Below are 56983 nucleotides of genomic sequence, written 5' to 3'. Positions count from 1 at the left end.
GATGTGCGGGTCCTGGTGGGTGTGGTCGCGTCGGGCGCCTTGGCGCCGCGCGCGGACTTGGTTGGCACAGGCACAGCTTGCGTCCTGACTGGCGCGGAATGCTTTTCCGCCGCCGTTGCTTTTACGGACGCCTTGCCACTCCCTGATTGGGGAGCCTTGATGGAGACCTTCTCGGTCGCTTTGGCCTTTGCCATTGGCACGCTCACTTTCACCAGAACTGGAGAGAAAGATTTCGCAATCCAAACCGGCAATTGTAGCACGTAACCAACAGCCGGCTTTCCTGACAGGTGAGGTTTTCACCTGAAAAATCAAGGCTTAAGCCGGTTTCCCGGGCTCGCCCCACTGATTCCTTCCCTGCGGCAGCGCTTGCCGCACACCATGCGCGACGGCGCTTTCGACCGGCTTTCAGCCGATCTGCCGGCGCCGGTTGATCTCGGTGACCAGCCAGCGCAGACGTGCCTTCGCCTCCTCATCCGCCGTGCCGTTCACCACCGTGGCCTGCACCAGCTCCAGCTCGCGCCGCAGCGGCTCCGCCAGCAACTTGGTCACCGCCGCGTCGAATTCCTGCGTGGCCGGCTCCTCTTCGATTTCCTCGCGCAGCACCGCGGCGCGCACGTTGGCGTAGAACTCCGCGTAGGGCGACTGCGCCAGGTGCTCGCTGAACGCGGCGAAGTTCACCTCGCCGTGCAGGTCGTCGCAGCTGGCGACGAGATGCGCGAACACCTCGGAACCGGGCGCATCCTCGCCCAGCAGCAGCGCCCGGCTGTCTTCGTCCAGACGCGCGGACAGATGCGGATAGCGCATCAGCAGCTGCAGCACCCGCTGTTCCAGGCCGGTCGGCGCCTGCCGCTTGGCCCGCGGCCGCGGCTGCGCGAACCGGCCGGCCCGCGCCGGATCGCTCGCCAGGCCGCAGACCGCCTCGATCTCGGCCGGCGTCGTGCCGGTCGCCTCGGCCAGCTCGCGCACGATCTGCAGCCGCAGGCCGCCCGGGGGCATCGCCTGCAGCAGCGGCTTGGCCTCGTACTGCGCCCGCGCGCGGCCCTCGGGCTGGCGCAGGTCCTGCTCTTCCGTCACCGTCTGCAGCAGGAAGCGGGACAAGGGCATGGCGTCCCGCACCTGGGCGGCGAAGGCTTCCGTGCCTTCCTCCCGTACATAGCTGTCCGGGTCGTGCTCGGCCGGCAGGAACAGGAAGCGGATGGTCTTGTTGTCCGCCACGTGCGGCAGGCAAGCCTCCAGCGCCCGGCGCGCCGCGCGGCGGCCCGCCGCGTCGCCGTCGAACGAGAACACCACGGCGTCCGACTGGCGCAACAGCTTCTGCACATGGACCGGCGTACACGCCGTTCCCAGCGTGGCCACCGCATTGGCGAACCCAAGTTGCGCCAGCGCCACCACGTCCATATACCCTTCGACCACGAGAACGTAGCCGGTTTCCCGGATCGCATGCCGTGCTTCGAATAATCCGTATAGCTCGGTGCCCTTGCTGAACAGGGGCGTTTCGGGAGAATTCAAATACTTGGGCTCCCCCTGGCCCATCACCCGGCCGCCAAAGCCGATGACCTGGCCCTTGGTATTGCGGATCGGGAACATGATGCGGTCCCGGAAACGGTCATAGCGGCGCGGCTTGCCGTCGGGATCGCGCTTCTCGCTCTCGATCAGCAGCCCCGCCTCGGTCAGCGGTCCGGCGATGGTGTCGTCCCGATAGCTGCCGAACACGGCCTCCAGCCCCTGCCAGTCGTCCGGGGCATAGCCCAGGCCGAACGCCGCGGCGATCTCGCCGGTCAGGCCCCGCCCCTTCAGGTACTGAATGGCCTGCGGGGCGCCGCGCAACTGCCGCCGGTAGAACTCGGTGGCGCGCGTCATGGCGTCCGACAGCGCCAGCGTGCGAGCCTGCTGCTCCGCGCGTTGGGCCGGCGGCAACCGGTCGCGCTCCTCCGGCACGGTCAGGCCGGCCGACTGCGCCAGCTCGCGCACCGCATCCGGATACGACTGGCCGGAATACTCCATCAGGAAACCGATGGCCGAGCCGTGCGCCCCGCAGCCGAAGCAGTGGTAGAACTGCTTGGCCGGGGAGACGGTAAATGACGGCGATTTTTCGTTATGGAACGGGCACAAGCCCATGAAATTCGCCCCGCCCTTCTTCAGCTGCACATACTTGCCCACCACATCGACTATATCGACGCGGTTGAGCAGGTCCTGAATAAAGGATTGCGGAATCACCCGTTTGACCGTCCTGAAGCGGCCGCCATACGGTGTTGGCGGCCCTTATAGATATGCGTGGCCGGCGCTGCGAGCCGGCTGGTATCGAACCATTGTAGTGCCCAGCTCGCGGCTTGCCGGGATAATTTGTGACTGCGGTATCACAACCGCACCGCGGAACTGGCTGGCCGGCGGCGCCGGCCGGGCGCTTATTTCGGCGCGAGCGCCGCCTTCACCTGGCCCGAGACCGCCGTCATGTCGGCCTTGCCCGCCAGGCGCGGCTTGAGCAGGCCCATGACCTTGCCCATGTCCTGCGGACCGGCCGCCCCGCTCTCGGCGATGGCCTTGCGCACTTCCTCCGCCACCTCGGCGTCCGACAGCGCTGCCGGCATATACGCCTGCAGTACCACGACTTCGGCGGCTTCCTTGTCGGCCAGGTCGGTGCGTCCGGCCTGCTGGAACTGGGAGATGGAGTCCTTGCGCTGCTTCAGCAGCTTGTCCACCACCGCGATCACGGCCTGGTCGTCCAGTTCGATGCGCTCGTCGACTTCCCGCTGCTTGATGGCGGCGAGCAGCAGCCGGATCGTGCCCAGGCGCTCGGATTCGCGGGCGCGCATGGCGGCCTTCATGTCGTCATTGATGCGGGCTTTGAGGGACATGGCAGTTTTCCGGGAGAGGTTGGCAGTCGGTTGGCCGTCGGCGACCAGCGCCAACGCAAAAACCCGCCGGAGCGTTGCCCACAGCGGGTTCGGGAGCTGACGCGGGACGCGATCAGTAGAGCTTCTTCGGCAGCATCTGGCTGCGGATGCGCTTGTAGTGGCGCTTCACCGCCGCGGCCTTCTTGCGCTTGCGCTCGGCCGTCGGCTTCTCGTAAAACTCGCGGGCCCGCAGCTCGGTGATCAAGCCGTTCTTCTCGATCGTGCGCTTGAAGCGACGCATCGCAACTTCGAAGGGCTCGTTTTCTTTTAGGCGGATCGTCGTCATTTGGCCAAAAAAGTGAGAGTTAGCGGTTCTACGGTTTTACGAAGACGCGGATTTTAGCACGCACCTTTCGCCGCGTGCGCGTTTACTTCCGCCGACGGGCCTCAGGTGGACGTTTCTTCGCGCTTCATGCGGTTACGCGTGCGTTTTCCGCAACGGCCTGCCCCGCGGCCACCGCCGATGCCCACGCCCACTGGAAGTTGTAGCCGCCGAGCCAGCCCGTGACGTCCACGACTTCCCCGATGAAATACAGATTGGCGACGTCGCGCGCCATCATGGTGGTCGACGACAGTGCTCGGGTGTCCACTCCGCCCAGCGTGACTTCGGCCTTGCGGTAGCCTTCGGTGCCCGAGGGCACGAGCTGCCACCGGTTCAACGCCTCGCCGAGCCGGCGCAGGGCCTTGTCGGGCAACTCCCCGACCGGCCGGGTGGCGTCGAGCTGCGCCGCGTGGCACCAGGCCTCGGCCAGCCGCGTCGGCAGGCGCTCGGCGAGCAGATTGTTCAGGTGCTTGCGGCTTGCCTGCTTCTGCGCCAACAGCCAGGCGGCGGCGTCCTCGCCCTCGAACAGGTCGATGGAAATCGGCGTGCCGGGGCGCCAGTAGCTGGAAATCTGCAGCACGGCAGGACCGGACAGCCCGCGATGGGTCCACAGCAGGTCCTCGCGGAAGGCGCCCGCGCCGCGGCCGCTGCCCGTGCTGACGTCGACCTCCTTGGCAAGCCCGGCCAGCGTGGCGAAGGGCTCCCAGCCCTTGCCGTCGAAGGTCAGCGGCACCAGGGCCGGCCGGGTCTCGACGATGGGCAGCCCGAACTGGCGCGCGATCCGGTAGCCCATGTCGGTTGCCCCGATCTTCGGAATCGACAGGCCGCCGGTGGCAACCACCAGCGCACCGGCGCGGACCGGTCCCTGCGCGGTCAGCAGCAGGAAGTCGTCGCCCTCGCGCCGCACCTCTTCCACGGCGCAGCCGGTGCGCCATTGCACGCCGCCGCTGTCGCACTCGGCGCGCAGCATGCCGATGACGTCCTCGGCGCTGTCGTTGCAAAAGAGCTGGCCCCGGTGCTTCTCGTGCCAGGCGATGCCGTGCCGGCGCATCAGGTCCAGGAAATCCTGGGGCGTATAGCGGGCCAGCGCGGACCGGCAGAAGTTGGGATTGTTCGACAGGTAGTTCGCCGGGCCCGCCTGCAGATTGGTGAAATTGCAGCGTCCGCCGCCGGAGATGCGGATCTTCTCGGCGATCCGCGTGGCGTGGTCGATCAGCACCACGCGTGCGCCGCCCTGCCCCGCCACCGCGGCGCACATCATGCCGGCCGCGCCGGCGCCCAGCACGGCAACGTCATAGCTGGCGCGCGCGGCGCCTGCGGCGTGAATGCCACCCATATCGATCCAGCCAGCCAAAGAAGCGGCGATTGTAGCGAAAAGCGGGCTGGCCACCGCTGTGCTACCCTGCGGGCCTCGCGCGGGGCCCCGCTTGCTCCGGCGCGCTTTCCAGCCCTGTTGCGTTTTGGTGGCCGCCAAGGCCCACACCCTCCGCCCATGCTCGTCCTCGGCATCGAATCGTCCTGCGATGAAACCGGCCTCGCCCTCTACGACACCGAGGCCGGCCTGCTGTCCCACGCGCTGCACTCGCAGATCGCGATGCACCGCGACTACGGCGGCGTGGTGCCGGAGCTGGCCTCGCGCGACCATATCCGCCGCGTCCTGCCGCTGCTTCGCCAGGTGCTCGACGAAGCGGGACGCACGCGCGCCGATATCGACGCCATCGCCTTCACCCAGGGCCCTGGCCTGGCCGGCGCGCTGCTGGTCGGCGCCTCGGTCGCCAATGCGCTGGGCTTCGCGCTGGATGTGCCGATGCTGGGCGTGCACCACCTGGAGGGCCACCTGCTGTCGCCGTTGCTCACGCCCAATCCGCCGCCCTTCCCGTTCGTCGCGCTGCTGGTCTCCGGCGGCCATACGCAGCTGATGGAGGTGCGCGGCGTGGGCGACTACGCGCTGCTGGGCGAGACGCTGGACGACGCCGCCGGCGAAGCCTTCGACAAGACGGCCAAGCTGCTCGGCCTGGGCTACCCCGGCGGGCCGGAAGTGTCGCGGCTGGCGGAGTTCGGCACGCCCGGCGTGTATGCGCTGCCCCGGCCGATGCTGCATTCGGGCAACCTGGATTTTTCGTTCGCCGGCCTGAAGACCGCGGTGCTGACGCAAACCCGCAAGCTAGCCAACGTCTGCGAACAGGACCGCGCCGACCTGGCGCGCGCCTTCGTCGACGCCATCGTCGACGTGCTGGCCGCCAAGTCGTTCGCGGCGCTGAAGCAGACGGGGCACAAGCGGCTGGTGGTGGCCGGCGGCGTGGGGGCCAACCGGCAACTGCGCGAACGGCTCAACGAGATGGGTGCGAAGCGCAGGGTCCAAGTGCACTACCCCGACCTGGCCTTCTGCACCGACAACGGCGCAATGATCGCCTTCGCCGGCGCGATGCGGCTGCGGGCCGCGCCGCAGCTCGCCACCCGCGGCTATGACTATGGCGTGACGCCACGCTGGGATCTCGCCGATATCCGCCTGCCGGCACACTGAGCAACGAGCAGACGCGCCAAACAAAAACGCCACCTGGAAACAGGTGGCGTTTTTGTTTGGCTTGGGCGCCGGTCAGAAGCCCAGCGGCGCCAGCCGCTTGTCGCGCTCGATCACCGCGTAGGCGCTGTGGTTGTGGATGGACTCGAAGTTCTCCGCCTCCAGCACATAGGCCACGATGCGCTCGTCGGCGTTCAGGCGCATGGCGATATCGCGCACCAGGTCCTCGACGAACTTGGGGTTCTCGTAGGCCCGCTCCGTGACGAACTTCTCGTCGGGCCGCTTCAGCAGACCCCACAGCTCGCACGACGCCTCTTCCTCGGCCATGCGCACCAGGGCTTCCACCGGCAGGTCGTCGGCCAGTTCCACGCGCATCGTGATATGCGAGCGCTGGTTGTGCGCACCGTACTGCGAAATCTTCTTGGAGCACGGGCACAGGCTGGTCACAGGCACCAGCGCCTGCAGGAACACGCGCGCGACGCCATCGCGGACGTCGCCGGTCAGCGTGACCTCGTAGTCCATCAGCGACTGCACGCCGGAGACCGGGGCCACCTTGTTGATGAAATACGGGAACGACACCTCGATGCGGCCGGCGTTGGCCTCCAGCTTGTCCAGCATCCTGTCGAGCAGCAGCCGGAACGACGCCAGGTCCACCGGCTCGCGCTCCTCTTCCAGCAGCGCGACGAAGCGCGACATATGCGTGCCCTTCTGGTCCGCCGGCAGATGCACGTCCAGATTGAAAGTGCCCACGGTGGCCTGCACGCCGGCCGCGGTCTTCACGGACAGGGGATATCGCACGCCCTTGACGCCGACCCGCTGGATGGGAATCTGGCGGGTGTCCAGGCTCGACTGCACGTCGGGCATCAAGAAGGCGGGATTGATGTCATTCATACCGGTTTCCTTTACGGTCACGGCATGTTCGCATGCATGCCGTGCAACGAGTGTGAAACCGCGGAGCCGGCATGCCCGTACAGCCAGCCGACCCGCAGTTGCGATCACGAAAGCGTGCGATTCTAAGTGAAATCGGCGCACCCCGCCGCCAAAGCCATGGTGGCAGCAGGGCGCGCCGATGGCGCGGGCCGGACCCCCGCGGGCGTCAGGCGACGCGGGCCGCGGTCGCCGGCGTGGCCGGCGTCGGCTCGATGCCCAGCGCGAAACGGTCGCGTACCGAGCGTTCGATCCCGGCCGCATCCAGCCCGCATTGCGACAGCAGGAAGGCGGGGTCGCCGTGGTCCACGAACTGGTCAGGCAGACCCAGCTGCAAGACCGGCACGTCCAGGCCGGCCGCGGCCAGGGCCTCGAGCACCGCGCTGCCAGCGCCGCCCATCACGCAGCCTTCCTCCACCGTCACGAGGAAGTCGTGCTCGCGCGCGAGCGTCTTGACCAGCTCGACGTCCAGCGGCTTGACGAAGCGCATGTTGGCCACCGATGCGTCGAGCGCATCCGCCGCGGCCAGCGCGGGATGCAGCATCGAACCGAAGGCCAGCAGCGCCACGCGGCGGCCGGCGCGCGCGCCGCCGGTGCGGCGCATCTGGCCCACGCCGACCGGCAGGGCGTCGAGCGTCTTGTCGGTGGCCACGCCGGGGCCCGCGCCCCGGGGGTAGCGCACCGCGGACGGACCGTCGTGGCGGAACGCCGTCGTCAGCAGCTGCCGGCATTCGTTCTCGTCGGCCGGCGTGGCGACCATCATGTTCGGGATGCAGCGCAGGAAGGCGATGTCGTAGGCGCCCGCGTGCGTGGCGCCATCGGCGCCCACCAGGCCGGCGCGGTCCAGCGCGAAGACCACCGGCAGGTTCTGCAGCGCCACGTCGTGGATCAGCTGGTCGTAGCCGCGCTGCAGGAACGTCGAATAGATCGCCAGCACCGGCTTGAGCCCTTCGCACGCCAGGCCGCCCGCGAAGGTGACCGCGTGCTGCTCGGCGATGCCCACGTCGTAGTAGCGGTCGGGGAAGCGCTTCTCGAATTCCACCATGCCGGAGCCCTCGCGCATCGCGGGGGTCACGCCCACCAGCTTCGGCTCGGCCGCCGCCATGTCGCACAGCCACTCGCCGAACACCTGCGTATAGGTCTTGCGCGCCGGCTTGGCCGCCGGGCGGATGCCTTCGGCGGGATTGAACTTGCCCGGGCCGTGGTACAGGATCGGGTCCGCTTCGGCCAGCTTGTAGCCCTGGCCCTTTTTCGTCACGACATGAAGGAATTGCGGGCCGCCGCCGTCCAGCGCGCGCTGGCGGATGTTCTGCAGCGTGGGCACCAGGGAATCCAGGTCGTGGCCGTCGATGGGTCCGATGTAGTTGAAGCCGAACTCCTCGAACAGCGTGGCCGGCACCACCATGCCCTTGGCATGTTCCTCGAAGCGCTTGGCGAACTCGAGCACCGGCGGGGCCACCGACAGCACGCGCTCGATGCCCTTCTTGGTGGCGGCATAGAATTGCCCGCTCAGCAGGCGCGCCAGATGGCGGTTCAGTGCGCCGACCGGGGGCGAGATCGACATGTCGTTGTCGTTGAGCACCACCACCAGCGGCAGGTCCTTGTAGACGCCGGCATTGTTCATGGCCTCGAAGGCCATGCCGGCGGTCATCGCGCCGTCGCCGATCACGGCCACCGACACGCGCTGCTCGCCGAGCGTGCGCGCGCCCAGCGCCATGCCCAGCGCCGCCGAGATCGAGGTCGACGAGTGCGCGGTGCCGAAGGTGTCGTAGGGGCTTTCGCTGCGGCGGGGGAAGCCCGAAATGCCGCCCCATTGCCGCAGCGTGTGCATGCGGTCGCGGCGTCCCGTCAGGATCTTGTGGGGATAGCTCTGGTGGCCCACATCCCATACCAGCCGGTCGTCCGGCGTATTGAAGACGTGGTGCAGCGCGATGGTCAGTTCCACCGTGCCCAGGTTGGACGAGAGATGCCCGCCGGTCTGCGAGACCGATTCGAGCACGAAGGCGCGCAGCTCGTCGGCCAGCGCATGCAGCTGGCGCCGGTCCAGCTTGCGCAGGTCCGCGGGGTCGTCGATGTTGTTCAGCAAAGCGTAAGTCATGGTTTCCGTCCTGCGGCCGGATTCTTGCGTCCGGCTTGTCGTTGTGCGGCGAAAGTCGTTGCGGCGAATGTCGCCGGGGCGCATGGATCGCTGCGTGGGCGTTTCAGTGGGTGCGAAGCACGATCAGGTCGGCCAGTTCCGCCAGCCTGCCTGCGCGGCCATCGAAGGCGGCCAGCGCATCGTGCGCCTGCGTGCCCAGCGTGGCGGCCAGCGCGCGCGCCTGGTCCAGGCCCAGCAGCGACACATAGGTGGGCTTGTCGTGCTCGGCGTCCTTGCCGGCGGTCTTGCCCAGCGTGGCGGTATCCGCCGTCACGTCCAGAATATCGTCTACCACCTGGAACGCCAAACCGATCGCCGCCGCGTAGCGATCCAGCGCCGCCAGTCCCGCCTCGTCCACGCTGCCGCACAGCGCGCCCATGCGGACGCTCGCCCGCAGCAGCGCGCCTGTCTTCATGCGGTGCATGGTCTCGAGCTCGTCCAGCGTCATGGCCAGCCCCACGTGCTGCAGGTCGATGGCCTGGCCGCCGGCCATGCCGAGCGAGCCGGACGCGCGGGCGAGTTCGCCGACCAGACGCAACCGGGCCGGTGCCTCGAGGCCCGGCGCCTCCACCAGCACGGCGAAGGCCTGCGTCTGCAGGGCATCGCCCACCAGCAGGGCCGTGGGCTCGTCGTAGGCCTTGTGCACCGTGGGCCGGCCGCGCCGCAGGTCGTCGTCGTCCATGCATGGCATGTCGTCGTGCACGAGCGAATACGCGTGGATCATCTCGACCGCGCAGGCCGCCGCGTCGCAAGCCGTCGCGTCGGCGCCCGTCAGCTCGCCGGCGGCGTGGACCAGCAACGGGCGGATGCGCTTGCCGCCGCCGAGCGCGGCATAGCGCATGGCCTCGTGCAGCCTCGCGGGCAGCGTGCCGGCCGGCGGCAAAGCCGCGGCGAGCGCACCCTCGGTGCGGGCGGCCTGGGCCTGCATCCAGGTATCGAAGGAAGGCATCAGTTGTCTGCCCGGGCGTCCGGCTCGGCCAGCGGCTTGAGCACGTCGCCGTCGAGCACCTTGACCTGCTGCTCCACGCGCTCGAGCATCTGCTGGCAGTACTTGACCAGTTCGGCGCCGCGGCGATAGGCGGCCAGCGATTCTTCCAGGGGCAGGGCCCCGCTTTCCATGCTGGCCACCAGCGCCTCGAGTTCGGCCATGGCCGCTTCATATGATGCGGGCGGGACGCTGGAAGCGGCGTCGCCGATATCGGCGGCCGCAGTGGGTGTCTTGGCCATAAGGGTGTCTGAACGGAGAAACCCGGATTTTACGGCAATTCGGCGTCACGCCGGCTCGCCTTCACGCCGCTGCTCGTCGCGCGATGCCCCGGGGCCGCATATCGGCGTCGCCCACAAAGTGACGAATCGCGCGCTTTACGCTTTCGCCGGGAAACCGATCCGGCGAAAAAGGCAAAATAATCAGTCCCTTAGTAAGGGGGTGGGGTACAATCCCCGGTTCGTCAGCAAAGACCGGGGCACCAAGCCCTTCAAGTCCGGTCTGACCGTCTTTCCCAAATCGATTACTTATTCGATGGTTGGGTTGTTCACTGCTTTCGCCTGTTATTAGGGAGTGGGGATAATGTCCAATCTCAGCACCGCGCTGAAACTCGCGCCGGCTGATTCGCAGCTGCCCGTCAATGTCTACTTCGACGAGGCGCTGCATCAACAAGAACTGGAACAACTGTTCAAGAAGGGCCCGGGCTACGTCGGCCACGCGCTGATGGTGCCGGAAGTCGGCGACTACCATACGCTCGCCGCCGAGGACGAAGGCCGCATCCTGGTGCGCAACAACGAGGGCATCGAACTGCTCTCCAACGTCTGCCGCCATCGCCAGGCCATCATGCTCAACGGCCGCGGCAATGCGAAGAACATCGTCTGCCCGCTGCACCGCTGGACGTACGACCTCAAGGGGGAACTGCTTGGGGCGCCGCATTTCGCCCAGCAGCCCTGTGTCCACCTGAACCGCTCGCCGCTGCAGAACTGGAACGGACTGCTGTTCGAGGGCGAGCGCGACGTGCGCCGCGACCTGGCGCGCCTGGGCGTGGCCGATGACCTCAATTTCGAGGGCTATCTGCTGAACCACGTCGAGATCCACGAGTGCAACTACAACTGGAAGACCTTCATCGAGGTCTATCTGGAGGACTATCACGTCGTGCCGTTCCACCCGGGCCTGGGCAGCTTCGTCTCGTGCGACGATCTGTCGTGGGAGTTCGGCGAGTGGCACAGCGTGCAGACCGTGGGCCTGCACGCAGGCCTGAAGCGCCCGGGCAGCGCCACCTACCAGAAGTGGCATGACGCGGTGCTGCGCTTCAACAACGGCGTGCTGCCCAAGTACGGCGCGATCTGGCTGACGTACTACCCGAACGTGATGGTCGAGTGGTATCCCAACGTGCTGGTCGTCTCGACGCTGCACCCGGTCGGACCGCGCAAGACGCGCAACGTGGTGGAGTTCTACTACCCCGAGGAAATCGCCCTGTTCGAGCCGGAGTTCGTGCAGGCCGAGCGGGCCGCCTACATGGAGACCTGCATCGAGGACGACGAGATCGCCGAGCGCATGGATGCGGGCCGCCTGGCGCTGCTCAAGCGCGGCGTCAGCGAGACCGGCCCGTACCAGTCGCCGATGGAAGACGGCATGCAGCACTTCCACGAGTGGTACCGGCGCGCGATGAACTTCACCGGCTGAGCCGGCCCCGCCCCACCCCGACGGACCGCCCTGGCGCGGTCCGTTTTCATTGGTGCAGCGCGGCAGCGCTGCTACAATCGGCCGGCGCAAGCGACTAGGGGTTCACCCGAAGCCGCGCGCCGCGTTTCCTCCCTCGCCTCTCCTACCGCCGTTTCCCGCCATGCAATCGCTCTGGATGCTGTTCGCCGCCTTCTCGTTCTCGTTGATGGGGGTGGGCGTGAAGCTGGCATCCGAGCAGTACACCACCGGCGAGATCGTGTTCTACCGCAGCCTGATCGGCGTGGCCATCATGTGGGCCGTGCTGTCCTCGTCCGGCGTTTCGGTGCGCACGCCGCACATGACGATGCATATCAAGCGCAGCCTCTTCGGCGTGACGGCGCTGCTGCTGTGGTTCACCTCGATCACGCTGCTGCCCCTGGCCACGGCGATGACGCTGAACTACATGTCGCCGGTATGGATTGCGCTGATCCTCGGCGCCGGCGCGGCGCTGGCCGGCGTGCGCGGCTCGGCGGACCCCAAGCTGATCGGGGCCATCCTGATGTCGTTCGCCGGGGTGCTATGCCTGCTGCAGCCGTCGGTGGGCAAGGACCAGCTGCTGGGCGGGCTGATCGGCCTGATCTCCGGCGTCTTCACCGCGCTGGCCTATGTCGAGGTGCGCCAGCTCGGACAGCTCGGCGAGCCCGAGGGCCGCATCGTCTTCTATTTCTCGCTGGTGGGCCTGGTGGTCGGACTCGTGTGGATGCTGTTCGCCGGCACCAGCACCCACAGCTGGCATGGCGTCGGGCTGCTGATCGCCATCGGCGTGCTGGCCACGCTCGGCCAGACCTCGATGACCCGCGCCTACAAGCGCGGCAACACGCTGCTCACTGCCAACCTGCAATACGCCGGCATCGTGTTCTCCAGCCTGTGGGGCATGCTGATCTGGGACGACCGGCTGAACTGGCTGTCGTGGCTCGGCATGGGCCTGATCATCGCCAGCGGCATTGCGACCACGCTGTCGCGCGCCCGCGAGAGCACCAACCAGCAGCCGACCGCGGCGACGCCGGTCAAGTCGGCCGAGGCCGAGGTTCATCCCGAGGTCTAGCGCCCGGTGTAGCATCGACGGAACCGACGCGGGCGCAAGATGCCGAACCGGTTATCCCCTGTTCCACAAGAGCCAATCCATCCGACAGGTTTTCCGATGCTCAACACCCTGAACACCCTGGTTTCCTGCGCAGACCTGCAAGCCCTGCTCCGCGACCCGTCGCGCCACACCGTTCTCATCGACTGCAGCTTCGATCTGGCCGACCCGGCGGCGGGCCGCGAGGCCTATCACCAAGGCCATCTGCCCGGCGCCTTCTACCTGCACCTGGACAACGAGCTGTCCGGCGAGAAGACCGGCACCAACGGCCGCCACCCCCTGCCCGATCCCGACGCGCTCACCGCGCGCCTGCGCGCCATCGGCCTGAACGACGATACCCAGGTGGTGGTCTACGACGCGCAAGGCGGCATGTATGCCGCGCGCGCCTGGTGGCTGCTGCGCTGGATCGGCCATGGCGCGGTGGCGGTCCTCGACGGCGGCAAGCAGGCCTGGATCGCCGCCGGCCTGCCCCTGGAGTCCGGCACCACGCCCGACCCGGAAGCGCCCGGACATCTGACCCGACACAAGGCGCTGGTCGACACGGTCGACGCCGACGCGCTGCTGGCCAATATCTCCGAGCCCACTCGCCTGGTGGTCGATGCGCGCGCGCCGGACCGCTTCCGCGGCGAGAACGAGACGCTCGATCCGGTCGGCGGCCATATCCCCGGCGCGGTCAATCGCTGCTTCAAGGACAACCTGGGCGCCGACGGCCGCTTCAAGCCGTCCGCCGAACTGCGCGCGGAGTTTGGCCGGGTGCTGGGCGCCACCGCGCCCGAGCGCGCCGTAATGCAATGCGGTTCGGGCGTGACGGCCTGCCACAACCTGCTGGCCCTCGAGGTGGCCGGGCTGCCGGGCGCGGCGCTCTATCCCGGCTCGTGGAGCGAGTGGAGCGCGGATCCGCGCCGCCCCGTGGCCACCGGCCCGCGGTAACCGCATCGGCAATGACAAAGAGGCGCCCCGTGGCGCCTCTTTGTCGTTTGGGCCATCCGCCTCAGTGGGCGTGGCCGTCGGCGTGCGCGCCGTGGCCATGGTGCTCGTGGGACTCGTGCACGCCGTTGGTGATAAGCACGATGGCGGCGATGCCGGCCGTGACCAGCACCACCTGCACGATCGACTCGCGCCAGCGGGGCTTGCGCTGCATCTGCGGCATCAGGTCGCTGACGGCGATATACAGGAAGCTGCTGGACGCGATGACCAGCACATACGGAATCCACGTGCTCATCTCGTCCAGCAGGAAATAGCCCACCAGGCCGCCGACGACGGCCGCGAGGCTGGACAGCAGGTTGAACGCGAACGCGCGTGCCTTCGAGAAGCCCGCATTGAGCAGCACGATGAAGTCGCCCACCTCCTGCGGAATCTCGTGCGCGGCAATGGCCAGCGCGGTGACGACGCCGATATGCGGATCGGCCAGGAACGCCGCCGCGATGACGATGCCGTCGGCGAAATTGTGGAAGGTGTCCCCGACCAGGATGGTGAGGCCGCTGCGCCCGGCCACTTCCCGGTCATGGCCGTGGTGATGATGGTGGCCGTCGCCCTCGTGGTGGTGCGAGTGGCGCAGCAGCGAGATCTTTTCCAGCAGGAAGAAGCCCAGCAGGCCCGCCAGCAGCGTGCCGAACAGCGCGCGCGGATCGGCGCCCGACTCGAACGCCTCGGGCAGGGAATGCAGCAATGCGGTGGCGAGCAGCACGCCCACCGAGAAGCTGACCATGCGCTCGACCACGCGCGAGGCCGCGGTCAGCGAGAGCAGCGCGGCGCCCAGGATGCTGCCGACCCCGGAAATGGTGGCGGCCAGCAGGATATAAAGCAGCGTGGAATGAATGGTGGGCTCCCCGGGAAATCGATGGCGGCGGCGGCGAGGCGATATCGGATGCCGTTCCGCTCCGCCCGGACTGCCGTGCGGACCGTCGATCCTTAAACGCAACACTGTTGCAAATGACGCAAAGCCCGCATTGTACGTACGTCACCGGCGACTTTGCAATGGCGAAAACGTCGCCGCCCCGGGGAAGGCGGGGCGGCGGGGGTTCACTGGGGCCCAAAGAGGCCCTGCGGGAGGCGGTGCCGGCGCGCGCCGTCAGGCTACGCCGTGCTGCTTGAACCAGGCGAGGCACTGGTCCCAGCCGTCGCGGGCGTCCGCCTCGCGGTAGCTCGGCCGGTAGTCCGCATGGAAGGCGTGGCCGGCTTCCGGATAGACGATGAAGTGCGAGGCCTTCGCATTCGGATTGGACGAAGCGGCCAGTGCGGCCTTCATCTTTTCCACATGCTCCATCGTGATGCCCGTGTCCTTGGCGCCGTAAAGGCCCAGCACCGGCGCATTGAGGCGGTCGACCAGTTCGACCGCGCTCTTGGGCTGCAGCGGCGTCGGGTCGCCCACCAGGCGTCCGTACCAAGGCACCGCCGCCTTGACCTGCTTGCTGTGCGCGGCGTACAGCCACGAGATGCGCCCGCCCCAGCAAAACCCGGTGATGCCCAGCTTGGCGGTGTTGCCGCCGTTGCTGGCCGCCCATGCCACCGCGGCGTCGAGGTCGCCCATGACCTGCTGGTCCGGCACCTTGGCGATCAGTTCGCGCTGCAGTTCCTGGATCGTGCCGAAGCTGTTCGGGTCGCCCTGGCGCGCGAACAGTTCGGGAGCGATCGCCAGATAGCCCAGCTTGGCGAAGCGGCGGCACACATCGGCGATGTACTCGTGCACCCCGAAGATCTCGCTGACGACGAGCACCACGGGCAAGTCTTTCTTGCCCTCGGGCATCGCGCGGTAGACGGGCATCTTGAAGTCGCCCGACGGGATGGTGACCTCGCCCGCGGTCAGCCCGCTGAAATCGGTCTTGATCGCCTGGGCCGTGGCGGGCAGCGCGGCGGCCGCGATGGCCGAACCCAACGCGGTCTTGACGAAGGAGCGGCGGTTGAACGTCTGGCCGGGTACGAGGCTTTCCACTTCGGGCATCAGCATGCGGTTCTCCTGGGTTGTCTGGCTGCGGGGCGCCGGCTACTGAAAGGGTCCACGGATCACACCGGCACAGGCCGCCGATTCTAAGGGAAAGCGCTCGCCGGCGGGCATTCCCATGCGCGGGCCGCGCGCCCAGTGCCTCAATGCAGCTTCACGCGCGGATTGGTCTTGCTGCGCAGCCAGTGCGCCACCGTATCGACCGCCATCCGCACCGCCCCATGCAGGGCCATCACGTGCATCCGGTACAGCGACGAATACATGAACCGGGCCATCAGGCCCTCGATGAACATCGAGCCCCCGATCAACCCGCCCATGAGGCTGCCAACCGCGCTGAAGTGCCCGAGCGACACCAGCGAGCCGAGGTCCTTGAACTCGAACGCCGGCAGCGGCCGCCCGTCGAGCCGGGCGCACAGCGCGTCGAAGAGGAATTTCGCCTGCTGGTGCGCGGCCTGCGCACGGGGCGGCACGGTCGTCTGCTTCGCCGGCCAGGGGCAGCTCGCGCAATCGCCGAAGGCGAACACGTCGGGATCGCCCTCGCTCTGCAGCGTGGGGCCCACCACGATCTGGCCCAGCCGGCTGAGCGGCAGTCCGGTGGTGGCAAGCACCTTGGGCGCCGTGATGCCGGCCGCCCAGACCGTCAGGTCCGCGGCGATGCGCTTGCCGCTGGCCGTCAGCACGGCATCGGGCGTGACCTCCGTCACGCGCTCGCCGACCAGCACCTCCACGTCCAGCTTGCGCAACAGCTTGGCGGTCTCGCCCGAGACCCGCTCGGACAGCGCCGGCAGGATGCGCGGCCCGGCCTCGATGATGTGGATATGCACGTCGCGGCGCGGATCGAGCCGGTGCAGCCCATAGGCGTTCAGCACCTGGGCGGTATTGCGCAGTTCCGCCGACAGTTCCACGCCGGTCGCCCCGGCGCCGATGATGGCGACATCCACGCGCGGCCGTCCTTCCCCATGGCCGGTGCCCAGCCCGTTCTGCGCGCGCACGCACGCGGCGATGAGCCGGCGCCGGAAGCGCTCGGCCTGCTCCGCGGTGTCGAGCGCGATGGCATGCTCGGCCGCGCCGGGCACGCCGAAGAAATGCGTTACCGAGCCGATGGCCAGTACCAGCGTGTCATACGGCAGCTCTCGCGCCGGCAGCAGTTCCACGCCGTCCTCGTCGACGCAGGCCGCCACGGAAATCGTCTTCGCAACCCGGTCGACGCCGGTCAGCTCGCCTTGCTGGAATTCGAAATGATGCCAGTGCGCCTGCGCGGCATATTCGAGCTGGTGCGTGTTGGGGTCCATGCTGCCCGCGGCCACCTCGTGCAGCAGCGGCTTCCAGATATGGATGGGGGAGCGGTCCACCAGCACCACGTGGGCCCTGCCCCGCCGGCCGAGCTTGTCGCCCAGCCGGGTCACCAGTTCCAAACCTCCCGCTCCTCCGCCGACTACGATGATGCGATGCGCCTGGGTCATGGTCTCTCGATCGATAACGGTGATGGGTGGCAGTTTGCTGCACTGCGACAGGGGTGGCAAGGCCGGTGGTCCCCTTCCCTCTCCCCGCAAGCGGGAGAGGGCCAGGGGTGAGGGTCAACGCCCGCCGTCCCGCCGGCGCTCAGTGCGCTTCTTCCCAGTTCGCGCCCGTGCCCACTTCCGCTTCCAGCGGCACGCGCAGCGAGGCAACCCCGCACATCAGCTCCGGCAGCCTCACCTTGACCAGCTCCAGCTCCGGCTCCGGGACCTCCAGCACCAGTTCGTCATGCACCTGCATGACCTGCATCGCGCGCAAGCCCTCGCGCTCGATCCACTCCTGGACGGCGATCATCGACAGCTTGATCAGGTCCGCCGCCGTGCCCTGCATCGGCGCGTTGATGGCGGCGCGCTCGGCCGCCTGGCGGCGCGGACCGTTGCCGCCGTTGATGTCCGGCAGCCACAGCCGGCGGCCGAACACGGTCTCGACGTAGCCACGCTCGCGCGCCTGCTGCCGCGTCTCTTCCATATAGCGCGCCACGCCCGGATAGCGCATGAAATAGCGGTCGATATAGTGCTTGGCCGCCTCGCGCTCGATGCCCAGGTTGCTGGCCAGGCCGAACGCGCTCATGCCATAGATCAGTCCGAAGTTGATCACCTTGGCATAGCGGCGCTGTTCGCTGGTGACCGCGTCGCGCTCGACGCCGAAGATCTCGCCGGCGGTATGGCGGTGTACGTCCTCGCGGTTCGCGAAGGCGGACAGCAGGTTTTCGTCGCCCGAGATATGGGCCATGATGCGCAGCTCGATCTGCGAATAGTCGGCCGACACGATCACGCTGCCCGGCGGCGCGACGAAGGCCTCGCGGATGCGGCGGCCTTCCTCGGTGCGCACGGGAATGTTCTGCAGGTTCGGATCGGTCGAGGCGAGCCGGCCCGTCACGGCGGTGGCCTGCCCGTAGCACGTGTGTACGCGGCCCGTGGTGGCGTTGACCATCCTGGGCAGCTTGTCCGTGTAGGTGGACTTGAGCTTCGACAGGCCGCGATAGTCCAGCAGCAGCTTGGGCAGCGGATAGTCCTCGGCCAGCTTCTGCAGCACCTCCTCGTCCGTCGACGGCGCGCCGCTGGCGGTCTTCTTGATGACCGGCAACTGCATCTGGCCGAACAGGATCTCGCCGATCTGCTTGGGCGAGCCGAGGTTGAACGGCTGCCCCGCGGCCTCGTAGGCCGCCTGTTCCAGCGCCATCATGCGCTGGCCGAGCTCCGCGCTCTGCGCGGCCAGGCGCTGCGCGTCGACCAGCACGCCATTGCGCTCGATGGTCTGCAGCACCACCGAGACCGGCATCTCGATCTCCTCGTAGACGCGGCGCAGCCCGTCCACCGACTGCAGCTGCGGATACATCGTCCGATGCAGGCGCAGCGTGACGTCGGCATCCTCGGCGGCGTATTCGGTGGCCCGCGCCACGTCGATCTGGTCGAAGCAGATCTGGCCCGCGCCCTTGCCGCACACCTCTTCATAGCTGATGGTCTTCAGCCCCAGCAGGCGTTCCGCGAGGCTGTCCATGCCGTGGTTGCGGTGCGACGCCAGCACGTAGCTCTCCAGCATGGTGTCGTGGCGGATGCCGCGCAGCGTGACGCCGTGGTTGGCGAACACGTGCGCATCGTATTTCAGGTGCTGGCCCACCTTGGACTTCTGCGGGTCCTCCAGCCAGGCGCGCATGCGCTCGAGCACGGCCTCGCGCGACAGCTGCCCGTGGCCATCGAGCCCGGCCACGTCCGGCCCGCGATGCGCGACCGGGATATAGCAGGCATGGCCCGGCTCCGCGCACAGCGAGATGCCCACCATCTGCGCCGTCATCGGGTCCAGGCACGTGGTCTCGGTATCGATGGCAACCAGCGGCGCGGCCTCGATGCGCGCCATCCACGCCTCCAGCGCCTCCGCCGTGGTCACCGTCTCGTAGCGGATCTCGGCGGGCACCGGATCGGGCTCGGCCGGCGCGCCGAACAGGCTGGCCTGCGCCGCGCTCTCCGCGACGGGAGCGCCGGCACGAGAACGCGCCTGCGCGCGCGCGTCCGGCAGGCTTTCGCCGGTGACCTCGCGCAGCCAGGTCTTGAAGCCATAGCGGCTGAAGAATTGCGCCAGCAGCTCCTTGTCCTCGCCCATCGCCTTCAGCGCGTGGAAGTCGGACAGCGTATCGGTGAGGTCGCAGTCGGTCTTGACGGTGACGAGCGCGCGGGCGCGCGGCAGCCACTCGATGGTGTTGCGCAGGTTCTCGCCCACCACGCCCTTGATATCGACCGCGTTGGCGATGATCTCGTCGAGCGAGCCATACTGCGTCAGCCATTTGACCGCGGTCTTGGGGCCCACCTTCGGCACGCCCGGCACGTTGTCGACCGCATCGCCGATCAGCGACAGATAATCGACGATGCGGTTCGGCGGCACGCCGAACTTGGCGACCACGCCCGGCGGATCGAGAACTTCGCCGCTCATGGTGTTGACCAGCGTCACGTTCTCGTCCACAAGTTGCGCGAGGTCCTTGTCCCCGGTGGAGACCACGGTGCGAAAGCCCTCTGCGGTCGCCTGGCAGGCGAGCGTGCCGATCACGTCGTCCGCCTCCACGCCGTCGACCACCACGATGGGCCAGCCCATGGCACGCACCGCCTCGTGGATGGGTTCGATCTGCTTTGCCAGATCGTCCGGCATCGCGGCGCGGTTTTCCTTGTATGCGGGATATAACGCATCGCGGAAGGTCTTGCCCTTCGCGTCGAACACGCAGGCGCTATACTCTGCCGGGTAGTCGTTGCGGAGCTTCCGCAGCATATTGATCATGCCGTAGATCGCCCCGGTCGGCAGACCCTCGCCATTACGCAGATCCGGCAGCGCGTGATAAGCGCGGTACAGATAGCTCGACCCATCGACGAGCAATAGTGTTTTAGGACTATCCGACATTCCCATGGACTCGAAATTGACTGGTGCCGCGGCAAGCGGTGACACGACCGCCTCCGCAACACCCGAAGTGGCTGACAGCGCCGCGGCGCAGGCGGTGCGCGCGGCCAACGGCATAAACGGCGGCAGCGGCGTAGCCGGCGCGGACCAAGGCCCGATCACCACTGCCGCGGATATGGATGTGAACGTCACGGTGGGCCCGTCCGCCGACGGCCCCGGCGACACGGCGGCGCCGGCCGCCTCGACCCGCGCCTCGCGGGCCAATCCGCGCAAGATGATCCCGAGCCTGCGTGCGCTCGCGGACGAAGATCGCGCCACCGCGAAGAAGGCCCGCGCCTCGTGGCAAATGTTCACGATTATGGCAGAGTTCATCGAGGCGACCGAGTACCTCTCTGAGATCCGCCCGGCTGTCTCGATCTACGGCAGCGCCCGCCTGCGCGAGGATTCGCCTTACTACCAGAAGACCATCGAAATCGCCCGCCTGTTCTCGGACGCGGGTTTCGCGGTGATCTCCGGCGGCGGCCCCGGCATCATGGAAGCGGCCAACAAGGGCGCGCATGCCGGCAAGTCGGCCAGCGTGGGCCTCAATATCGAGCTGCCCCACGAGCAGCACGGCAATCCCTACCAGGACATTGCCATGCGCTTCCGCCATTTCTTCACCCGCAAGGTGACATTCGTCAAGAACTCGGACGCCTTTATCGTGATGCCCGGCGGCTTCGGCACGCTCGACGAACTGGCCGAGGTGCTGACGCTGGTGCAGACCGGCAAGTCGCGCGCGGTGCCGGTGGTCATGTACGGCAGCCGCTTCTGGAAGGGCCTGCTCGACTGGTTCCGCTTCACGCTGCTGCCGATGGGCCTGATCGCCGAGCATGACCTGGACCTGATGAAGATCGTGGACGAGCCGCACGAGGTGCTCGAGGCGGTCTATGAGTACTACGAGCAGCGCGGCGGCGACCACCCGATTCCGCCCAAGGAAGAGATGTTCTACCTCTGAGGCGCGGCGGCAGCGCCGCGCCCGCCCCACCGAGGCTCCGCCCGGACGCCGGCAGGCCGCGTCACTTTGCCGGCCCGGGGACGGCAGGACTTGTTAGAATGCAAGCCTGACTTGAACGCCGCCGCCCGGCCCTGCCGGCGGCGGCGAAATCCGCGATACGACAGCCTTCGCCGGCCTGCCCGGCCCATCGCCCGTATCGCACAGGAGCCCCAGATGACCTCCCATCCCCTCCCGGCCGCCTGCACGGACGAGCCGGAGCCCTTGCCAGCCGCGCGCGGGCTGTCCTCGCTGGCCGCGCTGCTGGCGGGCACGGCGCTCGCGCTGTCCGTATCCACCGGTGCCATCGCCCAGCCGGCCGACAGCCAGGAAAGCGGCGCGCTGAGCCAGCAGGAACTGAACGAGATCAACAACAAGCCGATCGCGCCGGCGGTCAAGAGCCAGCTGAACCATCCGCGCGAGCCGAGCTTCCAGCTGAACGAGGCCGACGGCACGCAGGTGCGCGAGTACCGCGACAAGCGCGGCCAGCAGGCGGACATCGAGGTCAGGTCGGGCATGGGCACGAGCTACCAGATGAGCCGGCCGGAAGACAGCTCGCCCCGGATTCGCGACCGGGACGTCAACCGGGTACCGTCCGTCCGCGTCCTGCAATTCTGAACAGGCGGGCGCGTCGCGGCTCCGGCCGCTCGCGCCCGCGCTACCTTCGACCCCGCCCCGCGGGCGGGGCCGCACCGGCCTCCGGCATGCAAGCCGCGGCAAGCAGCATTATTGCCGCCGCTATCCGATTCGAATCAAAAGACAGTATGGCCGTATTCACCACGGTCTCGCGGGACGAGATCGCACGTTGGCTGCTTGACTACGAACTGGGGGAAGTGCGCGACCTGCGCGGCATCGCCTCCGGCATCGAGAACAGCAATTTCTTCCTGACGATGGAGCGCGACGGCGCCACGCACGAATACGTGCTGACCATCTTCGAGCGCCTGACCTTCGCGCAGCTGCCCTACTACCTGCACCTGATGGCGCATCTGGCCGCCAACGGCATCAGCGTTCCCGCGCCGATGCCGGCGCGCGACGGCGAGATCCTGCGGGCGCTCAAGGGCAAGCCCGCCACCATCGTGACGCGCCTGCCCGGCAGTTCGCAGCTCGCTCCCACGGCCGCGCACTGCGCCGAGGTCGGCGACATGCTGGCCCGCATGCATCTGGCCGGACGCAGCTACGCGCGCGCGCAGCCCAATCTGCGCAGCCTGCCCTGGTGGCGCCAGACCGAAAGCGAGATCGTGCCGTTCCTGGACGCCGGCCAGCGCGCGCTGCTGCGCCGGGAAATCGAGCACCAGAGCGCCTTCTTCGGCGGCGCCGACTATGCCGCGCTGCCCGGCGGCCCCTGCCACTGCGACCTGTTCCGCGACAACGTGCTGTTTACGCAGGACGCGGCGGGCCCGGCCGGCCACCGGCTCGGCGGTTTCTTCGACTTCTACTTCGCCGGCAACGACAAGTGGCTGTTCGACCTGGCGGTCACCGTCAACGACTGGTGCATCGACCTGGCCAGCGGCGAGCTGGACGCCGATCGGGCCACCGCCATGCTGCGGGCTTATCATGCCGTCAGACCCCTCGAGGCCGTGGAGGCCGCGCACTGGCAGGATATGCTGCGCGCCGGCGCCCTGCGCTTCTGGATCTCGCGCCTGTGGGACTTCTTCCTGCCGCGCGAGGCCGATATGCTGCAGCCTCACGACCCGACTCACTTCGAACGCATCCTGCGCCGTCGCATCGCGACCGTGGCGTTACCCTGGACCTGATCCGTCATGCAACTACTGGAAGTTCCCGCCAAGGAAGGCTACGTCTGGTTCCGCCAGGGTCTCTGGCTGTTCCGCAAGAATCCGCTGTCGTTCCTGATGCTGCTGTTCATCTACCTGATCGCGGCGCAGCTGGCCATCTTCGTGCCGCTGATCGGCATCGTCGCGCTGCTGGTGGTCACGCCCGGCCTGTCGGTGGGCATCATGACGGCCTGCCGCGAGGTCATCCAGAACAAGCGGGTGATGCCCACCGTGCTGCTGGCGGGATTTCGCAGCAACGGCAAGCAGGCCACGCGCAACCTGCTGGTGCTGGGCGGCATCTACACGGGCATGGTGTTCCTGCTGAGCCTGATCGCCGGCAGCGTGGTCGACATGAGCTCGCTGGTGCCGATCCTGCTCAAGGAGGAGGAGCCCACGGCCGAGGCCGTGCGCCAGCTGTACTACGCGCTGATGATCGGCGCGGCGCTGTACACGCCGATTGCGATGATGTTCTGGTTCGCGCCGCTGCTGGCCGCCTGGCACAACGTGCCGCCGGTCAAGGCGCTGTTCTTCAGCTGGACCGCGTGCTGGCGCAACCGCGGGGCGTTCTTCACCTACGCCATGCTGTTCGCGCTGCTGCTGATCGCCGTGCCGTTCTTCCTGGAGGCGATCTTCAGCGCCTTCGGGGGCGAGGACATCCTGTCGTTCCTCGTCACGCCATACTCGCTGCTGATGCTGGCGATCCTGTACTGCTCGTTCTACGCCACCTATCGCGGCTGCTTCAACGTCGCACCTCCCGCCACGCTGGACGAGACGGCCTGAGCCTGCCACCGGGCGAACCCGGGCCGGCACCTTTCCGGCCCGGCGCGCCTCAGTTGATCGGGTCCAGCTTGGCCACCGCCAGCGCCAGCCACTTGGCGCCGTGGCGCTTGAAGCGGATATTGGCCCGCGCGTCGGCGCCCTCGCCCTCCAGCGCCGTGATCACGCCCTCCCCGAACTTGTTGTGGAAGACCTCCTGCCCGATGCGGAAGCCCGCGTCGGCCTGCCGCTTGTGATCGGCATAGCCGTTGCCGGTGTCCATGCCGCCGGTGGGCTTGGTGCCCGAATATGGCACGTCCTCGGCGCGCTTGAACCAGTCCCGGCCCCAGGCGCTTTCCGATTGCTGGCGGCGCTGCGCGCCCCATCCCTGCTGCTGCGCCGGCGAGGTGAGCCACTTGAGCGCCCCCTCGGGCAATTCGTCGAAGAAGCGCGAGCGGATGTGATAGCGCACCTGTCCGTGCAGCACGCGGCTTTGCGCGAATGACAGGTAGAGCCGCTCGCGGGCGCGGGTGATCGCCACGTACATGAGCCGGCGCTCCTCCTCCAGCCCATCGGCCTCGGCGGCGCTGTTCTCGTGCGGGAACAGCCCTTCCTCCAGCCCGGTGATGAACACCACATTGAACTCCAGGCCCTTGGCCGCGTGCACCGTCATCATCTGCACCGCGTCCTGGCCTGCCTGCGCCTGGTTGTCCCCCGCCTCCAGCGAGGCATGGGTGAGGAACGAGACCAGCGGCGTCATCACCTCCGGCAGGGCCTCGGGGTCGAGCACCTGCTGGCTCGCGTCGCCATCGGTCAACGCGGGCGGCGCGTTCTCGCCGCGGCGGCCGACCGGAATCGCATTGGCCAGCGCGTCGAGTCCATAGCCTTCCTCCATCACGAACGCCTGCGCGGCGGTCACCAGTTCGCCCAGGTTCTCGATGCGGTCCTGCCCTTCCTTCTCGGCCTGGTAGTGCGTGATCAGGCCGCTGGTATGGGTCACGTACTCGACCATCTCCGGCAGCGTCATCTGCCGCGTCTCGAAGCGCATCTGGTCGATCAGCCGCACGAAGCCGGCGAGCTTGCTCCCCGCCGCGCCGGCCACATAGGCGACCGCCTCCGACAGCGACACGTCGTACTGGCGCGCGGCATCCTGCAGCGACTCCAGCGAGCGCGCGCCGATGCCGCGCGCGGGGAAATTCACCACGCGGCCGAAGGCGGCGTCGTTGCGCGGGTTCTCCATCAGCTGCAGATACGCCAGCGCGTGCTTGACCTCGGCGCGCTCGAAAAAGCGCAGGCCGCCGTAGACGCGGTAGGCGATGCCCGACGAGAACAGCGCGTGCTCGATCACCCGCGACTGCGCATTGCTGCGGTAAAGGATGGCGATTTCCGCGCGGCTCATGCCCTGCGCGATCAGGTCGCGGATCTCCTCGACCATCCACGACGCCTCCTGCCCGTCGGTGCCGGCCTGGTAGACGCGGACCGGCTCGCCGTGGCCGGCGTCGGTGCGCAGGTTCTTGCCCAGCCGCCGCGCGTTGTGCGAGATCAGGTGATTGGCGGAGTCGAGGATATTGCCGTGCGAGCGGTAGTTCTGCTCCAGCTTGATCAGATGGCGGACGCGGAACTCGTGCTCGAAGTCGCGCATATTGCCGACATTGGCGCCGCGAAAGGCATAGATGCTCTGGTCGTCGTCGCCGACCGCGAACACCGCGCCGGCGTCGCCGGTGCCATAGCCGGCCAGCAGCTTGAGCCACTGGTACTGCAGCACGTTGGTGTCCTGGAATTCGTCGACCAGCACATGGCGGAAGCGGTGCTGGTAGTGCCGGCGGATGGCGTCGTTGTAGCGCAGCAGCTCGTAGCAGCGCAGCAGCAGCTCCGCGAAGTCCACCACGCCCTCGCGCTGGCATTGCTGGTCGTAGGCGGCGTAGAAATCGACGAAGCGCCGGTTGAAGTCGTCGTTGGCCTCGACATCGGCCGGCCGCAGGCCCTGCTCCTTGGCGTTGTTGATGAAGTACTGCACGTTCTTCGGCGGGTACTTCTCGTCGTCGACATTGAGCGCCTTGAGCAGCCGCTTGATGGCCGAGAGCTGGTCCTGCGTATCCAGGATGGCGAAGGTCTGCGGCAGTCCGGCGTCGCGGAAATGCGCCCGTAGCATGCGGTTGCACAGGCCGTGGAAGGTGCCGATCCACATGCCGCGCGTGTTGATCGGCAGCATCGAGGCCAGCCGCGTCTGCATTTCCTTGGCGGCCTTGTTGGTGAAGGTCACCGCGAGGATGCCAGCCGGCGACACGCGCCCGTTCTGGATCAGCCAGGCGATCCGGGTGGTCAGCACACGCGTCTTGCCGCTGCCCGCGCCGGCCAGGATCAGCGCCGGCTCGTCGGGAAGGGTGACGGCGGCAAGTTGTTCGGCGTTCAGATTGGCAAGCAGATCGGACATCGGGAGGGGCCTGGTGGAATGCGGGCCATTATAACGGCCGGCCCTTCCCGTCCAGGTCACTTGCCGATGCCCTGCGGCGCGCTCAATCCTCGAAGCAATGCGCCAGATACGCCTTCAGCGCCCGCTTGGCCTCGGCCTGCACCAGCGTGCGGGCGGGCTCGGCCTCGCCCTCGGCCAGGTCCAGCAGCCCGGACAGCATCTCGATGGCACAGCGGGCGGTGACCTCGGCCGCCTCGCCGGCCACGCGCTGGCGCGCCGCGATCCTGACCGCCAGCTCCCCGGCGGTCTCGCGGTTCATCGCATCGTGAATCTGCCGCAGCTCGGGAGAGGACAGCATGGCTCGGCGCAGCGCGGTATTGCCCGGCTGCCGCCGGCGCGCGGCGAAGAGCGCATCGACGACGGTGTCCACCACCGTGCGCCAGTCTCCCTGGTGGCCGCCTTCCGGTACGGCCGCGCGTGAATATTCCGTGCGTTGCTGGATCTGGTGCTCGAACAGGGCATTGATGACAGACAGTTTGTTGGGGAAATACTTGTACAGGGTGGCGATATTGATGCCGGCCCGGCGCGCGATCAGGTTGGTGCTGATGCGCTCGATCCCGACCTCGTCCAGCAGCGTGGCCGTGGTATCCAGGATGCGATCGAAGGTGGCGCGCCCGCGCGCCTGTACCGGGGCGCGCCGCAGGCCCAGGGCGGGTGCGGCCGCGGCCGCGTTGCGCGGGGCAGCCTCGGGGGGCGGGGCCGAAGCGGCGTCTTTTTCTTGTCGTTCCTCGTCCATGCTGTCTCGTGCGGTAGCGGCGTCGGGGTTGGCGAAGCGCGACGGCGGGTGACCTGGCCCGGCGGCGCGCGGCGGAAGTGCGATGCCGTCTACCGTATCCGGCCCGGGCGCGGACTACCGTGCCCTACCGAACGCTCGCGCATGGCGTGTGCGTGGCATGCTGCGCCGGTGCTCGGCAAACCCCGCGAGCCGGAAAATGCGCGGCAGGCAGCGGCCTTCCCCTATAATTTGGCGTTTACTTGCCGTCCGCCAGGCGCGATCCGACTGCTGCGCCTGGCTCCGCTGACCTCCGACGCATTCATCGACACCCCCTAAGCATGACCGCCCAAGACCAATCCCTTGCCAAGAGCTTCGAACCCGCCGCCATCGAGGCGAAGTGGGGCCCCGAGTGGGAGAAGCGTGGCATTGCGAAGCCGACTTTCGACGCCGAGCGCCCCGATTTCGCCATCCAGCTGCCCCCGCCCAACGTGACCGGCACGCTGCACATGGGCCATGCTTTCAACCAGACCATCATGGACGGGCTGGCCCGCCATGCGCGCATGGCCGGCGCCAATACGCTGTGGGTGCCGGGCACCGACCATGCCGGCATCGCCACGCAGATCGTGGTGGAGCGCCAGCTCGAGGCGCAGGGCGTGTCGCGCCACGATCTGGGCCGCGAGAAGTTCGTCGAGAAGGTATGGACGTGGAAGGAGGAGTCGGGCTCCACCATCACGCGCCAGGTTCGCCGCATGGGCGCCTCCATCGACTGGAGCCGCGAGTACTTCACGATGGACCCGAAGATGTCGAAGGTCGTCACCGAAGTGTTCGTGCGCCTGTACGAGCAGGGCCTGATCTACCGCGGCAAGCGCCTGGTGAACTGGGACCCGGTGCTGGGCACCGCGGTCTCGGACCTGGAAGTGGACAGCGTCGAGGAAGACGGCTCGCTCTGGCATATCCGCTACCCGCTGGTCGAGGCCGATGCCCGCACCGGGCTGACGCACCTGACGGTTGCCACGACCCGCCCGGAAACCATGCTGGGCGACGTTGCGCTGATGGTGCATCCCGAGGACGAGCGCTACGCCCACCTGATCGGCAAGTTCGCCCACCTGCCGCTCACCGACCGCCAGATCCCGGTGATCGCCGACGACTACGTCGACCGCGAATTCGGTACCGGCGTGGTCAAGGTCACGCCGGGCCATGACTTCAACGACTACGCCGTGGGGCAGCGCCACGACCTGCCGCAACTGTCGGTGCTGACGCTGGACGCGAAGATCGCCGAGGGCGCGCCGGCCAAATACGTGGGCCTGGACCGCTTCGAGGCCCGCAAGCAGATCGTGGCCGACCTGGACGCCGCCGGCCTGCTGGCCGAGGTCAAGAAGCACAAGCTGATGACACCGCGCAGCGAGCGCACCGGCAGCGTGATCGAGCCCATGCTGACGGACCAGTGGTTCGTCGCCATGAGCAAGCCGGCCCCCGAAGGCACGTTCCATCCCGGCCGCTCGATTGCCGAAGTGGCGCTGGACGCCGTGCAGAGCGGCGAGATCAAGCTGGTGCCGGAGAACTGGGTCAGCACCTACAACCAGTGGCTGGCCAATATCCAGGACTGGTGCATCTCCCGCCAGCTGTGGTGGGGCCACCAGATCCCGGCCTGGTACGACGACGCGGGCAACTGCTACGTGGCCCGCACCGAGCAGGAGGCGCAGGCCCAGGCCGCGGCCGCCGGCACCTCGGGCGCCCTGCGCCGCGACGACGACGTGCTGGACACCTGGTTCTCGTCCGCGCTGGTGCCTTTCTCCTCGCTGGGCTGGCCGGAGCAGACGCCCGAGCTGAAGCACTTCCTGCCGTCGACCGTGCTGGTCACCGGCTACGACATCATCTTCTTCTGGGTCGCGCGCATGGTCATGATGACCAAGCACTTCACCGGCCAGGTTCCGTTCAAGGACGTGTATGTGCACGGCCTGGTGCGCGACTTCGAAGGCAAGAAGATGAGCAAGTCCGAGGGCAATACGCTGGACCCGGTGGACCTGATCGACGGCATCGACCTCGACGCGCTGCTCAAGAAGCGCACCACGGGCCTGCGCCGGCCCAAGGACGCGCCGAAGATCGAGGCCAAGACGAAGAAGGAATTCCCCGAAGGCATCCCGGCCTTCGGCGCCGATGCGCTGCGCTTTACGTTCGCCTCGCTCGCCACGCTCGGACGCAACGTCAACTTCGACACCGGCCGCTGCGAGGGCTACCGCAACTTCTGCAACAAGCTGTGGAACGCCACCCGCTTCGTCCTGATGAACACCGAGGGTCACGACTGCGGCATGGGGCCGTGCAGCAACGACTGCGGCCCGGACGGCTACCTCGACTTCTCGCAGGCCGACCGCTGGATCGTCTCGCTGCTGCAGCGGGCCGAGGCCGACGTCGAGAAGGGCTTCGCCGAATACCGCTTCGACAATATCGCCAGCGCCATCTACAAGTTCGTCTGGGACGAATACTGCGACTGGTATCTGGAACTGGCCAAGGTGCAGATCCAGAACGGCACGCCGGCGCAGCAGCGCGCCACGCGCCGCACGCTGCTGCGCGTGCTCGAGACCGTGCTGCGCCTGGCGCATCCGGTCATTCCGTTCATCACCGAGGAACTGTGGCAAAAGGTGGCCCCGCTGGCCGGCCGCGCCAAGGGCGACGGCACCGAGACGCTGGCGCTGCAACCGTACCCGCTGCCGGCGATGGCCAAGATCGACGAGGCCGCCGAGCAATGGATGGCGCAGCTCAAGGCCATGGTGGACGCCTGCCGCAACCTGCGCGGCGAGATGAACATCTCCCCGGCCCAGCGCATTCCGCTGTATGCCCAGGGCGACCGCACATTCCTCGAAAGCAGCAAGGCCTATATTCAGGCGCTGGCGAAACTTTCCGAGGTCCGGGTTTTCGAAGACGAGCACACCCTGATGGCGGAAGGTGCCGGCGCGCCGGTCGCCATCGTCGGCGGCAATCACCTGCTGCTGAAGATCGAGATCGACGTGGCCGCCGAGCGCGCGCGCCTGTCCAAGGAAGCCGAGCGCATCGGCGGCGAGATCGCCAAATGCCGCGGCAAGCTGTCCAACGAAAGTTTCGTCGCCAAGGCGCCGCCAGCGGTCGTCGCCCAGGAGACCCAGCGTCTTGCCGATTTCGAGCAGACGCTGGCCAAGCTGCAGGATCAGTTGCAGCGGCTGCCGGCATGAACGACACCGCACCATGAGGGCACGGGCTTTGCTTTAGTCATGGATTCACGACGATTGGCAAAGCCAACGACATCGCAACGAAAAGGAGCCTCTGATATGGAAACCCGCGTCACCAAAGCCGTATTTCCGGTCGCCGGCCTCGGCACCCGCTTTCTCCCCGCGACGAAGGCGAGCCCCAAGGAAATGCTGCCGGTGGTGGACAAGCCGCTGATCCAGTATGCGGTGGAAGAGGCAATGGCCGCCGGCATCACCGAGATGATCTTCGTCACCGGCCGCTCCAAGCGCGCCATCGAAGACCATTTCGACAAGGCGTACGAGCTCGAAGTGGAGCTGGAAGCAAAGAACAAGCAGGCGCTGCTGGAACTGGTCCGCTCGATCAAGCCGTCGCACGTGGAGTGCTTCTACGTGCGTCAGCCCGAAGCGCTGGGGCTTGGCCACGCCGTGCTGTGCGCCGAGAAGCTGGTTGGCGACGCGCCGTTCGCCGTGATGCTGGCCGACGACCTGCTGGACGGCCAGCCGCCGGTGATGAAGCAGATGGTCGACATCTATAACCATTACAACTGTTCCATTCTCGGCGTGGAAGAAATCGCTCCCGAGCAGAGTAAATCCTACGGGGTGGTGGACGGCCGCGAATGGGACGAAGGCGTGATCAAGATGTCCGGCATCGTCGAAAAGCCGGCGCCGGAAAACGCCCCGTCCAACCTCGGCGTGGTGGGCCGCTACATCCTGACGCCGCGCATCTTCGAACATATCCGCAACCTGAAGCCGGGCGCCGGCGGCGAATTCCAGCTCACCGACGGCATCCAGTCGCTGCTGGGCCAGGAGCAGGTGCTGGCCTATCGCTACAAGGGCGTGCGCTACGACTGCGGCAGCAAGCTCGGCTACCTGAAGGCGATGGTGGAATTCGCGCTGAAGCATCCCGAAGTCAAGGACGAGTTCAGCGCGTACCTGCACGAGCGGATCTGAGGGTTGGGAGATGGATGAGAAAGGCCGCTGCGTAGCGGCCTTTTTCTTTGGGTTGGTGTGCTCGCAGTCGCGAAAGCACCAAAACAAAAGGGCCGCCAACTGGCAGCCCTCCCCTCGCAAGCGAACGTCAAACCCTCAACGCCGCCGCATATAAAACACGAACACCTTATCCACTTCCTGATGCGACACCAGTTCGTTGCCGGTCTGCTTGGCGAACGCCTGGAAGTCGCGCGTCGCGCCCGGATCGGTGGCGAGCACCTTGAGCACGTCGCCGCTGGCCATGTCGGCCAGCGCCTTCTTCGTCCGCAGGATAGGCAGCGGGCAATTCAGGCCGCGCGCGTCCACTTCTTTCTGAAACTCCATGCCTCTCTTCCTCGCTATGGGCCGCCGCGCATCCGTGCCGGCGGCGTGCTGATTCACAGCCGGTATTGTAGCCCGCCGGGCGTCCCCGGTTGCGGCGCCTGGCGCGGGTCGTCGATATCCTGCCCGCTCTGCCGGTCGAAGAAGCGCACCGGATGGCCGCGCGCGGCCAGCCAGTCCGCCACCGCGAAGCCCGTGCCGGCGTTCCAGACGCGCATCTTTTCCGGCTCCACCAGCCGGTACTCCAGCAACTCCTCGGACAGCGCGATCGTGCCCGTGGCCCGCACGTGATACGCGATGATCAGCTCGTTCTTGCGCATGAACTCGTAGACGCCGATCAGCGCCACGGACTGCGCGTCGAGATTGGTCTCTTCCTTGAGCTCGCGCGCCACGCCCTGCTCCGGCGTCTCGCCGCGCTCCAGGAAGCCGGTGACCAGCGCGAACATGCCCTCGGGCCAGGCCGCGTTGCGCGCCAGCAGCAGCTTGCCGTCGTACTCCACCACCGCGGCGAGCACCGGCAACGGGTTGTCCCAGTGCACAAAGCCGCAGGCATGCGCCACGCAGGCGGTGCGGTCGCGGCCCGACAGCGGCAGGACCTCCAGCGGCTCCCCGCATTGCGGGCAGTATCGATAGGCAGGCATGGGCAGTGGGTCTCCTCGAGTGGGATCGCGCCGCGGTCAGGCGCCGCAGGCCGCGCGCATGTCGGCCGCCAGCGCTTCCACGGTCTCGGGCTGCAGGTCCCACGAGCACATGAAGCGGCAGCCGCCGGCGCCGATAAAGGTATAGAAGCGCCAGCCCTTGGCCCGCAGCGCCTCGATCGCGGCCAGCGGCAGTTCGGCGAACACCGCGTTGGCCTGCGTCGGGAACATGATGCGCACGCCGGGGATGGCGGCGATGCGGTCGTGCAGCAGACGGGCCATGGCATTGGCGTGGCGCGCGTTGGACAGCCACACGTCGTTTTCCAGCAGGCCCAGCCACGGCGCGGAGATGAAGCGCATCTTCGATGCCAGCTGCCCAGCCTGCTTGACCCGGTAGGCGAAGTCTTCGGCCAGCTTGCGGTCGAAGAACACCACCGCCTCGCCCACCGGCAGGCCGTTCTTGGTGCCGCCGAAGCACAGCACATCGACGCCGGCGCGCCAGGTGATTTCCGACGGATGCACCCCGAGCGCCGCCACCGCATTGGCAAAGCGCGCGCCGTCCATATGCACGCGCAACTGGCGCCGCTTGGCGATGGCCGAAATGGCCCGCACCTCTTCCACCGTGTAGACGGTGCCGACCTCGGTGGACTGCGTCAGCGACACCACCTTGGGCTTGGGGTAATGGATATCGGAGCGCCGCGTCACCAGCGCCTCGATCGCGTCCGGCGTCAGCTTGCCGTCGGCGCCCGGCGCGGTCAGCAGCTTGGAGCCGTTGGAGAAGAACTCCGGGCCGCCGCACTCGTCGGTCTCGATATGCGCCAGCTCGTGGCAGATCACGGAGTGATACGACTGGCACAGCGCGGACAGCGCCAGCGAATTGGCGGCGGTGCCGTTGAAGACAAAGAACACCTCGGCGTCTGTCTGGAACAGATCCCGGATGCGGTCGCAGACCTTCTGGGTCCACGAGTCGTCTCCGTAGGCCGGCTCATGGCCGCTGCCGTTGGCTTCGAGGAAATACTTGAGGGATTCCGGACAGAAGCCGGCGTAGTTGTCCGAGGCGAAATGCTGCATGGTGGTTCCGGGAAGGCGGTCGTCCTGGGCGCGGGGAGCGCCCCGTGGGGCTGGCTGGCGGTACGGGTAGCGCTATGCCTTGTCGGCCCACAGCTCGCCGCCGGTGGCCCAGTTCTCGCGCTTGATGTCCGTGATGATGATATCGACGGCGCCCGCCGAGCAGCCCAGCGTCTCGCAGGTGACGCGCGTCACTTCCTCGACGAACTTGCGCTTCTGCTCGATGGTGCGGCCCTCGAACATCTCAACATGGAAAGTCGGCATGCCTTGCTCCTGTGGTTGCGTGGGCGCGGCGGCCGCCAGACGGCTCCGCGCGCCCCAATGACAAGGCATCGATTCTATCCACTTTGCGGCGTCGCGCGGAACCGGCCGCGCGCACCGCCTCAGGCCGCGCGAAGCGGCACCGCCCGCCGCATCCACAGGTAAATCAGCGCGCCGGCCACCAGCGCCACCGCGGCGCCGGCCAGCGAGGCCGCGAAGCCGCCGGTGCGCGCCACCAGCGCGGTGGCGAACGGCGGGCCGACGATCTGGCCCAGGCCGTAGGAGGCTGTCATCAGCCCGATCAGGCGCGGCGCATTCGGCCCCCACAGCCGCCGCGCCTCGCGCATCGCGAACAGCACCAGCGCGGTGAAGGGCAGCCCGGTCAGCAGGCTGCTGACCGCGAAACCGGCCACGGTGGGCCACACCACCGCGATGGCCACGCCCGTGGCCTGCATGCCGTAGGCCCAGGCGAGCAGCGTGCGGTTGTCCTGCGTCAGCCCGATGCGCATCGCTGCCAGCGCGCCAGCGGCCACGCCCGCGCCGAAGATGGGCCAGAACAGGTCGGCCCACAGCGAGCCCGGCATCGCCTGGCGGGCGATCACGGGCAGGAAGGTGGCGGTGATGATGTAGCCGAAGCCGGCAAGGCCATAGGCCAGCGTCAGCGCCACGGTTTCCTTGTTCAGCCGGGGCGCGGGCGCCGTGCCCGCACTCGGGCCGGCCGCCGCGGGCGCGCCGGCATCCGCAGGACCCCGCGAGGCGAAGACCCACCACACGGCGGCGACCAGCCCCAGCGACAGCGCGCCGAAGGCGATCCAGCCGGCGTTGGCCGTCCAGCCGCCGCCAACCATGCCGAAGGCGGAAAGCCCGGTCACCGCGATGCCCAGGCCCGGGCCGCTGAAGATCAGGCCTCCCAGTGCCGGCCGGCCCAGTTCGGCGAGCCGCTGCATGCACCAGGCCGAGGTATAGACGAGCGCCACCGCGCTGGCGACGCCGGCGGCCGTGCGCCACAGGCCCCAGGCCGGCATGCCGCCGGGTGCCGCCATCGCGAGCGTCAGCAGCACCGTGGCCGCCAGCGCCAGGCGGACCATGCGGGCGGCGTCCGGACGGATGAACAGGCAGAACACCGCGCCCGCGAAATAGCCGATGTAGTTCAGCGTCGCGAGCCAGCTGCCCTGCGCCAGGGTCACCGAGCCGTCGTGCAGCATCATCGGCAACAGCGGGGTGAAGGCGAAACGGCCCACGCCCATGGCCACCGCGAGCGACACCATGCCGGCCAGCGCGACGGCCCAGGCGCCGGCCCGCGAGGGGGCCGACCCGGCCGTGGCGGGACCGGCGGCGGAACCGGAAGCCGGGTCGGCGGCGCGCATCACTTGCCCGCCTTGCGGCGCACCGTGATGGACTCGCCCCCAACGCCCCAGTTGTCCATATCGACCTCGTCGATCACGACCACGGTGGTATTGGGATTCTTGCCGAGCACATCGACCAGCAACTGCGTGGCGCCGCGGATTAGTTCGGCTTTCTGCTCGGGGGTGGTGCCGCCTTCGCGGGTGATCTTGATATTGACGTAGGGCATGACGGTTTCCTCGTGGAATGGTTGAAGGGCGAAGCGGTTATGACTATCCTAGCCGGTGAGTATCATCGTGAAAAATGAATTATCCAGATCGTAATCATCCATTTTCAAGATGAACCGCGCCGGCCGGCATTCGCCCCGGCGCGCCTTCGCCCGTTGGCGGACTTTTCGCCGACCTTTGCCGACCTTTCGCCCAGGAGCCGACATGGACCTTGCCGCCCTCGAGATTTTCCGCGCCGTGGTGGAGGAAGGCGGCATCACGCGCGCCGCGGAACGGCTGCACCGCGTGCAGTCCAATGTCACCACGCGCATCCGCCAGCTGGAGGCATCGCTGGGCGTCGAGCTGTTCCTGCGCGACGGCAAGCGCATGGTGCTGACCCCCGCCGGGCAAACCCTGTTCGACTACGCCCGCCGCATGCTGCAGCTGGCCGACGAGGCGCGCCATGCGGTGCTGCCCGCGCGTCCGCATGGCCGGCTGCGCATCGCCTCGATGGAAAGCACGGCCGCCAGCCGCCTGCCGGCGGTACTGGCCGCCTATCACCAAGCCTGGCCCGACGTGCAACTGGAGCTGGTGACCTGCACCACCGGTCACGCGCTGCAGGCCCTGGCCCGCTTCGAGGTGGACTGCGCCTTCGTCGCAGAGCCGGTGCCCGACTCCATGCTCGCCCGCGCGACGGCATTCGAGGAGGAACTGGTGATCATCGCCCACGCGGGCCATGCCGCCATCCGCAGCGCCGCCGACGTGCAGACGTCGACGTTGCTGGGCTTCGAGACGGGCTGCATCTACCGGCAGCGGCTGGAAGACTGGTATCGGGCGTCGGGCCAGACCCCGCGCCGGATACTGGAACTGGGTTCCTATCACGCGCTGATCGCCTGCGCGGCGGCCGGCATCGGCATCGCCATCATCCCCCGCTCGGTCCTCGCGCTGTATCGCGACCTGCCCGAGGTGAGCATCCACTCCTTGGGCGACGCCGGCAAGGTGGCGACGCTGCTGGTGTGGCATCCGTCGATGGCCAGCGCCGCGCTGTCGGCGCTCGCCGAGGCGGTGCGAAGGCCGGCGGCCGTTCCCGCTCACGCGGCCTGACCGCCCCGCGCCGGGCCGCACCCGGGCCCGATCGGGGGCGCGGCCCGGACGTGTTGGCCTACACTGCAAGTGGCGCCGCGATGGCTCCCGCCATCCCGCCCTCGCCATGACGCTACTGCTCTCGCCCATGCCAGCCCTGGCCGTATCGGTGCTGCGCCGGTTGGCCTTGCCTGTTGCCCTGCTGTTCGCCGCCTTATGCGCCGCCGTGCCGCACGCGCACGCCCAGGCCGCCACGGCGGGACGTGCCGCCGCGCCAGCGGCCGCGCCGGCCCCGGTCCATGTGCTGCCGGTCAAGGGCGCCATCGGGCCCGCCGTCGCCGGCTTCATCGAACGCGGTCTGCAACGGGCGCAGGAGGGCGGCGCCCAGCTCGTCGTGCTCAAGATGGACACCCCCGGCGGCCTCGATCCTTCGATGCGCCAGATCATCCAGGCCATCCTGGCGTCGCCGGTGCCGGTGGCCACCTATGTATCGCCGGGCGGCGCCCGCGCGGCCAGTGCCGGCACCTACATCCTGTACGCCAGCCATGTCGCCGCCATGGCGCCCGGCACCAATCTCGGGGCGGCTACCCCGGTCAGGGTGGGCGTGGGCGGACCGGAGCGCGGCGACGATGCGCCCGCGAGCCGGCCCGGCGCCACCGCCCCCGCGGCGCAGGACGCGATGGCCCGGAAGCAGGTGCATGACGCCACCGCCTATATCCGTGGGCTCGCACAGATGCGCGGACGCAATGCCGACTGGGCCGAGCGCGCGGTGCGCGAGGCCGTGAGCCTGCCCGCCGACGAGGCGGCGGCGCAGAAGGTGATCGACGTGGTGGCACCCGACCTGCCCGCGCTGCTGCGCGCCATCGACGGCCGGCGCGTCAGCGTGGCCGGCGCCGAGCGGGAGCTGCGCACGGCGGGCGCGCCCATCGTCGAGGTGGAGCCGGACTGGCGCGCCCGCCTGCTCGCCGTCATCACGGAGCCCAGCGTGGCCCTGCTGCTGCTCACCATCGGCATCTACGGCCTGATCTTCGAGTTCTCCACCCCGGGCGTCGTGCTGCCCGGCGTGGCCGGCGGCATCTGCCTGCTGCTGGCGCTGTTCGCGCTGCAGATGCTGCCGGTCAACTACGCCGGCCTTGCCCTGATCGCGCTCGGTATCGGCTGCATGACCGCGGAGGCCTTCCTGCCCAGTTTCGGCGCGCTCGGCATCGGTGGCGCGGTGGCGTTCGCGCTCGGTGCCGTGATGCTGATCGACACGGACACCCCTGCCTTTGGCATTCCGCTGGCCATGATCGCCGTGGTCGCCGGCACCGCCGTGCTGGCGAGCTTCGGCCTGTCGGCCGTGGTGCTGCGCAGCCGCCGTGCCGCCCTGGTCTCGGGCGATGCGCACATGATGGGGTGGCCCGGCGCCGTGCTCGAGGACGGCTGGGCGGAGATCCGCGGCGAGCGCTGGCGCGTGCGCAGCGCGCAGCCGCTGCGGCCGGGACAAAGCGTGCGCGTGACCGGCCGCGACGGCCTGGTGCTCGACGTCGAGCCGGCCGAGCCGCCGCAGCGTCCTCCACCGAATACCACCACCGTACCTACCGACCGAGGAGATTGACCATGGTATTGAGCATCAGCGCCGGCGTTGTCATCCTGTTTGTCGCCATGCTCGTGATTTCGGCATTTCGCGTGCTGCGCGAATACGAGCGCGGCGTGGTGTTCATGCTGGGGCGCTTCTGGAAGGTCAAGGGTCCCGGCCTGATCCTGGTGATCCCGGCGGTCCAGCAGATGGTCAGGGTGGACCTGCGCACCGTGGTGATGGACGTGCCGCCGCAGGACGTCATCTCGCGCGACAACGTCTCCGTCAAGGTCAACGCCGTGGTGTATTTCCGGGTGGTCGATCCCCAGCTGGCGATCATCCAGGTCGCCAATTTCCTCGAAGCCACCAGCCAGTTGTCGCAGACCACGCTGCGCTCCGTGCTGGGCAAGCATGAGCTGGACGAGATGCTCGCCGGACGGGAACAGCTCAACCTGGACATCCAGAAGGTGCTGGACGCACAGACCGACGGCTGGGGCATCAAGGTCTCCAACGTCGAGATCAAGCATGTCGACCTGAACGAGTCGATGGTGCGCGCCATCGCGCGGCAGGCCGAAGCCGAACGCGAGAGGCGCGCCAAGGTGATTCACGCCGAGGGCGAATTGCAGGCGTCGGTCAAGCTGCTGGAGGCGGCGCAGATGCTGGCCAAGGAACCCACCGCGATGCAGTTGCGCTATATGCAGACGCTGACGCAGATCGCGGGCGACAAGTCGTCGACTATCGTGTTTCCGCTGCCCATCGATCTGCTGAGCGCGGTGCGGGCGACGTTCGCGGGAGGTGCGGCGGTTGGTTCCCCGGTTGGCTCCGGGGTGGGCTCCGGGGTGGGCTCCCCTCTCCCGCCGGCGGGAGGACCGGGATCAGCGTGAGCGCTGCAACCGCCCCAGCGCTTCGCCCTATCAAAAACAATGGCGCCCGAAGGCGCCATCGTCATTCACGCAGCGGCGGCAAGGCTCACACCTTCGCCGCCACCCACTCGCCCACCGCGGCCAGCGCCTGCGGCAGCTTGGCCGGCTCGGTGCCGCCCGCCTGCGCCATGTCGGGCCGGCCGCCGCCCTTGCCGCCCACCTGCTGGGCGACGAAGTTGACCAGTTCGCCCGCCTTGACCTTGCCGGTGGCGTCCGCGGTGACGCCGGCGATCAGGCTGACCTTGCCGTCCTGCACCGCGCCCAGCACGATGGCCGCGCTCTTGAGCTTGTCCTTGAGCTTGTCCATGGTCTCGCGCAGCGTCTTGACGTCGGCGCCTTCGAGTTGGGCCGCCAGTACCTTCAGGCCCTTGACGTCGATGGCCTGGCCCGCCAGTTCATCGCCTTGCGACGATGCGAGCTTGCTCTTCAGGCGCTCCAGCTCCTTCTCGAGCGCGCGGACCTGGTCCTGCACCTGCACGATCCGCGGCACCAGTTCCGAAGGCTGCGCGCGCAGCGCGGCGGCGGCCTCGTTCAGGCGGGCGTCGAGCGCCTGCAGGTAGTGCAGCGCGTTGTCGCCGGTGATCGCCTCGACGCGGCGGATGCCTGCCGCCACGCCGCCTTCCATCACGATCTTGAACAGGCCGATGTCGCCGGTGCGGGCCACGTGGGTGCCGCCGCACAGCTCCTTCGACGAGCCGATCGACAGCACGCGCACGTCGTCGGCGTACTTCTCGCCGAACAGCGCCATCGCGCCGCTCTTGACCGCGTCGTCGAACGGCATGATCTCGGCGCCGGTGTCCTCGTTCTTCAGGATCTCGGCGTTGACCAGTTCCTCGACGCGGCGGATCTGCTCGTCCGTCATCGGCGCGTTGTGCGAGAAGTCGAAGCGCGTCTTGTCGGCGTCGACCAGCGAGCCCTTCTGCTGCACGTGGCTGCCCAGCACTTCGCGCAGCGCCTTGTGCATGAGGTGCGTGGCCGAGTGGTTGCGCATCGTGCGGGCGCGGCGTTCCGCATCCACCGCGGCCACCACCGGATCGCCCACCTTCAGCGTGCCGCCTGCCAGCGTGCCCTGGTGGCCCACCACGTCGGCCTGGACCTTGGTGGTGTCGACGACGGTGAAGACGGCGGCGCCAGCCTTCAGCTGGCCCTGGTCGCCGGCCTGGCCGCCGGACTCGGCGTAGAACGGCGTGTGGTCCAGCACCACCACGCCGTGCTGCCCGGCCTGCATTTCCTGCACGGCGGCGCCCTCGACATAGATGGCCGCGACGGTGGCGTTCTCCACGGCGAGCTTGTCGTAGCCGTGGAACGTGGTCTTGGCGCCGGTGTATTCGAGGCCGGCCGCCATCTTGAACTTGCCTGCGGCTCTGGCCTGCTCGCGCTGGCGCGTCATCGCGGCGTCGAAGGCCGCCTCGTCCACCGAAACTTCCTGCTCGCGGCAGACGTCCTGCGTCAGGTCCAGCGGGAAGCCATAGGTGTCGTGCAGCTTGAACGCGAGCTCGCCGTCCAGCGTCTTGCCGCCGCGGGCCTTCAGGTCGGCCAGCGCGGTATCGAGAATCGACATGCCGTTCTCGATGGTCTCGAAGAAGCGCTCTTCCTCGGCCTTGAGCACCTCGACCACCCGCGGCTGCGCCTCGGCCAGTTCCGGGTAGGCGGCGCCCATCTGCTCGACCAGGTCGGCCACCATGCGGTGGAAGAACGGGGTCTTGCGGCCCAGCTTGTAGCCGTGGCGGATGGCGCGGCGGATGATCCGGCGCAGCACGTAGCCGCGGCCTTCGTTGCCGGGAATCACGCCGTCGACGATCAGGAAGGAGCAGGCGCGGATATGGTCGGCGATGACCTTCAGCGAATTGTTCGCCAGGTCGCTGGTGCCGGTCTCGCGCGCGGCGGCCTTGATCAGCGCCTGGAACAGGTCGATCTCGTAGTTGCTGTGCACATGCTGCAGCACCGCGGCGATGCGCTCCAGGCCCATGCCGGTGTCCACGCACGGCTTGGGCAGGCGCGGCATATTGCCCTGCTCGTCGCGGTTGAACTGCATGAACACGAGGTTCCAGATCTCGATATAGCGGTCGCCGTCTTCCTCCGGCGATCCCGGCGGGCCGCCCCAGACGTCCGGGCCGTGGTCGTAGAAGATTTCCGAGCAGGGGCCGCACGGGCCGGTATCGGCCATCTGCCAGAAGTTGTCCGACGCGTAGCGGGCGCCCTTGTTGTCGCCGATGCGCACGATGCGCTCGGCAGGCACGCCGATCTCCTTGGCCCAGATGTCGTACGCCTCGTCGTCTTCCGCGTAGACGGTGACCCACAGCTTTTCCGCCGGCAGCTGGTAGACCTTCGTCAGCAGTTCCCAGGCGTACTGGATCGCATCGCGCTTGAAGTAGTCCCCGAACGAGAAGTTGCCCAGCATCTCGAAGAACGTGTGGTGGCGGGCGGTATAGCCCACGTTCTCCAGGTCGTTGTGCTTGCCGCCGGCACGCACCGAACGCTGCGACGAGGTGGCGCGGCTGTACGGGCGCTTGTCTGTGCCGAGGAACACGTCCTTGAACTGCACCATGCCGGAATTGGTAAACAGCAGCGTCGGATCGTTCGCCGGCACGAGGCTCGACGAGCGGACCACGGTGTGGCCCTTCGATTCGAAGAACTGCAGGAACTTGCTGCGGATGTCGGAGACTTTCATGTTCTTGGCGGGGCGTCGCGCGGCTTGCGGGGCGCGGGGTCGGATCGGATTTGCAAACCGTTGATTATACGGGGAAGACCCGGCGCGCGGCATGCGTGCGCGGGGGCCGCAAGTGCGCCCGGGGGCCCGCGGGTGGTACAGTGCTGCCTGTCCGCGCCGGACCCCGCCGACGCGCCGCCGCCAGCCGGCGGCGCCGATGCCGCTCCCGGCGTGCCTGCCGCCCCGTTTCAGATCTCACCGCCTTGCACCCATGGGAGCCTTAAGCCATCTCCGCGTCCTCGACCTGACCCGTGTTCTCGCCGGGCCATGGTGCGCGCAAAACCTCGCCGACTTCGGCGCGGACGTCATCAAGATCGAGCGCCCGGGCGCCGGCGACGATACCCGCACGTGGGGCCCGCCCTGGCTCAAGGACGAGCGGGGCCAGGACACCGCGGAGGCCGCCTACTACCTGGCAGCCAACCGCAACAAGCGCTCGGTGACCTGCGATATCAGCACGCCCGAGGGCCAGCAGGTGGTGCGCGAACTGGCGGCGCAGAGCGACGTGGTGCTGGAGAACTACAAAGTCGGCCAACTGAAGAAGTACGGCCTGGACTACGAATCGCTCAAGCAGGTCAAGCCCGACCTGATCTATTGCTCGGTCACCGGCTTCGGCCAGACCGGCCCGTACGCCGCGCGTCCCGGCTACGACTTCATCATCCAGGGCATGGGCGGCTTCATGAGCCTGACCGGCGAACGCGACGACCTGCCCGGCGGCGGGCCGCAGAAGGCCGGCGTGGCGATCTCGGACCTGATGACTGGCCAGTACGCCACCATCGCGGTGCTGGCGGCGCTGGCGCACCGCGACCGCACCGGCGAGGGCCAGTACATCGACATGGCGCTGCTCGACGTGCAGGTCGCCATGCTCGCCAACATGAACACCAACTACCTGGCCAGCGGCGTGGCGCCGCGGCGCTGGGGCAATGCCCATCCCAACATCGTTCCCTACCAGACCTTCCAGGCGGCCGACGGCTGGATCATCGTGGCAGTGGGCAACGACGGCCAGTTCCGCAAGTTCGTCGATGCGGGCGGGCGGCCCGAGCTGTCCGCCGACCCGCGTTTCGCCACCAATCCGCAGCGCGTGGCCAACCGCGACACGCTGGTGCCGATCCTGGCCGAGATGGTGCGCCCGCGCACCCGCGCCCAGTGGATCGCCGACCTGGAAACCGCCGGCGTGCCGTGCGGCCCGATCAATACGCTGGACGATGTGTTCGAGGACGCCCAGGTGCAGGCGCGCGGCCTGCGCGTGGACCTGCCGCACCCGAGCGCCGGCGAGGTCAAGCTGGTGGGCAGCCCGATCAAGATGAGCGCGACCCCGCCCGAGGCGCTGCGCCATCCGCCGCTGCTGGGCGAGCACACCGAGACGGTGCTGGGCGAGATGCTCGGCTACGCGCCGGAGCAGATCGCCGCGCTGCGCGCCAAGGGCGTGCTGTAGCGCGCCCGCCGGGACGGGCCGCTCGCTGGCGGCCTGTCGCGGCGGTGGAACAAGAACGACAAACGATGCCGCACGTATCCCGTACCCATACGTAGCCAGGAGACCCCATGCTGACCGATGCCCTGCTCGCCTTCGCTCATTTCGGCGCCATCTTCCTGCTGGTGACCTTTCTGGCGGCCGAAGCCGTGGTGCTGCGCCCCGGCCTGACCGGCGGCGCGCTCAGGCGCGTGGGGATCTACGACCTGGTCTATTTCGTGTCCGCCATGGCCGCGCTGGCCACCGGCCTGGCGCGGCTGTTCTACGGCGCCAAGGGGGTGGACTTCTACCTGCCCAACCCGTGGTTCCACGCCAAGATGACCGTGTTCGTGCTGATCGCGCTGTGCTCGCTGCCGCCCACGCTGCGCTTCCAGCGCTGGCGCAGGCAGGCGCGCGCCAATCCCGGCTTCGCGCCCGGCCCGGAGGAGATCAAGGCGGCACGGCGCTGGGTCATGATCGAGGCGCATCTGCTGATCCTGCTGCCGCTGTGCGCCGTCATGATGGCGCGCGGCATTGGCATCAAGTAAGCCCGGGCTAGGCCGTCCCGCACCCGTATCCGTTCACGAGGCGCCGGCGGACCCGCCGGCGCCCGCTCCGCTCCCAAGATTCCCAACCTCCTATTTGTCCCACCGTCCCATGCTGAAGAGACTGCTTGCCGCGGCCATCGTCGCCGCCACGCTGCCCGCCGCCCTGTCCGCCGCCGCGGCCGACGCCCCCTACCCGAGCAAACCCATCAAGTTCGTCGTGCCCTATCCCGCCGGCGGTCCGCTCGACAGCGTGGCGCGCGCCATCGGCGACAAGCTCAAGGACAGCCTGGGCCAGCCCATCGTGATCGAGAACCGGCCGGGCGCCGGCGGCAACCTCGGCGCGGACTACGTTGCCAAGGCCCCGGCCGACGGCTACACCATCGTGATGGGCGCCGTGGCCACGCACGCGATCAATCCGACGCTGTTCGCGAAGATGCCGTATGACCCGGTCAAGGACTTCGCGCCCATCACGCTGGTCGCGGACGTGCCGAACGTGCTCGTGATGCATCCGGGCAAGGCGGCAGAGCTGCATATCAACAACGTGCGCGACCTGGTCGAATACGCGCGCAAGAACCCGGGCAAGCTGGACTACGCCTCGGGCGGCAACGGCAGCGCCGGCCATCTGTCGGGTGAGCTGTTCAAGAGCCTGGCCAAGGTCAGCATGGTCCATATCCCCTACAACGGGGCGGCGCCCGCGCAGCTGTCGGTCCTGTCGGGCCAGACCGGGCTGATCTTCGACAACCTGGCCTCGGCCACCGCCAATATCAAGGCGGGCAAGCTCAAGGCCTTCGCGGTGACCACGCCGGCCCGCGCGGCCGCGTTCCCCGAGCTACCGACCATCGCCGAGGCCGGCAAGGGGGTGGGGCTGGAGACGTTCGACATCTCCACCTGGTTCGGCGTGTTCGCGCCGGCCAATACGCCGCGCGACATCGTCACCCGCCTGAACCGCGAGATCGTGGCGATCCTCAAGACCGAGGACATGGCCGCGCGCATGGCCCGCCTGGGCGCGCAGGCCGCGCCGACGACGCCGGAGCAATTCGGCGCGCTGGTGCAGCGCGAGCTGAAGAAGTACGCGCAGATCGTCAAGGTGTCGGGCGCCAAGGTGGACTGATCTCTGCCCCGCCCCCTTTGCGACGGCTCGCTTCGGCGGGCCGTTTTCGTTTGCGGCACGCCCGTCCCAAGGCAGTCTGAAAATGCGTCGCCGCGCGCCGGCGCGTGAAAGGCGAGCCGCGGATTGCTAAAGGACCGCGGCCGCCACATGCGCATGCTGGCCTCCTGCCATATCCACAGGAGCCCTGCATGTCTCACGCTGACCCTTTCACGCAGCCCGATCCGGGCCGCCGCGTTTTCATCCCGGCGCAGCGCGCCGATTCCACCTGCGGGAGCGCGCCATGACGGTCGGCATCGCGCTACGCCCGTTTGCGTCCCACGCGTCCCAGGGTGCCTCGGCCCTGGTGATCTCCGCCGATGGCAGCGGCGCGCTGCGCTTCGAGCGCCGCTGCTCGATGGCGTTGGCGAGCTGCCTGCATCGTCTCTTTCGCGTGTGCAAGACGCGCCAGCACCGGGACGCCAATGCCGCATCTCTGCGCACGTTGCTGCGCCATATCGAGGCCCAGACCGGCGCCGCCGTGCGGGCCCGCGTCGAACAAGGCCGGACCCGCCTGCCGGGCGACCGCGGCGAAGGCTTCACCGTAGGCGAGCGCATCGCGCGGGGCAGCTTTGTGTCTGCCGCGCTGCTGCGCCAGATCGACACGCTGTGCCAGCAGGCCCTGACGCAGGAGAACTCACTGGCCATCGACCGGTTCCTTGGCGTGGCGCCGTCCGGGAAGCAATCGTCGCCCTCGGGCGGCTTGCGGCTGCTGCTGGATCGGGTCGCGCGCGAAGGCACCATGGCCAGCAAGGAGGACGGCATCCGAATCTGGGCGCAGCCGGCTTCCGACTATGGCAATACCTGGGCGCACCTGCGTAATGCCTTGGTCCCAGGGCCCGACGCCGACCTGTCCGATGACGCGCTGGAGAGCCAGCTTGCCGACTGCGACAGGGCGCTGCATTTGCCGGTCAAGCCCACGCGCAGCCGTGTGCTGGAAGTGTTTCACGACGCGCTGGATGCAGTCTGCAGCTTTTTCCAGTCGCACGATGCACACACCAGCCCGCAGATGGTGTGCATCGTGCGGGACAACCGGCTGGACTTGATCCACGAAAGGCGCCGCCGCGAATTTCTCGGGTTGCTGCGTCACTTCCTGCGCGCCCAGCTCGCCGCGCACGCCGGCAGCGGCCGCTATTTCGACGACAGCACGCTGGCCCGCATGTGCGCCAGCTATCTGTCACGCCCGGCCATCTTCCGCAGCTTCGTCAAGGCATACAACCGGCATCAGGTAGCGATGCTGCTCCATGGCGACAGCTGTCCGAACGCCATCGCGGCGCTGGTGCGCCAGTGCGATACCGCAATCGATCCTCAGCAGCGCGACGGCATTGACCAATCGGACCTCGTGGCCCTCGCGGACGGACTGGAAGCATGGCAGCCGAACCGGAAGGAAGAGGTTCACATGCTCGGCGAAGACGGCGAAGACAAGTCGTATGTCATTGCGGAGATATGCGAAGCGGTGGCCGAGGCGGTGGCCGGGCTGGTGCTGTCACCGCCGCACCCCCGCACGCTGAAGGCGCGGATGGACGAGCTGAAGACACAACCACGCGAATTGACGTCCACCGATCTTGTCCGCGCGGCGTTTCCGGTGCTGCGGCCATTGCTGGAGGAGCGGCATCGGGGCGCGCTCGCGCGCCGCGCGGCGGAGATCGAGATGACACGTTCGTACGCGGACCGCATGCGAGAACTGGTCGCGGTCTATCCGATCCTTGCGCCCTGGGCCGCCAAGAGCGACCTGCGACCCGGCACGGGCGCCGCTTGCGGGTTGCTGGCGCTGGATCTTGTCATTCCACATATTCTCGATCCCCTCATCTATGCAGGCCGGCGGAACATCCAGGAGACCGAGGAGCGGGCCCTTCAACGTAGCGTCGATAAGCAGAACCAGTTGAAGACGGCAATCATCGAGTCTTTCTACGCCAACGCCTCGGCCGAGAACGCACGGGCGCGGAACACCCCGCAAGATCACTCGCAGGACGGGGCGAATGGCACGATCCCGGGCAGGATCAGGGACCAGGCACTGGAAGACACGCGGGAGAAGCTGCAGCAGGTCGACCGGTGCATCGAGGCGGCACGGAACACCACACTGCTGCGGATCACGGCCCGTGGGCGCGAGTGCGAACGCGAGCTTACCCGCATGGTCGAGCGCAACGGTGCGCTGTGGCAGGCCTGCAAGGTGCTGCAGGAGTACGCCGAAGCCGTGGGCGCCTGCGCGAGCCCGCCATGGGAGATCCAGGGCGCCACGGGCCGCCAGCCGATCGCGGGCACTACGAAGGCGCTGCGCAAGCTGCAGCGCCGCATCCCGCTGGTCGTGGCCTGCCTCGCGCCGCTCGAGGAAGCGTACGCCGAGCAAGTGGGGCCGCAGCTTAACGTGCTGATCGAGGCGGTGCGGAGCATTGAGCCGCGCCTGTGGCTCGACCGGGACGGCACGCCGCCCAGCGAGGGCGCGCTGGCGCGGCGGTCCGCCCCCCGGGTCTCCGTGTGGGGACAGTTGGTGCGCCCCCTTCTGACCGGCAAAGGCGGCTCGCTGTCGACGGGCATGGCGGCGCTGGCCGTCAGCGCCGGGCGGACGGTCGCGCGTGCGATTGAAGACCGGCGTTGACCGCCGCAGCACCGCGCCGGGAATACGGAGCACGAGGCCCGGCCTCCACCGGGCACCGTGGTGCCTCGGCGCAGGGTCGCCGAAGCTAGGGAGATACCCTCGCATTGATCAAGTTTGCAGACATCTGAAAGGTGGCTGAAAGGAACGCCCCTTACCTTCCCCCCTGCCAGCGGAACGGCCGTCGCGCGCGCACTTTTTGTGCGCCGCAAAATCGGTGCACCGCACAGGTTTTTTTGTCTTTCGAGGAGAATCATTTTGCGCATACGTAGCCAAAAGGACTTTGCCTCCGGCCTGATGTTCATCCTGGTCGGATTCGGCTTTTCCTGGGTCGCGCGTGGCTATTCCATGGGAACGGCCGCGAAAATGGGTCCGGGATATTTCCCGTTCTGGCTGGGCGTCGTCCTTGCCTTGCTTGGCGTACTGGTCTTGATCGGCTCAATGTCCAGCAAGGGCGAAGAGGACAAGATGGCCCACTGGGACATCAAGATCCTGTTGTGGATTCTCGGCTCGGTCGTGCTGTTCGGCCTGCTGCTGAAGCCGCTGGGCATGGTGCTGTCGGTGATCGTGCTGGTGCTGGTGTCCTCGATGGCGAGCCACGAATTCAGCTGGAAGGGGGCGATCCTGAACGCCATCATCCTCGTGCTGATCAGCGTTGGCGCGTTCGTCTACGGCATCAACCTGCAGATGCCGGTGTGGCCGGCCTTCATTTCGGGCTAAGGAGACTGCCACATGGAACTGCTATCCAACCTGGGCCTGGGGTTTTCCACCGCCCTGACCTTCCAGAATCTCGCGTACGGCTTCCTCGGCTGCCTGCTCGGCACGCTGATCGGCGTGCTGCCCGGCCTCGGACCGCTGGCGACCATCGCCATGCTGCTGCCGGTGACGTACACGCTGCCGCCGGTGGCCGCGCTGATCATGCTGGCCGGTATCTACTACGGCGCGCAGTACGGCGGTTCGACCACGGCCATTCTGGTCAACCTGCCCGGTGAATCGTCGTCGGTCGTGACGACCATCGACGGCCACCAGATGGCCCGCCGCGGCCGTGCCGGCGTGGCGCTGGCCACCGCGGGCATCGGCTCGTTCTTCGCCGGTTGCGTGGCCACGCTGGTGCTGGCCGGCTTCGCCGCGCCGCTGTCGGAACTGGCGTTCAAGTTCGGCCCCGCCGAATACTTCTCGCTGATGGTGGTGGGCCTGATCGGTGCCGTGGTGCTGGCTTCGGGTTCGCTGGTCAAGGCCATCTCGATGATCGTGCTGGGCCTGCTGCTGGGTCTGGTCGGCACCGACGTGAACTCCGGTGCGGCGCGCTTCTCGTTCGACGTGCCCGAGCTCACCGACGGCCTGAACTTCGTCTCCGTGGCAATGGGTATCTTCGGTTTCGCGGAAATCATCGCGAACCTGGAGCAGAAGGAGCATCGCGAGACCTTCACCGACCACATCACGACGCTGTTCCCGACCAAGGCGGACTTCAAGCGCATGATTCCGGCGGTGCTGCGAGGCACGGTGCTCGGTTCGGCGCTGGGCATCCTCCCGGGCGGCGGTGCATCGCTCGCTTCGTTCGCGGCCTACACGCTCGAAAAGAAGAGCTCGCGCTATCCGCAGGAATTCGGCAAGGGCGCCATCGAAGGCGTGGCGGGTCCGGAGTCGGCCAACAACGCGGCCGCGCAGACCTCGTTCATCCCGCTGCTGACGCTGGGCATTCCGCCCAACGCGGTGATGGCGCTGATGGTCGGTGCGATGACCATCCACAACATCCAGCCGGGTCCGCAGGTCATGACCAGCAACCCCGCGCTGTTCTGGGGCCTGATCGCCTCGATGTGGATCGGCAACTTCATGCTGATCGTGCTGAACCTGCCGCTGATCGGCATCTGGGTGAAGCTGCTGAAGGTGCCCTACCGCTACCTGTACCCGGCCATCCTGACGTTCTGCTGTATCGGCGTCTACTCGGTCCAGAACACCACGTTCGACGTGTTCCAGACCGCGGCCTTCGGTGTGGTGGGCTACCTGTTCATCAAGCTCAAGTGCGAGCCGGCGCCGCTGCTGCTGGGCTTCGTGCTGGGGCCGATGATGGAAGAGAACTTCCGCCGTACCCTGCTGCTCTCGCGTGGCGATTTCACGGTGTTCGTGACGCGTCCGCTGTCGATGAGCCTGCTGATCGCCGCCGCCGTGCTGGTGCTGATCGTGGCCCTGCCCTCGATCAAGGCCAAGCGCGAGGAAGCGTTCCAGGAAGAGTAAGACGGTCGGTGCGGGCCCTGTCCGGGCCCGCGCGGACGACGAAGGGAGGTGTCGCGAGACACCTCCCTTTTTTCATGCCGCTGTGTCCGCCTCGCCGAACAGCTCGCTGCACGCCTGCCGCACGGCCTCCGTAATATGGCGGCGCGCATGGTCCCGCCGCTCGAGCATCCCGACGGTGCGCAGCACCGGCGCGCCGCCGACCGTCAGCGGCAGCACGCGCAGCGCCTCGTCGTCGCGCCAGCGCGCCCGCTGCAGCAGCGGCACCACGGTCACCCCCACCTGCTGACGCACCAGCTCGACCAGCGCCTCGATCGAGTTGAGCTCGAGGAATTCGTTGACCGGCAGGTGGGCCCGGCGCAATGCGCGCTCCACCAGCATGCCGGTGCGCTGGCTGCGATCGAAGCGCAGGAAGGGATTGAGCGCCAGCGCCTCGCGCGCGTCGCGGCCGGCGCTGCCGCGCGCGGCGATCACGGCCAGCGGCTCCTGGTACAGCGGCGTCCAACGCAGCGTCCCGGGCACCTTGCCCGCCCCTTCCACCAGGATGGCCGCATCGAGCGCGCCGGCCTCCACGTCCGCCGCCAGCTCGATGGACTTGGCGCCGATCAGCCGCACGTCCAGCGCGGGGTACTGCCGCTTCATGCTGGCCACCGCGTGGGACAGGCCGCCCATCACGGACACCACCGCCCCCACCGCCACGGCACCGGCCATGGCGTCCGGGGCCTCGCGCGGCAGCCGCATCTCGTCATAGACCTCCAGCAGGCGCCGCGCCTGCGGCAGCAGTTCCAGCCCCTGCGCGTTGAGCACCGCCACCCTGCCGGCCCGATCGAACAGGCTGCGGCGCAGCTCCGTCTCCAGCGCCCGCATCTGCAGGCTGACCGCCGCCTGCGTCAGCGCGACTTGGGCGGCTGCGGCGGCGAACGAGCCGTGCTCGGCCACTGCGACAAAGGTGCGGAGAAAACGGATGGTGCTCATGGGCGGGGCGGCGGGCGCGGGATGGTGGCGGGAATGCCGGCTGACTCAAGCAAACCTTGTGACTTCAGCAAGAAATATTAACTTTCATTATGTCAGGCTGCACGGAATAATGCGTCAGGGCCGGCGCGCGCGCCAGCTTTGCTCCTGCCCGGCCCCCACCCACCTGTACCGGAGATCGCAATGAAACACTGGCTGCGCCTTGTCGGCACCAGCCTTGCCGCGGGCCTCACGCTGGCCGCGGCGCCCGCCCTGGCGGACAACTTCCCGAGCAAGCCCATCCGCCTGATCGTGCCGTTCCCGGCCAGCGGCGCGACCGACCTGCTGGCGCGCGCCATCGCGCAGAAGGTCAGCACGAACATCGGGCAGCAGGTGGTGGTGGACAACCGCCCCGGCGCGGGCGGCGCGATCGGCGCCGACATGGCCGCCAAGGCCCCGGCCGATGGCTACACGCTGGTGATCGCCACCACCAGCACGCATTCGATCGGTCCGTATATCAATACGCGCCTGCCGTACAACACCGAGACCGACTTCACGCCGATCGGCCAGGTCGCGGTGGCCACCAACGTGCTGCTGGTGCCCAACAGCCTGCCGGTGAAGAACGTCAAGGAGCTGATCGACTACGCCAAGAAGCATCCGGGGGAACTGAACTACGCCTCCAGCGGCAACGGCACCGTCGTGCACCTGACCGCCGAAGCGTTCAAGACCCAGGCCGGCGTGTTCATCACCCATATCCCCTATCGCGGCACGGCCCTGTCGATTCCCGACCTGATTTCGGGCAAGGTGCAGGTGCTGTTCGACAGCATCGTCTCGGGCCTGCCGCACGTGAAGGATGGCAAGCTCAAGGCGCTGGCGGTGACCAGCGCCAAGCGCTCGCCGCTGGCGCCGGAGATTCCCACCGCCAGCGAATCGGGCCTGCCGGGCTTCGAATCCGATACCTGGTTCGGCATCTACGGGCCGAAGAACATGGCACCGGACGTGGTGGCGCGGCTCAACGCCGAGTTCAACAAGGCCATCCAGGCACCGGACGTGAAGGAACGCCTGGGCAAGCTGGGCGCCGAGCCCGTCGGCGGCACGCCGGCGCAGTTCGCCGCCATGGTGAAGAAGGACAGCGCGCGCTGGGGCAAGCTGATCAAGGATCGCAAGATCACCGCGGAATAACAGGGACCAATCATGCAGAACTTCAACTGGACCAACCCTTACCCGTCGACGCGCATTCCGCTGTTCGCGCGCAACGTCGTCTCGACCTCGCACCCGCTGGCCGCACAGGCCGGCCTGCGCATGCTGCTCAAGGGCGGCAACGCCGTCGATGCGGCCATCGCCGCCGCCGCGGCGATCACCATCGTGGAGCCGGTCTCGTGCGGGCTGGGCAGCGATGCCTTCGCCATCCTGTGGGACGGCAAGGAACTGCACGGCCTGAACTCCTCGGGCGTGGCGCCCGCCGCCTGGAATCCCGACTACTTCAAGAACAAGTACGGCGAGGAGGCCAACGGCATCGCCAAGCGCCCGATCCGCGGCTGGGACGCCGTGACCGTGCCGGGCGTGATCGCCGGCTGGGCCGCGCTGCATGAGCGCTTCGGCAAGCTGCCGTTCGCGGACCTGATGGAACCCGCCATCGAGATCGCGGAGCGCGGCTACGCCGTGCCGCCCATCGTCGCCCACAAGTGGGCGGCCGCCGTGCCGGACCTGAAGGACCAGCCGGGCTACGCGGACACCTTCATGCCCAACGGCCGCGCGCCGAAGACCGGCGAGAAGTTCGTGATGAAGGCCGCCGCCGAGACGCTGCGCAAGATCGGCGCGACCGGCGGCCGGGCCTACTACGAAGGCGAGATCGCCGAGAAGATCGCCGCCTTCAGCAAGGAGTGCGGCGGCGCGATGACGCTGAACGACCTGCGCGACTATCGTCCGGACTGGGTCAAGCCCATCAGCAAGTCCTATCGCGGCTACGAACTGCACGAGATCCCGCCAAATGGCCAGGGCATCGCCGCGCTGATGGCGCTGGGCATCCTCGACCAGTTCGACGTGGGCTCGCTGCCCGTGGATTCGCTCGATTCGCAGCATCTGCAGATCGAGGCGATGAAGCTGGCCTTCGCCGACCTGTACCGCTACGTGGCCGATCCGCGCAGCATGGAGGTCACACCCGAGCAGATGCTCGACGACGCCTATCTGAAGTCGCGCGCCAAGCTGATCGACATGCAGAAGGCAACGCATTTCGGCTTCGGCATGCCCAAGGTTGGCGGCACCATCTACCTGACGGCCGCGGACGAGAACGGCATGATGATCTCGTTCATCCAGTCCAACTACATGGGCTTCGGCTCGGGCGTGGTGGTGCCGGGCACCGGCATCAGCCTGCAGAACCGCGGCGTGGGCTTCTCGATGGATCCGAAGTCCGCCAACGTGGTGGCCGGCGGCAAGCGCCCGTTCCACACCATCATCCCGGCCTTCCTGACCAAGGGCGGCCACCCGGTGATGAGCTTCGGCGTGATGGGCGGCGACATGCAGCCGCAGGGCCACCTGCAGACCGTGGTGCGCATGCTCGACTACGGCCAGCAGCCGCAGGCGGCCTGCTGCGCGCCGCGCTGGAAAGTCAACCGCGACTTCACGCTGGACGTGGAAAGCACGATGAACGCCGACACCGTCGCGGGCCTGAAGGCGCGCGGCCACCAGCTCAAGTCGGTGGACGATCCGTATATGGACTTCGGCTCCGGCCAATTCATCTGGCGCATGTCGGACGACCCCGAGCACGGCTACGTCGCCGCCAGCGACAGCCGCCGGGATGGCCAGGCGGTGGGCTTCTAAGCCCGACGACGACGCCCGCAGCGAAGGAAACGCCGGCCTTGGGCCGGCGTTTTTTTGGGCTTTTGGCGCGGCCTTGTGGATTGTGCGCTCCGAATGTATAAACATCGTTGAAACGCACCCAGTCTCCCCGGAATGCGGTGCAAACTTGGAGCCTCACATGACAAGGTCAGCCAGGTTGACCATTCAGAAATGGGGTAACAGCCTCGCGGTTCGGATCCCATCATCGGTAGCCCGTGCGGCGCGCTTTTCAGAGGGACAGGAGGTCGAAGTGGTGGTGGAAGACATCGGCGTTTCGGTCAAGCCCATAGGAACACAGGCCATGACGCTCGAACAGAAGCTGGCGCTTTTTGACCCCGAGTTGCATGGCGGCGAAGTCATGGCCACTTCGCCAGTGGGTGCGGAGGCAATGTAACCGTGCCAAAAGCCGACTGGGTTCCCGATCGTCGGGACATCGTGTGGATCGAGTGCAATCCCCAGATTGGCCGTGAAATGAAGGGCCGGCATCCGCTATTGGTCCTGACGCCCCGGGTGTTCAATGCGCGGACCGGCATCGTGATCGGCCTGCCCATGACGACGGTCGGCTACAACGAATCCAATCCTTTCGCGATTCCCTTATCCGGACACGGTAAGACGACTGCCTATGTTTTGGCTCATCAGCCTGAATCGTTCGACTGGAAGGGACGGCACGCCAAACCTCACCCTTGGAAGCAAGCCTCGCCGGCTGTTTTCGCAGCGGCGTGCGCACAGTTGAACCAGATCGTCTCGCTTTGTCCTTGAAGGTATCCCGAACTTCCGGACCGGCCCGGACAACTGGCCTGATCGCAGCCTGCGCAACTGTCTATGGCGCGCGCAGGTACCGCTTCTACACTGGCGTCTGCACATCCACGCCTTAGCGCCATGACCACCTACGCCTTCCGCCTGCTCAACGTCTTCGCCGAATCGACCTTCGGTGGCAATCCCCTGTGCGTGTTCGAGGACGCGCGCGGGCTCGACGATGCCACCATGCAGGCGCTGGCGCTGCAGTTCAACCTCTCCGAGACCACGTTCATTTTCCCCTCCGGCCAGGCCGACGCGCAGGTGCGGATCTTCACCACCGGCTACGAGATGCGCTTCGCCGGCCATCCGACCATCGGCACGGCCCACGTGGTGCGCGAGCTGCGCGGCACCGGCGACGCGCTGAAGCTGGAATTCAAGGCGGGCGTGGTCCCGGTCACCGCCGACGGCGACGTGTGGACGTTCACCGCCCCGCACAGCGGCGCGCCGAAGACCGCGCCGGCCGGGCTGCCTGATGCGGAGATGGCATCGCTGCTGGGCCTGCGTGCGGACGATCTGCTGCGCGCGCCGATGTGGGTGGACACCGGCGCCGACCAGTTGCTGGTCGCGGTCAACAGCCTGGACGCGGTACGCCGGGCGCAGCCGGACAGCGCACGCCTGGAGGCGTGGCCGCAAAGCAGCCTGGGCCGCAAGACCGCCTACGTGTTCGCCTTCGATCCGGACGACCCGTCGCGCGTGCTGGCCCGCTATTTCTTCACCAAGCAGGGCGGCGGCGTGGCCGAGGACCCGGGTACCGGCTCGGCCTGCGCCAATCTCGGCGGCTGGCTGCAGGCGACAGGCCATGCCCTGCCCGCGCGCTTCACCGTCGATCAGGGCGAGGCGGTGGACCGTCGCTGCCGGCTGTTGCTAGACGTGGCCAGCGACGGCGCCATCCGCGTCGGCGGCCGCGTGGTCGAGATCGGCCGCGGCACGGTCACGCTGTAGCGGCACAGCAGGCGGCGCTTCGCGTATAAACGAGGCTGTCCGCCTTACTCCCTCGCGCAATGTCCCCAGTCCAGACCATGACCGCACACACCGTCGCCACGATCGCCGATCTCGAAGCCCTGTACGCCGAGCCCGCCCAGGCTTCGCTTGCCAAGGAGGTCGACTACCTGCACCCGCACTACCGCGCCTTCGTCGAGGCTTCGCCGTTCTGCCTGCTGTCGACGGTAGGACAGGAGATCGCCGAATGCTCGCCGCGCGGCGACGCGCCGGGCTTCGTCAAGGTGCTGGACGAGCGCACGCTGCTGCTGCCGGACCGGCGCGGCAACAACCGGATCGACAGCCTGCGCAATATCGTCCGGGATCCGCGTGTGGGGCTGCTGTTCCTGGTGCCCGGCGTCGACGAGACGTTGCGCGTGGCCGGCACCGCGCGCGTCTCGACCGATCCGGAACTGATCGCGCAGTTTGCGGTGGACGGCAAGCTGCCCACCACCGTGCTGGTGATCGCGATTCGCACGGTGTTCTTCCAGTGCGCCCGCGCGCTGGTGCGCTCGCGGCTGTGGAAACCGGACGCACAGATTCCGCGCAGCGCGCTGCCCAGCACCGGCACGATGCTGGCGGACCTGAGCCGCAACGCCATCGACGGCGCGGCCTACGACGCGACGCTGGCCGAGCGCGTGCGGCAGACGCTGTACTGAAGCCGCCGCCCGGCCCGCGCTGTCACGGCCACGGCGCCCATTCGGCGGCATGGGTGCCGAGCGGCACCGAAGGCAGCGTCCAGCGCGCCGGCGTTTCCGACAGCAAGGCGGCGTGCCGCACGACGGTCAGTTCACCGAAACCCGACGGCACCGTTTCCAGCCAGTCCCTCACTTCCTCCTGCCCCGGGTCGGGCACCGACATGCCGGCCGGCACCCGGCCAAGGCCGCGCAGCCATTGCGCGGTCTGGGCCAGCGACACCCGCACCAGCCAGCTTCCGCCCTCGGTGGCGCGACGATGCAGCGCCGCCATCGCGCCGAAGGCCAGCAGATAGCCCGCTGCATGGTCCAGCACCTGCGCGGGCAGAGGCCGCGGCGCTTCGGCGCCGGCGGCCTGCGCTTCCGCATGGTTGAACCCGGTGGCGGTCTGCACCAGCGAATCGAAGCCGCGCTTTCCCGCCCAGGGGCCGACATGGCCGTACGCAGACAGCGACGCGTACACGATGCCCGGCCGGGCGCGCGCGGCTGCCTCCGGACCCACCCCCAGGTCGGCCAGGCCACCGGGACGATAGCCCTGCACCAGCACGTCGGCGCGGTGCAGCAGCCGATGCAGCGTGCGCTTGTCCTCGGCATCGCGCAGATCGAGCTGGCAGGAGCGCTTGCCCCGGCCCGTATCGATGACCAGCGGCGCGATCGCCGGCAGGTGGGCGGCGGTGACCAGCAGCACGTCGGCGCCGTGGGCGGCCAGCGTGCGGCCGGCGACCGGACCCGCGATGATGCGCGTGAAGTCCAGCACGCGCACACCGGACAAGGGGCGCGCGATGTCTGGGGCCGCGCCCCGCGGCAGCGCGGGCAGCGGCTGCGGCGGTGCCTCGCCGATGCGCTCCAGCGTGACGGCGGGCATGCCCTGCAATGCCAGCGCCTGCGGATGCCGGTCCCATTCGTCGAAGGTGCGCATGGCAGCCACGACCAGGCCGGCGCGCGACGCCTCGGTCTCGAACGCCTCCGCCTCCCATCCCGACAGCGCTGTCTGCACGGCCTCCCGGTCCCACGCGCAGCCCAGGATGCGCAGCACGCCGTCGCGATGGTGCGGGAAGTTGGTATGCAGGCGCACCCAGCGTCCATCGCCGCAGCGGTACGCACCGGCGATCCTGTCCCACAGTTCCGGCGCCGGCCCGCCATCGACGCGCAGATGGCGTTCGCTGCGGAATTCCGCGCACGCATGGCGCATGTCCACCGCGACGCGTTGCCAGCGGCCGGTGCGCTGCTGCCACAGCGCTGCCGCCGCCAGCGCGCTGGCGCCTAGGCTGGCCTGCGCCGCGGTGCCCACCGCGAAGGACGAAGGCAGTATCGGGTCGGCGCCGGATAGCGCTAGTTGCGCCAGCGCGGACGCTGGCATGCCGGCCCCGCGCCACAGTTCGGCCAGCGCATCGGCCGGCAAGACAGTGGCGGGCGTGGACGGCGCGGCGGAAGAGGAAGATGGCATGGCGGACCTTCGGAAAGGGAATGGTGGCCGGAAGCGCGAGAGGAAGGCGCGAGAGGCAAGCGCGAGTCTGACGTTTCCCGCCTATGCTAACGCGGCATCCCCGCCGGCGCAGGCGGCCATCGCGCGGCCACCGGCGCCATCACGACGAGCAGCGCGGACATTGCCCCTCAACCGATTCGAGCGCACCGGGCCGCCGGCACGGTAAAATCCTTGATCCGGCGTTTTATGCGGTATTGCGGCGTGCGCGGGGCCATCGGCCCCGGACGCGCACCGCCGGCACCCAACGCCTAGCAACGACATACCAGG

General features: G+C 68.1%; 47 protein-coding genes and 1 pseudogene. 25 read left to right on the top strand and 23 right to left on the bottom strand.

Features of this window, described 5'->3' with window-relative positions; genetic code table 11:
- Nucleotides 1–405 precede the first annotated feature (405 nt).
- The 4 genes from dnaG to LDO27_RS17670 all read right to left on the bottom strand — a co-directional run bounded on the left by dnaG (nucleotide 406) and on the right by LDO27_RS17670 (nucleotide 4552).
- Nucleotides 406–2217, bottom strand: coding sequence for a DNA primase (dnaG, locus tag LDO27_RS17685; protein WP_224043062.1), 1812 nt, complete (start codon nucleotides 2215–2217; stop codon nucleotides 406–408).
- A 188-nt stretch (nucleotides 2218–2405) separates the two neighbouring features.
- On the bottom strand, nucleotides 2406–2855 hold the full coding sequence (locus LDO27_RS17680) for a GatB/YqeY domain-containing protein (RefSeq protein WP_222207659.1): 450 nt from the start codon (nucleotides 2853–2855) through the stop codon (nucleotides 2406–2408).
- A gap of 112 nt (nucleotides 2856–2967) precedes the next feature.
- On the bottom strand, nucleotides 2968–3180 hold the full coding sequence (rpsU, locus tag LDO27_RS17675; protein ID WP_006576196.1) for a 30S ribosomal protein S21: 213 nt from the start codon (nucleotides 3178–3180) through the stop codon (nucleotides 2968–2970).
- A 124-nt stretch (nucleotides 3181–3304) separates the two neighbouring features.
- Nucleotides 3305–4552 carry a BaiN/RdsA family NAD(P)/FAD-dependent oxidoreductase gene (locus LDO27_RS17670; protein ID WP_224043061.1) on the bottom strand — a complete coding sequence of 416 codons (1248 nt, stop codon included), beginning with the start codon at nucleotides 4550–4552 and terminating at the stop codon, nucleotides 3305–3307.
- Between the two features lie 156 nt (nucleotides 4553–4708).
- Between LDO27_RS17670 and tsaD the strand changes: the two genes are divergently transcribed.
- Complete coding sequence (tsaD, locus tag LDO27_RS17665) at nucleotides 4709–5740, top strand: tRNA (adenosine(37)-N6)-threonylcarbamoyltransferase complex transferase subunit TsaD (protein WP_224043060.1); 1032 nt, start codon at nucleotides 4709–4711, stop codon at nucleotides 5738–5740.
- A 72-nt stretch (nucleotides 5741–5812) separates the two neighbouring features.
- Here the strand turns inward: tsaD and folE2 are convergent, their stop codons facing one another.
- From folE2 to LDO27_RS17645, 4 genes are all read right to left on the bottom strand, one after another.
- Nucleotides 5813–6628, bottom strand: coding sequence for a GTP cyclohydrolase FolE2 (gene folE2 / locus LDO27_RS17660; protein ID WP_222207665.1), 816 nt, complete (start codon nucleotides 6626–6628; stop codon nucleotides 5813–5815).
- Between the two features lie 205 nt (nucleotides 6629–6833).
- The gene (dxs, locus tag LDO27_RS17655) at nucleotides 6834–8762 is read right to left on the bottom strand and encodes a 1-deoxy-D-xylulose-5-phosphate synthase (RefSeq protein ID WP_224043059.1); all 1929 of its coding nucleotides are present in this window, start codon (nucleotides 8760–8762) and stop codon (nucleotides 6834–6836) included.
- Between the two features lie 103 nt (nucleotides 8763–8865).
- Nucleotides 8866–9750, bottom strand: coding sequence for a polyprenyl synthetase family protein (locus LDO27_RS17650; protein WP_224043057.1), 885 nt, complete (start codon nucleotides 9748–9750; stop codon nucleotides 8866–8868).
- Nucleotides 9750–10028, bottom strand: a complete 279-nt coding sequence (locus LDO27_RS17645) for an exodeoxyribonuclease VII small subunit (RefSeq protein ID WP_222207671.1) — start codon at nucleotides 10026–10028, stop codon at nucleotides 9750–9752. The genes LDO27_RS17650 and LDO27_RS17645 overlap by 1 nt, the downstream gene beginning before the upstream one ends.
- A gap of 340 nt (nucleotides 10029–10368) precedes the next feature.
- Between LDO27_RS17645 and LDO27_RS17640 the strand changes: the two genes are divergently transcribed.
- The 3 genes from LDO27_RS17640 to LDO27_RS17630 all read left to right on the top strand — a co-directional run bounded on the left by LDO27_RS17640 (nucleotide 10369) and on the right by LDO27_RS17630 (nucleotide 13522).
- Nucleotides 10369–11472: an aromatic ring-hydroxylating oxygenase subunit alpha gene (locus LDO27_RS17640; protein ID WP_224043055.1), complete on the top strand. Its 1104-nt coding sequence runs from the start codon at nucleotides 10369–10371 to the stop codon at nucleotides 11470–11472.
- Nucleotides 11473–11632: 160 nt separating this feature from the next.
- A complete protein-coding gene (locus LDO27_RS17635) occupies nucleotides 11633–12556 on the top strand; it encodes a DMT family transporter (protein WP_224043054.1) in 924 nt (307 codons plus the stop codon).
- A gap of 96 nt (nucleotides 12557–12652) precedes the next feature.
- Complete coding sequence (locus LDO27_RS17630) at nucleotides 12653–13522, top strand: sulfurtransferase (RefSeq protein ID WP_224043052.1); 870 nt, start codon at nucleotides 12653–12655, stop codon at nucleotides 13520–13522.
- Between the two features lie 61 nt (nucleotides 13523–13583).
- Here LDO27_RS17630 and LDO27_RS17625 read toward each other — a convergent pair whose 3' ends face one another.
- From LDO27_RS17625 to polA, 4 genes are all read right to left on the bottom strand, one after another.
- Nucleotides 13584–14411: a ZIP family metal transporter gene (locus LDO27_RS17625; RefSeq protein ID WP_224043157.1), complete on the bottom strand. Its 828-nt coding sequence runs from the start codon at nucleotides 14409–14411 to the stop codon at nucleotides 13584–13586.
- A gap of 252 nt (nucleotides 14412–14663) precedes the next feature.
- Nucleotides 14664–15539, bottom strand: coding sequence for a dienelactone hydrolase family protein (locus tag LDO27_RS17620; RefSeq protein ID WP_224043050.1), 876 nt, complete (start codon nucleotides 15537–15539; stop codon nucleotides 14664–14666).
- Nucleotides 15540–15676: 137 nt separating this feature from the next.
- Entirely contained in the window at nucleotides 15677–16996 is a 1320-nt protein-coding gene (locus LDO27_RS17615; protein ID WP_224043048.1) for an NAD(P)/FAD-dependent oxidoreductase, read from the bottom strand.
- Between the two features lie 139 nt (nucleotides 16997–17135).
- Complete coding sequence (gene polA, locus LDO27_RS17610; RefSeq protein ID WP_224043046.1) at nucleotides 17136–19937, bottom strand: DNA polymerase I; 2802 nt, start codon at nucleotides 19935–19937, stop codon at nucleotides 17136–17138.
- Nucleotides 19938–19941: 4 nt separating this feature from the next.
- On the opposite strand from polA, the gene LDO27_RS17605 reads away from it, so the two are divergent.
- The 4 genes from LDO27_RS17605 to LDO27_RS17590 all read left to right on the top strand — a co-directional run bounded on the left by LDO27_RS17605 (nucleotide 19942) and on the right by LDO27_RS17590 (nucleotide 23516).
- A complete protein-coding gene (locus tag LDO27_RS17605) occupies nucleotides 19942–20928 on the top strand; it encodes an LOG family protein (RefSeq protein WP_224043045.1) in 987 nt (328 codons plus the stop codon).
- A 213-nt stretch (nucleotides 20929–21141) separates the two neighbouring features.
- Nucleotides 21142–21582, top strand: coding sequence for a hypothetical protein (locus LDO27_RS17600; RefSeq protein WP_224043043.1), 441 nt, complete (start codon nucleotides 21142–21144; stop codon nucleotides 21580–21582).
- 146 nt (nucleotides 21583–21728) lie between these two features.
- Nucleotides 21729–22718 carry a homoserine kinase gene (locus LDO27_RS17595; protein WP_224043042.1) on the top strand — a complete coding sequence of 330 codons (990 nt, stop codon included), beginning with the start codon at nucleotides 21729–21731 and terminating at the stop codon, nucleotides 22716–22718.
- Nucleotides 22719–22724: 6 nt separating this feature from the next.
- Nucleotides 22725–23516, top strand: coding sequence for a BPSS1780 family membrane protein (locus tag LDO27_RS17590; protein ID WP_222207682.1), 792 nt, complete (start codon nucleotides 22725–22727; stop codon nucleotides 23514–23516).
- Nucleotides 23517–23565: 49 nt separating this feature from the next.
- Here LDO27_RS17590 and LDO27_RS17585 read toward each other — a convergent pair whose 3' ends face one another.
- Both LDO27_RS17585 and LDO27_RS17580 read right to left on the bottom strand, forming a co-directional pair.
- The gene (locus tag LDO27_RS17585) at nucleotides 23566–25926 is read right to left on the bottom strand and encodes a UvrD-helicase domain-containing protein (RefSeq protein ID WP_224043041.1); all 2361 of its coding nucleotides are present in this window, start codon (nucleotides 25924–25926) and stop codon (nucleotides 23566–23568) included.
- Nucleotides 25927–26008: 82 nt separating this feature from the next.
- Nucleotides 26009–26701, bottom strand: a complete 693-nt coding sequence (locus LDO27_RS17580; protein ID WP_224043040.1) for a TetR/AcrR family transcriptional regulator — start codon at nucleotides 26699–26701, stop codon at nucleotides 26009–26011.
- 317 nt (nucleotides 26702–27018) lie between these two features.
- Between LDO27_RS17580 and LDO27_RS17575 the strand changes: the two genes are divergently transcribed.
- Nucleotides 27019–29886, top strand: coding sequence for a valine--tRNA ligase (locus LDO27_RS17575; protein WP_224043039.1), 2868 nt, complete (start codon nucleotides 27019–27021; stop codon nucleotides 29884–29886).
- A gap of 96 nt (nucleotides 29887–29982) precedes the next feature.
- Nucleotides 29983–30852: a UTP--glucose-1-phosphate uridylyltransferase GalU gene (gene galU / locus LDO27_RS17570; protein WP_222207688.1), complete on the top strand. Its 870-nt coding sequence runs from the start codon at nucleotides 29983–29985 to the stop codon at nucleotides 30850–30852.
- A gap of 135 nt (nucleotides 30853–30987) precedes the next feature.
- Here galU and LDO27_RS17565 read toward each other — a convergent pair whose 3' ends face one another.
- The 6 genes from LDO27_RS17565 to LDO27_RS17540 all read right to left on the bottom strand — a co-directional run bounded on the left by LDO27_RS17565 (nucleotide 30988) and on the right by LDO27_RS17540 (nucleotide 34752).
- Complete coding sequence (locus LDO27_RS17565) at nucleotides 30988–31215, bottom strand: sulfurtransferase TusA family protein (RefSeq protein ID WP_222207690.1); 228 nt, start codon at nucleotides 31213–31215, stop codon at nucleotides 30988–30990.
- Between the two features lie 53 nt (nucleotides 31216–31268).
- Entirely contained in the window at nucleotides 31269–31853 is a 585-nt protein-coding gene (locus LDO27_RS17560) for an NUDIX domain-containing protein (protein WP_224043035.1), read from the bottom strand.
- A gap of 36 nt (nucleotides 31854–31889) precedes the next feature.
- Nucleotides 31890–32921, bottom strand: coding sequence for a threonine aldolase family protein (locus tag LDO27_RS17555; RefSeq protein ID WP_224043033.1), 1032 nt, complete (start codon nucleotides 32919–32921; stop codon nucleotides 31890–31892).
- A 72-nt stretch (nucleotides 32922–32993) separates the two neighbouring features.
- Nucleotides 32994–33182 carry a 4-oxalocrotonate tautomerase gene (locus LDO27_RS17550; protein WP_222207696.1) on the bottom strand — a complete coding sequence of 63 codons (189 nt, stop codon included), beginning with the start codon at nucleotides 33180–33182 and terminating at the stop codon, nucleotides 32994–32996.
- A gap of 119 nt (nucleotides 33183–33301) precedes the next feature.
- Nucleotides 33302–34546: a YbfB/YjiJ family MFS transporter gene (locus LDO27_RS17545; protein ID WP_224043031.1), complete on the bottom strand. Its 1245-nt coding sequence runs from the start codon at nucleotides 34544–34546 to the stop codon at nucleotides 33302–33304.
- Nucleotides 34546–34752, bottom strand: a complete 207-nt coding sequence (locus LDO27_RS17540) for a tautomerase family protein (RefSeq protein WP_222207700.1) — start codon at nucleotides 34750–34752, stop codon at nucleotides 34546–34548. The genes LDO27_RS17545 and LDO27_RS17540 overlap by 1 nt, the downstream gene beginning before the upstream one ends.
- A gap of 202 nt (nucleotides 34753–34954) precedes the next feature.
- Here LDO27_RS17540 and LDO27_RS17535 point away from each other — a divergent pair, with 202 nt between their 5' ends.
- The 3 genes and pseudogenes from LDO27_RS17535 to LDO27_RS17525 all read left to right on the top strand — a co-directional run.
- Complete coding sequence (locus LDO27_RS17535) at nucleotides 34955–35833, top strand: LysR substrate-binding domain-containing protein (protein ID WP_222207701.1); 879 nt, start codon at nucleotides 34955–34957, stop codon at nucleotides 35831–35833.
- Between the two features lie 106 nt (nucleotides 35834–35939).
- On the top strand, nucleotides 35940–37409 hold the full coding sequence (locus tag LDO27_RS17530) for an NfeD family protein (RefSeq protein ID WP_224043029.1): 1470 nt from the start codon (nucleotides 35940–35942) through the stop codon (nucleotides 37407–37409).
- Nucleotides 37410–37411: 2 nt separating this feature from the next.
- Nucleotides 37412–38149, top strand: a pseudogene (locus LDO27_RS17525) (slipin family protein); the annotation flags it as partial.
- 190 nt (nucleotides 38150–38339) lie between these two features.
- On the opposite strand, the gene alaS reads toward LDO27_RS17525, so the two are convergent.
- Entirely contained in the window at nucleotides 38340–40964 is a 2625-nt protein-coding gene (gene alaS / locus LDO27_RS17520) for an alanine--tRNA ligase (RefSeq protein ID WP_222207703.1), read from the bottom strand.
- A gap of 250 nt (nucleotides 40965–41214) precedes the next feature.
- On the opposite strand from alaS, the gene LDO27_RS17515 reads away from it, so the two are divergent.
- From LDO27_RS17515 to LDO27_RS17490, 6 genes are all read left to right on the top strand, one after another.
- Nucleotides 41215–42435: a CaiB/BaiF CoA transferase family protein gene (locus tag LDO27_RS17515; RefSeq protein WP_222207705.1), complete on the top strand. Its 1221-nt coding sequence runs from the start codon at nucleotides 41215–41217 to the stop codon at nucleotides 42433–42435.
- A gap of 107 nt (nucleotides 42436–42542) precedes the next feature.
- Nucleotides 42543–42998: a DUF2214 family protein gene (locus LDO27_RS17510; RefSeq protein ID WP_224043020.1), complete on the top strand. Its 456-nt coding sequence runs from the start codon at nucleotides 42543–42545 to the stop codon at nucleotides 42996–42998.
- Between the two features lie 109 nt (nucleotides 42999–43107).
- Nucleotides 43108–44109 carry a tripartite tricarboxylate transporter substrate binding protein gene (locus tag LDO27_RS17505; RefSeq protein ID WP_224043019.1) on the top strand — a complete coding sequence of 334 codons (1002 nt, stop codon included), beginning with the start codon at nucleotides 43108–43110 and terminating at the stop codon, nucleotides 44107–44109.
- Nucleotides 44110–44389: 280 nt separating this feature from the next.
- Nucleotides 44390–46741 carry a hypothetical protein gene (locus LDO27_RS17500; RefSeq protein ID WP_224043016.1) on the top strand — a complete coding sequence of 784 codons (2352 nt, stop codon included), beginning with the start codon at nucleotides 44390–44392 and terminating at the stop codon, nucleotides 46739–46741.
- A gap of 255 nt (nucleotides 46742–46996) precedes the next feature.
- Entirely contained in the window at nucleotides 46997–47458 is a 462-nt protein-coding gene (locus tag LDO27_RS17495) for a tripartite tricarboxylate transporter TctB family protein (protein WP_222207715.1), read from the top strand.
- A 12-nt stretch (nucleotides 47459–47470) separates the two neighbouring features.
- Nucleotides 47471–48973, top strand: coding sequence for a tripartite tricarboxylate transporter permease (locus LDO27_RS17490; RefSeq protein WP_222207717.1), 1503 nt, complete (start codon nucleotides 47471–47473; stop codon nucleotides 48971–48973).
- A 72-nt stretch (nucleotides 48974–49045) separates the two neighbouring features.
- Here LDO27_RS17490 and LDO27_RS17485 read toward each other — a convergent pair whose 3' ends face one another.
- Complete coding sequence (locus LDO27_RS17485; RefSeq protein ID WP_224043015.1) at nucleotides 49046–49945, bottom strand: LysR substrate-binding domain-containing protein; 900 nt, start codon at nucleotides 49943–49945, stop codon at nucleotides 49046–49048.
- Between the two features lie 180 nt (nucleotides 49946–50125).
- Here LDO27_RS17485 and LDO27_RS17480 point away from each other — a divergent pair, with 180 nt between their 5' ends.
- The 6 genes from LDO27_RS17480 to LDO27_RS17455 all read left to right on the top strand — a co-directional run bounded on the left by LDO27_RS17480 (nucleotide 50126) and on the right by LDO27_RS17455 (nucleotide 55194).
- On the top strand, nucleotides 50126–51103 hold the full coding sequence (locus LDO27_RS17480; protein WP_222207721.1) for a Bug family tripartite tricarboxylate transporter substrate binding protein: 978 nt from the start codon (nucleotides 50126–50128) through the stop codon (nucleotides 51101–51103).
- Between the two features lie 12 nt (nucleotides 51104–51115).
- Complete coding sequence (ggt, locus tag LDO27_RS17475; RefSeq protein WP_224043013.1) at nucleotides 51116–52741, top strand: gamma-glutamyltransferase; 1626 nt, start codon at nucleotides 51116–51118, stop codon at nucleotides 52739–52741.
- Nucleotides 52742–52898: 157 nt separating this feature from the next.
- Nucleotides 52899–53153: an AbrB/MazE/SpoVT family DNA-binding domain-containing protein gene (locus LDO27_RS17470; protein WP_224043011.1), complete on the top strand. Its 255-nt coding sequence runs from the start codon at nucleotides 52899–52901 to the stop codon at nucleotides 53151–53153.
- 2 nt (nucleotides 53154–53155) lie between these two features.
- Nucleotides 53156–53518 (top strand): type II toxin-antitoxin system PemK/MazF family toxin, encoded by a 363-nt coding sequence (locus LDO27_RS17465; protein WP_224043009.1) that lies wholly within the window; start codon nucleotides 53156–53158, stop codon nucleotides 53516–53518.
- Between the two features lie 120 nt (nucleotides 53519–53638).
- Entirely contained in the window at nucleotides 53639–54499 is an 861-nt protein-coding gene (locus LDO27_RS17460) for a PhzF family phenazine biosynthesis protein (RefSeq protein ID WP_224043007.1), read from the top strand.
- Nucleotides 54500–54576: 77 nt separating this feature from the next.
- Complete coding sequence (locus LDO27_RS17455; protein WP_222207729.1) at nucleotides 54577–55194, top strand: pyridoxamine 5'-phosphate oxidase family protein; 618 nt, start codon at nucleotides 54577–54579, stop codon at nucleotides 55192–55194.
- Nucleotides 55195–55216: 22 nt separating this feature from the next.
- On the opposite strand, the gene LDO27_RS17450 is transcribed toward LDO27_RS17455, so the two are convergent.
- A complete protein-coding gene (locus LDO27_RS17450; RefSeq protein WP_222207731.1) occupies nucleotides 55217–56677 on the bottom strand; it encodes a CoA transferase in 1461 nt (486 codons plus the stop codon).
- Nucleotides 56678–56983 lie beyond the last annotated feature (306 nt).

This window comes from Cupriavidus respiraculi, assembly GCF_914271545.1.
Taxonomy (GTDB): Bacteria; Pseudomonadota; Gammaproteobacteria; order Burkholderiales; family Burkholderiaceae; genus Cupriavidus; species Cupriavidus respiraculi.
The sequence above is the reverse complement of the archived record's forward strand: the minus strand, read 5'-3'. Positions and strand labels throughout refer to the sequence as shown.

What these genes read in the sequence shown, in the direction of transcription:
- LDO27_RS17680 (WP_222207659.1), bottom strand. Translation starts at nt 2,855, where the DNA reads ATGTCCCTCAAAGCCCGCATCAATGACGACATGAAGGCCGCCATGCGC.
- rpsU (WP_006576196.1), bottom strand. Translation starts at nt 3,180, where the DNA reads ATGACGACGATCCGCCTAAAAGAAAACGAGCCCTTCGAAGTTGCGATG.
- LDO27_RS17670 (WP_224043061.1), bottom strand. Translation starts at nt 4,552, where the DNA reads ATGGGTGGCATTCACGCCGCAGGCGCCGCGCGCGCCAGCTATGACGTT.
- tsaD (WP_224043060.1), top strand. Translation starts at nt 4,709, where the DNA reads ATGCTCGTCCTCGGCATCGAATCGTCCTGCGATGAAACCGGCCTCGCC.
- folE2 (WP_222207665.1), bottom strand. Translation starts at nt 6,628, where the DNA reads ATGAATGACATCAATCCCGCCTTCTTGATGCCCGACGTGCAGTCGAGC.
- dxs (WP_224043059.1), bottom strand. Translation starts at nt 8,762, where the DNA reads ATGACTTACGCTTTGCTGAACAACATCGACGACCCCGCGGACCTGCGC.
- LDO27_RS17650 (WP_224043057.1), bottom strand. Translation starts at nt 9,750, where the DNA reads ATGCCTTCCTTCGATACCTGGATGCAGGCCCAGGCCGCCCGCACCGAG.
- LDO27_RS17645 (WP_222207671.1), bottom strand. Translation starts at nt 10,028, where the DNA reads ATGGCCAAGACACCCACTGCGGCCGCCGATATCGGCGACGCCGCTTCC.
- LDO27_RS17640 (WP_224043055.1), top strand. Translation starts at nt 10,369, where the DNA reads ATGTCCAATCTCAGCACCGCGCTGAAACTCGCGCCGGCTGATTCGCAG.
- LDO27_RS17635 (WP_224043054.1), top strand. Translation starts at nt 11,633, where the DNA reads ATGCAATCGCTCTGGATGCTGTTCGCCGCCTTCTCGTTCTCGTTGATG.
- LDO27_RS17630 (WP_224043052.1), top strand. Translation starts at nt 12,653, where the DNA reads ATGCTCAACACCCTGAACACCCTGGTTTCCTGCGCAGACCTGCAAGCC.
- LDO27_RS17620 (WP_224043050.1), bottom strand. Translation starts at nt 15,539, where the DNA reads ATGCTGATGCCCGAAGTGGAAAGCCTCGTACCCGGCCAGACGTTCAAC.
- LDO27_RS17615 (WP_224043048.1), bottom strand. Translation starts at nt 16,996, where the DNA reads ATGACCCAGGCGCATCGCATCATCGTAGTCGGCGGAGGAGCGGGAGGT.
- polA (WP_224043046.1), bottom strand. Translation starts at nt 19,937, where the DNA reads ATGTCGGATAGTCCTAAAACACTATTGCTCGTCGATGGGTCGAGCTAT.
- LDO27_RS17605 (WP_224043045.1), top strand. Translation starts at nt 19,942, where the DNA reads ATGGACTCGAAATTGACTGGTGCCGCGGCAAGCGGTGACACGACCGCC.
- LDO27_RS17600 (WP_224043043.1), top strand. Translation starts at nt 21,142, where the DNA reads ATGACCTCCCATCCCCTCCCGGCCGCCTGCACGGACGAGCCGGAGCCC.
- LDO27_RS17595 (WP_224043042.1), top strand. Translation starts at nt 21,729, where the DNA reads ATGGCCGTATTCACCACGGTCTCGCGGGACGAGATCGCACGTTGGCTG.
- LDO27_RS17590 (WP_222207682.1), top strand. Translation starts at nt 22,725, where the DNA reads ATGCAACTACTGGAAGTTCCCGCCAAGGAAGGCTACGTCTGGTTCCGC.
- LDO27_RS17585 (WP_224043041.1), bottom strand. Translation starts at nt 25,926, where the DNA reads ATGTCCGATCTGCTTGCCAATCTGAACGCCGAACAACTTGCCGCCGTC.
- LDO27_RS17580 (WP_224043040.1), bottom strand. Translation starts at nt 26,701, where the DNA reads ATGGACGAGGAACGACAAGAAAAAGACGCCGCTTCGGCCCCGCCCCCC.
- LDO27_RS17575 (WP_224043039.1), top strand. Translation starts at nt 27,019, where the DNA reads ATGACCGCCCAAGACCAATCCCTTGCCAAGAGCTTCGAACCCGCCGCC.
- galU (WP_222207688.1), top strand. Translation starts at nt 29,983, where the DNA reads ATGGAAACCCGCGTCACCAAAGCCGTATTTCCGGTCGCCGGCCTCGGC.
- LDO27_RS17565 (WP_222207690.1), bottom strand. Translation starts at nt 31,215, where the DNA reads ATGGAGTTTCAGAAAGAAGTGGACGCGCGCGGCCTGAATTGCCCGCTG.
- LDO27_RS17560 (WP_224043035.1), bottom strand. Translation starts at nt 31,853, where the DNA reads ATGCCTGCCTATCGATACTGCCCGCAATGCGGGGAGCCGCTGGAGGTC.
- LDO27_RS17555 (WP_224043033.1), bottom strand. Translation starts at nt 32,921, where the DNA reads ATGCAGCATTTCGCCTCGGACAACTACGCCGGCTTCTGTCCGGAATCC.
- LDO27_RS17550 (WP_222207696.1), bottom strand. Translation starts at nt 33,182, where the DNA reads ATGCCGACTTTCCATGTTGAGATGTTCGAGGGCCGCACCATCGAGCAG.
- LDO27_RS17545 (WP_224043031.1), bottom strand. Translation starts at nt 34,546, where the DNA reads ATGCGCGCCGCCGACCCGGCTTCCGGTTCCGCCGCCGGTCCCGCCACG.
- LDO27_RS17540 (WP_222207700.1), bottom strand. Translation starts at nt 34,752, where the DNA reads ATGCCCTACGTCAATATCAAGATCACCCGCGAAGGCGGCACCACCCCC.
- LDO27_RS17535 (WP_222207701.1), top strand. Translation starts at nt 34,955, where the DNA reads ATGGACCTTGCCGCCCTCGAGATTTTCCGCGCCGTGGTGGAGGAAGGC.
- LDO27_RS17530 (WP_224043029.1), top strand. Translation starts at nt 35,940, where the DNA reads ATGACGCTACTGCTCTCGCCCATGCCAGCCCTGGCCGTATCGGTGCTG.
- alaS (WP_222207703.1), bottom strand. Translation starts at nt 40,964, where the DNA reads ATGAAAGTCTCCGACATCCGCAGCAAGTTCCTGCAGTTCTTCGAATCG.
- LDO27_RS17515 (WP_222207705.1), top strand. Translation starts at nt 41,215, where the DNA reads ATGGGAGCCTTAAGCCATCTCCGCGTCCTCGACCTGACCCGTGTTCTC.
- LDO27_RS17510 (WP_224043020.1), top strand. Translation starts at nt 42,543, where the DNA reads ATGCTGACCGATGCCCTGCTCGCCTTCGCTCATTTCGGCGCCATCTTC.
- LDO27_RS17505 (WP_224043019.1), top strand. Translation starts at nt 43,108, where the DNA reads ATGCTGAAGAGACTGCTTGCCGCGGCCATCGTCGCCGCCACGCTGCCC.
- LDO27_RS17500 (WP_224043016.1), top strand. Translation starts at nt 44,390, where the DNA reads ATGACGGTCGGCATCGCGCTACGCCCGTTTGCGTCCCACGCGTCCCAG.
- LDO27_RS17490 (WP_222207717.1), top strand. Translation starts at nt 47,471, where the DNA reads ATGGAACTGCTATCCAACCTGGGCCTGGGGTTTTCCACCGCCCTGACC.
- LDO27_RS17485 (WP_224043015.1), bottom strand. Translation starts at nt 49,945, where the DNA reads ATGAGCACCATCCGTTTTCTCCGCACCTTTGTCGCAGTGGCCGAGCAC.
- LDO27_RS17480 (WP_222207721.1), top strand. Translation starts at nt 50,126, where the DNA reads ATGAAACACTGGCTGCGCCTTGTCGGCACCAGCCTTGCCGCGGGCCTC.
- ggt (WP_224043013.1), top strand. Translation starts at nt 51,116, where the DNA reads ATGCAGAACTTCAACTGGACCAACCCTTACCCGTCGACGCGCATTCCG.
- LDO27_RS17470 (WP_224043011.1), top strand. Translation starts at nt 52,899, where the DNA reads ATGACAAGGTCAGCCAGGTTGACCATTCAGAAATGGGGTAACAGCCTC.
- LDO27_RS17460 (WP_224043007.1), top strand. Translation starts at nt 53,639, where the DNA reads ATGACCACCTACGCCTTCCGCCTGCTCAACGTCTTCGCCGAATCGACC.
- LDO27_RS17455 (WP_222207729.1), top strand. Translation starts at nt 54,577, where the DNA reads ATGACCGCACACACCGTCGCCACGATCGCCGATCTCGAAGCCCTGTAC.
- LDO27_RS17450 (WP_222207731.1), bottom strand. Translation starts at nt 56,677, where the DNA reads ATGCCATCTTCCTCTTCCGCCGCGCCGTCCACGCCCGCCACTGTCTTG.